52 protein-coding genes and 1 riboswitch (1 of these 53 running past the window's edge) are annotated in these 57671 nt (G+C 48.7%); of the genes, 38 read left to right on the forward strand and 14 right to left on the reverse strand.

The genetic code is table 11. From position 1 onward, the window contains the following. The first annotated feature begins 121 nt into the window (after positions 1-121). From AAY72_RS06825 to AAY72_RS06895, 15 genes are all read left to right on the forward strand, one after another. A complete protein-coding gene (locus AAY72_RS06825; RefSeq protein WP_057786299.1) occupies positions 122-316 on the forward strand; it encodes a hypothetical protein in 195 nt (64 codons plus the stop codon). Between the two features lie 16 nt (positions 317-332). After that, the gene (locus AAY72_RS06830) at positions 333-584 is read left to right on the forward strand and encodes a hypothetical protein (protein WP_057786301.1); all 252 of its coding nucleotides are present in this window, start codon (positions 333-335) and stop codon (positions 582-584) included. Between the two features lie 88 nt (positions 585-672). Next, the gene (locus tag AAY72_RS06835) at positions 673-1695 is read left to right on the forward strand and encodes a hypothetical protein (protein ID WP_057786303.1); all 1023 of its coding nucleotides are present in this window, start codon (positions 673-675) and stop codon (positions 1693-1695) included. 16 nt (positions 1696-1711) lie between these two features. After that, a complete protein-coding gene (locus tag AAY72_RS06840) occupies positions 1712-1942 on the forward strand; it encodes a hypothetical protein (protein WP_057786304.1) in 231 nt (76 codons plus the stop codon). 86 nt (positions 1943-2028) lie between these two features. Then, complete coding sequence (locus AAY72_RS06845) at positions 2029-4452, forward strand: DEAD/DEAH box helicase (RefSeq protein ID WP_057786306.1); 2424 nt, start codon at positions 2029-2031, stop codon at positions 4450-4452. A 93-nt stretch (positions 4453-4545) separates the two neighbouring features. Then, a complete protein-coding gene (locus AAY72_RS06850) occupies positions 4546-5295 on the forward strand; it encodes a hypothetical protein (protein WP_057786308.1) in 750 nt (249 codons plus the stop codon). A gap of 27 nt (positions 5296-5322) precedes the next feature. Then, positions 5323-5865, forward strand: coding sequence for a BREX protein BrxB domain-containing protein (locus tag AAY72_RS06855; RefSeq protein WP_057786310.1), 543 nt, complete (start codon positions 5323-5325; stop codon positions 5863-5865). A 15-nt stretch (positions 5866-5880) separates the two neighbouring features. Beyond that, complete coding sequence (gene brxC / locus AAY72_RS06860) at positions 5881-9354, forward strand: BREX system P-loop protein BrxC (RefSeq protein ID WP_057786312.1); 3474 nt, start codon at positions 5881-5883, stop codon at positions 9352-9354. Between the two features lie 91 nt (positions 9355-9445). Beyond that, complete coding sequence (locus AAY72_RS06865) at positions 9446-12847, forward strand: DNA methyltransferase (protein ID WP_057786314.1); 3402 nt, start codon at positions 9446-9448, stop codon at positions 12845-12847. Beyond that, a complete protein-coding gene (locus AAY72_RS06870; RefSeq protein WP_057786316.1) occupies positions 12847-14148 on the forward strand; it encodes an AAA family ATPase in 1302 nt (433 codons plus the stop codon). The genes AAY72_RS06865 and AAY72_RS06870 overlap by 1 nt, the downstream gene beginning before the upstream one ends. Beyond that, entirely contained in the window at positions 14132-14806 is a 675-nt protein-coding gene (locus AAY72_RS06875; RefSeq protein WP_057786318.1) for a retron system putative HNH endonuclease, read from the forward strand. Before AAY72_RS06870 ends, AAY72_RS06875 begins: the two co-directional genes overlap by 17 nt. Positions 14807-14815: 9 nt before the next feature. Then, positions 14816-16489 (forward strand): DUF262 domain-containing protein, encoded by a 1674-nt coding sequence (locus AAY72_RS06880; protein WP_057786319.1) that lies wholly within the window; start codon positions 14816-14818, stop codon positions 16487-16489. Between the two features lie 5 nt (positions 16490-16494). Then, complete coding sequence (pglZ, locus tag AAY72_RS06885; protein ID WP_057786321.1) at positions 16495-18531, forward strand: BREX-1 system phosphatase PglZ type B; 2037 nt, start codon at positions 16495-16497, stop codon at positions 18529-18531. A gap of 18 nt (positions 18532-18549) precedes the next feature. Beyond that, positions 18550-19791: an ankyrin repeat domain-containing protein gene (locus tag AAY72_RS06890; protein ID WP_057786324.1), complete on the forward strand. Its 1242-nt coding sequence runs from the start codon at positions 18550-18552 to the stop codon at positions 19789-19791. After that, positions 19775-20416 carry a hypothetical protein gene (locus AAY72_RS06895; RefSeq protein WP_057786326.1) on the forward strand — a complete coding sequence of 214 codons (642 nt, stop codon included), beginning with the start codon at positions 19775-19777 and terminating at the stop codon, positions 20414-20416. The genes AAY72_RS06890 and AAY72_RS06895 overlap by 17 nt, the downstream gene beginning before the upstream one ends. A 58-nt stretch (positions 20417-20474) precedes the next feature. Here the strand turns inward: AAY72_RS06895 and AAY72_RS06900 are convergent, their stop codons facing one another. From AAY72_RS06900 to AAY72_RS06915, 4 genes are all read right to left on the reverse strand, one after another. After that, positions 20475-22289, reverse strand: a complete 1815-nt coding sequence (locus tag AAY72_RS06900) for a DEAD/DEAH box helicase family protein (RefSeq protein ID WP_057786328.1) — start codon at positions 22287-22289, stop codon at positions 20475-20477. Then, a complete protein-coding gene (locus AAY72_RS06905; RefSeq protein ID WP_057786330.1) occupies positions 22286-24280 on the reverse strand; it encodes a DEAD/DEAH box helicase family protein in 1995 nt (664 codons plus the stop codon). Before AAY72_RS06905 ends, AAY72_RS06900 begins: the two co-directional genes overlap by 4 nt. Positions 24281-24356: 76 nt before the next feature. Beyond that, a complete protein-coding gene (locus AAY72_RS06910) occupies positions 24357-25577 on the reverse strand; it encodes a site-specific integrase (RefSeq protein WP_057786332.1) in 1221 nt (406 codons plus the stop codon). Between the two features lie 197 nt (positions 25578-25774). Further along, entirely contained in the window at positions 25775-26635 is an 861-nt protein-coding gene (locus AAY72_RS06915) for a YicC/YloC family endoribonuclease (RefSeq protein ID WP_057786334.1), read from the reverse strand. 211 nt (positions 26636-26846) lie between these two features. Between AAY72_RS06915 and rph the strand changes: the two genes are divergently transcribed. The 3 genes from rph (at position 26847) to AAY72_RS06930 (ending at position 28691) form a co-directional block, all read left to right on the forward strand. After that, entirely contained in the window at positions 26847-27566 is a 720-nt protein-coding gene (gene rph / locus AAY72_RS06920) for a ribonuclease PH (RefSeq protein ID WP_008984659.1), read from the forward strand. Between the two features lie 2 nt (positions 27567-27568). After that, the gene (gene pyrE / locus AAY72_RS06925; RefSeq protein WP_008950182.1) at positions 27569-28213 is read left to right on the forward strand and encodes an orotate phosphoribosyltransferase; all 645 of its coding nucleotides are present in this window, start codon (positions 27569-27571) and stop codon (positions 28211-28213) included. A gap of 106 nt (positions 28214-28319) precedes the next feature. Continuing rightward, on the forward strand, positions 28320-28691 hold the full coding sequence (locus AAY72_RS06930) for a diacylglycerol kinase (protein WP_008984657.1): 372 nt from the start codon (positions 28320-28322) through the stop codon (positions 28689-28691). Between the two features lie 69 nt (positions 28692-28760). Here the strand turns inward: AAY72_RS06930 and slmA are convergent, their stop codons facing one another. Genes slmA through coaBC form a run of 3 tightly spaced genes read right to left on the reverse strand, consistent with a single transcriptional unit; the run spans position 28761 to position 31109 of the window. Further along, complete coding sequence (slmA, locus tag AAY72_RS06935) at positions 28761-29354, reverse strand: nucleoid occlusion factor SlmA (protein WP_008606820.1); 594 nt, start codon at positions 29352-29354, stop codon at positions 28761-28763. Positions 29355-29405: 51 nt separating this feature from the next. Continuing rightward, positions 29406-29864 carry a dUTP diphosphatase gene (dut, locus tag AAY72_RS06940; protein ID WP_057786336.1) on the reverse strand — a complete coding sequence of 153 codons (459 nt, stop codon included), beginning with the start codon at positions 29862-29864 and terminating at the stop codon, positions 29406-29408. A 36-nt stretch (positions 29865-29900) separates the two neighbouring features. Continuing rightward, positions 29901-31109 carry a bifunctional phosphopantothenoylcysteine decarboxylase/phosphopantothenate--cysteine ligase CoaBC gene (gene coaBC / locus AAY72_RS06945; protein WP_197408380.1) on the reverse strand — a complete coding sequence of 403 codons (1209 nt, stop codon included), beginning with the start codon at positions 31107-31109 and terminating at the stop codon, positions 29901-29903. 108 nt (positions 31110-31217) lie between these two features. Here coaBC and radC point away from each other — a divergent pair, with 108 nt between their 5' ends. From radC to mutM, 5 genes are all read left to right on the forward strand, one after another. Continuing rightward, positions 31218-31892: a DNA repair protein RadC gene (radC, locus tag AAY72_RS06950; RefSeq protein WP_008984654.1), complete on the forward strand. Its 675-nt coding sequence runs from the start codon at positions 31218-31220 to the stop codon at positions 31890-31892. 206 nt (positions 31893-32098) lie between these two features. Then, positions 32099-32335, forward strand: a complete 237-nt coding sequence (gene rpmB / locus AAY72_RS06955) for a 50S ribosomal protein L28 (RefSeq protein WP_008950179.1) — start codon at positions 32099-32101, stop codon at positions 32333-32335. A gap of 11 nt (positions 32336-32346) precedes the next feature. Next, the gene (gene rpmG / locus AAY72_RS06960; RefSeq protein WP_008219722.1) at positions 32347-32502 is read left to right on the forward strand and encodes a 50S ribosomal protein L33; all 156 of its coding nucleotides are present in this window, start codon (positions 32347-32349) and stop codon (positions 32500-32502) included. Positions 32503-32616: 114 nt separating this feature from the next. Next, positions 32617-33072 carry a hypothetical protein gene (locus AAY72_RS06965; protein ID WP_057786338.1) on the forward strand — a complete coding sequence of 152 codons (456 nt, stop codon included), beginning with the start codon at positions 32617-32619 and terminating at the stop codon, positions 33070-33072. A 28-nt stretch (positions 33073-33100) separates the two neighbouring features. Then, positions 33101-33925, forward strand: a complete 825-nt coding sequence (gene mutM, locus AAY72_RS06970) for a bifunctional DNA-formamidopyrimidine glycosylase/DNA-(apurinic or apyrimidinic site) lyase (RefSeq protein WP_057786340.1) — start codon at positions 33101-33103, stop codon at positions 33923-33925. A gap of 43 nt (positions 33926-33968) precedes the next feature. Here the strand turns inward: mutM and AAY72_RS06975 are convergent, their stop codons facing one another. The 3 genes from AAY72_RS06975 to AAY72_RS06985 form a co-directional block, all read right to left on the reverse strand. Beyond that, positions 33969-35606, reverse strand: a complete 1638-nt coding sequence (locus AAY72_RS06975; RefSeq protein WP_057786342.1) for a BamA/TamA family outer membrane protein — start codon at positions 35604-35606, stop codon at positions 33969-33971. Positions 35607-35683: 77 nt separating this feature from the next. Beyond that, entirely contained in the window at positions 35684-36550 is an 867-nt protein-coding gene (locus tag AAY72_RS06980; protein WP_057786344.1) for a mechanosensitive ion channel family protein, read from the reverse strand. Between the two features lie 9 nt (positions 36551-36559). Beyond that, positions 36560-37360, reverse strand: coding sequence for a DUF432 domain-containing protein (locus AAY72_RS06985; RefSeq protein ID WP_057786346.1), 801 nt, complete (start codon positions 37358-37360; stop codon positions 36560-36562). 288 nt (positions 37361-37648) lie between these two features. Here AAY72_RS06985 and mgtE point away from each other — a divergent pair, with 288 nt between their 5' ends. From mgtE to AAY72_RS07025, 8 genes are all read left to right on the forward strand, one after another. Continuing rightward, entirely contained in the window at positions 37649-38992 is a 1344-nt protein-coding gene (gene mgtE, locus AAY72_RS06990; protein ID WP_057786348.1) for a magnesium transporter, read from the forward strand. Between the two features lie 141 nt (positions 38993-39133). Next, a complete protein-coding gene (locus AAY72_RS06995; RefSeq protein WP_057786350.1) occupies positions 39134-39550 on the forward strand; it encodes a hypothetical protein in 417 nt (138 codons plus the stop codon). Further along, positions 39540-40712 (forward strand): hypothetical protein, encoded by a 1173-nt coding sequence (locus AAY72_RS07000; RefSeq protein ID WP_057786352.1) that lies wholly within the window; start codon positions 39540-39542, stop codon positions 40710-40712. Before AAY72_RS06995 ends, AAY72_RS07000 begins: the two co-directional genes overlap by 11 nt. Then, positions 40712-43078 (forward strand): bifunctional diguanylate cyclase/phosphodiesterase, encoded by a 2367-nt coding sequence (locus tag AAY72_RS07005; RefSeq protein WP_057786355.1) that lies wholly within the window; start codon positions 40712-40714, stop codon positions 43076-43078. Before AAY72_RS07000 ends, AAY72_RS07005 begins: the two co-directional genes overlap by 1 nt. 55 nt (positions 43079-43133) lie before the next feature. Further along, positions 43134-43250, forward strand: a riboswitch (TPP riboswitch). 84 nt (positions 43251-43334) lie between these two features. Next, the gene (locus AAY72_RS07010; protein ID WP_057786357.1) at positions 43335-45431 is read left to right on the forward strand and encodes a TonB-dependent receptor; all 2097 of its coding nucleotides are present in this window, start codon (positions 43335-43337) and stop codon (positions 45429-45431) included. A gap of 11 nt (positions 45432-45442) precedes the next feature. Continuing rightward, positions 45443-45691 carry a YkoF family thiamine/hydroxymethylpyrimidine-binding protein gene (locus AAY72_RS07015; protein WP_057786359.1) on the forward strand — a complete coding sequence of 83 codons (249 nt, stop codon included), beginning with the start codon at positions 45443-45445 and terminating at the stop codon, positions 45689-45691. Next, a complete protein-coding gene (gene pnuC, locus AAY72_RS07020) occupies positions 45688-46317 on the forward strand; it encodes a nicotinamide riboside transporter PnuC (protein WP_057786361.1) in 630 nt (209 codons plus the stop codon). Before AAY72_RS07015 ends, pnuC begins: the two co-directional genes overlap by 4 nt. Further along, on the forward strand, positions 46266-47168 hold the full coding sequence (locus tag AAY72_RS07025; protein WP_057786363.1) for a phosphotransferase: 903 nt from the start codon (positions 46266-46268) through the stop codon (positions 47166-47168). The genes pnuC and AAY72_RS07025 overlap by 52 nt, the downstream gene beginning before the upstream one ends. Here the strand turns inward: AAY72_RS07025 and AAY72_RS07030 are convergent. Continuing rightward, the gene (locus AAY72_RS07030) at positions 47154-47336 is read right to left on the reverse strand and encodes a DNA-binding protein (RefSeq protein ID WP_057786364.1); all 183 of its coding nucleotides are present in this window, start codon (positions 47334-47336) and stop codon (positions 47154-47156) included. The genes AAY72_RS07025 and AAY72_RS07030 overlap by 15 nt on opposite strands. A gap of 443 nt (positions 47337-47779) precedes the next feature. On the opposite strand from AAY72_RS07030, the gene AAY72_RS07035 reads away from it, so the two are divergent. The 7 genes from AAY72_RS07035 to AAY72_RS07065 all read left to right on the forward strand — a co-directional run bounded on the left by AAY72_RS07035 (position 47780) and on the right by AAY72_RS07065 (position 56126). Next, a complete protein-coding gene (locus tag AAY72_RS07035; RefSeq protein WP_057786366.1) occupies positions 47780-49912 on the forward strand; it encodes a S9 family peptidase in 2133 nt (710 codons plus the stop codon). 350 nt (positions 49913-50262) lie between these two features. Continuing rightward, complete coding sequence (locus tag AAY72_RS07040; protein ID WP_057786368.1) at positions 50263-53061, forward strand: monovalent cation/H+ antiporter subunit A; 2799 nt, start codon at positions 50263-50265, stop codon at positions 53059-53061. Next, positions 53061-53417 carry a Na+/H+ antiporter subunit C gene (locus tag AAY72_RS07045; protein WP_008984637.1) on the forward strand — a complete coding sequence of 119 codons (357 nt, stop codon included), beginning with the start codon at positions 53061-53063 and terminating at the stop codon, positions 53415-53417. Before AAY72_RS07040 ends, AAY72_RS07045 begins: the two co-directional genes overlap by 1 nt. Continuing rightward, a complete protein-coding gene (locus tag AAY72_RS07050; protein ID WP_057786369.1) occupies positions 53414-54937 on the forward strand; it encodes a monovalent cation/H+ antiporter subunit D in 1524 nt (507 codons plus the stop codon). The genes AAY72_RS07045 and AAY72_RS07050 overlap by 4 nt, the downstream gene beginning before the upstream one ends. Continuing rightward, positions 54934-55470, forward strand: coding sequence for a Na+/H+ antiporter subunit E (locus tag AAY72_RS07055; RefSeq protein WP_057786371.1), 537 nt, complete (start codon positions 54934-54936; stop codon positions 55468-55470). The genes AAY72_RS07050 and AAY72_RS07055 overlap by 4 nt, the downstream gene beginning before the upstream one ends. Continuing rightward, positions 55464-55733, forward strand: coding sequence for a K+/H+ antiporter subunit F (locus tag AAY72_RS07060; RefSeq protein WP_008984634.1), 270 nt, complete (start codon positions 55464-55466; stop codon positions 55731-55733). Before AAY72_RS07055 ends, AAY72_RS07060 begins: the two co-directional genes overlap by 7 nt. A gap of 9 nt (positions 55734-55742) precedes the next feature. Beyond that, positions 55743-56126 carry a Na+/H+ antiporter subunit G gene (locus tag AAY72_RS07065; RefSeq protein WP_008984633.1) on the forward strand — a complete coding sequence of 128 codons (384 nt, stop codon included), beginning with the start codon at positions 55743-55745 and terminating at the stop codon, positions 56124-56126. A 26-nt stretch (positions 56127-56152) separates the two neighbouring features. Here AAY72_RS07065 and AAY72_RS07070 read toward each other — a convergent pair whose 3' ends face one another. The 3 genes in view from AAY72_RS07070 to ptsN are tightly spaced (each overlapping or abutting the next) and all read right to left on the reverse strand, a layout consistent with a single transcriptional unit that may run on beyond the window. Beyond that, complete coding sequence (locus AAY72_RS07070) at positions 56153-56428, reverse strand: HPr family phosphocarrier protein (protein WP_057786373.1); 276 nt, start codon at positions 56426-56428, stop codon at positions 56153-56155. Next, positions 56418-57275 (reverse strand): RNase adapter RapZ, encoded by an 858-nt coding sequence (gene rapZ, locus AAY72_RS07075; RefSeq protein WP_008984631.1) that lies wholly within the window; start codon positions 57273-57275, stop codon positions 56418-56420. The genes AAY72_RS07070 and rapZ overlap by 11 nt, the downstream gene beginning before the upstream one ends. Then, on the reverse strand, positions 57272-57671 hold the 3' portion of the coding sequence (gene ptsN / locus AAY72_RS07080) for a PTS IIA-like nitrogen regulatory protein PtsN (RefSeq protein WP_008984630.1). Its footprint extends 74 nt past the window's final position; only the last 400 of its 474 coding nucleotides appear in the window; its start codon lies beyond the right edge, outside the window — the gene reads right to left on this strand; its stop codon occupies positions 57272-57274. Before ptsN ends, rapZ begins: the two co-directional genes overlap by 4 nt.

Genomic DNA, 57671 nt, shown 5'->3' on the forward strand with positions numbered 1-57671 from the left:
AAGAGCCGGCGTTTAATCGGCAGTAGCGAGTGATTACTTTACAAGGAAGGTTGTCGAGGCAGAGTACGCTCAAGGAAGCGCTAAAAGCATCCTGGGTGATTAAGTCACAAGGCGACTACTAATGGGCGTTCTACTATTGGTTGTATTTATACTAGCAAAAGCCTTTGTTCTGATCCTGGCCCTGGTTTTAACCTTTTGCTGGTGGCTGATTTTGCTTAGCACCTTGGGATTCTTTGTGGTGGTATTGTTGTTTTTCCCATCCATTATCATGCTGCCAATGTACCTGCTGGCCATCTTAAATCCGGCAGCTAAATAAACTACAAGGATCTTTGATGAATGCGAAAGCCGCTTATCCGTCGATTGACGACTTAGTCGGATTAACACTATTTCAACGCTTTGAAGGCGGGGCAGTGTACACCCAAGAGAACAATGGTAAATACTGCGTAATCATTGATGAAAGTAGCATTGCCAGCCTGCTACCACCTGAAGAGCTGGATGACATAGAGCTTATCAAGGTGCTTGAGTTCAATACGGAGCAAGAACGGTCAGCTTACTTATTGACCAGATTTGATAAGGGCCCATAGCCTAGGTGTTTGTTTGGACCTAATATGAGCACGGGTTTTTTGGGACAAAGTGGATAATAAAGACAGCATATCAGTTAAGGAGTGTGAAATGTGGTTTGAGCAACTAACTGGTTTTACCGAGCAGGGCGCGGCACAAGTACGGCAAATGTTATCGCTTGAAAACGGCGTATTGACCAGCCGTGCCAATGGGAAAACATTTCAGGTAGGGCATTTAGTCACGCCTACTTTGGCGGATTTAAAAGCTGAAGCCGCTGCGATTTTAAAAAGTGCAACTTTCATTGCCAAGCCAGCTAGCGTGCAAGAAGTAATTGCCGATGTGCAAAGCTTGCATATGGAGCCACAAAACGCTGGCGCGTTCTTTCAGGTCGCTTCGCAGTTTAATTTATTAGAAATGGTTAGCCCTACGGTCACACCTGACTCGGGCATTACTGGTTATCAGTTCGACCGTACCCAAGGTCCTGCTTGCGCCATGGCATGTGGTGCCGGGCTAATCTACCGAAATTACTTTGTGCCTGTTGATGGCGAGCCAGGGCAAACTGCCGAGCGGCAACTAAATATGCTGGATCAATTTGAGCAGCTGCTATTAACGCATGTAAACCAGCACACAACAGAGCAGTTTGATAGCCTGTGGCAAATGAAAAACGGCTACGCGCTACCCAGTAGCAAACAGCTAAACGCCATAAATCAAACGCTGGCGCAATTAAATGAAACTGAAATCACTGAGCTGATTAACGCAGTAAAAATTGGTGTGCAATACGATACTGAAGTCACACTCAACAACATTGGCCACGCTGTTACTCAAGCATACTGCTCGGCCATGCCAGTTGCCTACACTGAACATCCGGCAGCGCTTTGGCAGCCCCTAGCCAGTTTAATTTTGCAGGCGGCTTACGAAGCTACGCTGGCCGCTGCCGTTATTAATGCTACTAAAACAGGCAGCAAAAAGGTTTACTTAACGTTGTTGGGCGGAGGGGCTTTTGGAAATTCGATTAGCTGGATTATCGATGCATTAAAGAAAGCGTTAAACGCTTATCGCCAGAGCGGCCTTAGTATCATGATAGTTAGCTATGGCAGAAGTAAGCCAGAGTTAAGTTCGTTGTTAACCGGCTAATTTTCAAGGAGATAACATGCAGGAAAAGCGAAAACTAGATGGGCCTTTAACCTATGCTCATGCTTATCATTGGTTACCCAATGCGCATCAGCTTGAACCAGAGGACGAGCTTTATGTTAAAAATCTGATATGCCTAGAGCATGCTGAGCAGGTATATAAAGTGACTGAAGAGCGGGGTTGGGCAGAATCAATCAAGCAGCTTCGCAAGCAGATTGATAAGCGAAACAAATACTATCTAAGAAAATAACTGTGCAAATGACGAACTTTTTGTGCTAAAAAATGAAACATCGCTAACTGGTTAATTAAAATAAAAAAATAGCTAAGAGCAGGGATATGGAAAAGCTCAAATTAAAAAGGAAAAATAGTGAGTCAACAGTCACAAGCCAGGCTGAGCATTTATCTGGCCAAATAAAATCTGATGACTTTTGCGACATGAAGCTTGACGCTTTACCTGAGCTTTTCGATATCTTGCATCGACATGTTATTCCATTTAAAGCGGCGCGTTACTCGCCGCCGCCTATGGGTTTAGACAGTCGTCTAAGAAGCTACTTAACTAAAGGCTCAGCGCAGCTTTATGACCATCAGGCATCAGCTCTGTACCACCTACTTAAACGCAACAATGTTTTGCTTTCTACAAAAACGGCAAGTGGCAAATCTCTGGTATTTATGTCATTTGCCATTGATAAGCTGCTTAAATCGCCTGATAGCCGGATTATGGTGCTTTATCCAACCAGAGCCTTAATCGAAGATCAGCTGCTTCGTTGGCAACAGCTTAGTGAGACTTTTGGCTTCAAAACTGGCTTTTTACATGGGCAGGTCGAGAGAGAAGATAAGCTGAGGGTTTTAGAAACTTGTCAAATTGTGCTTTGTACACCAGATATTCTTCATTACTGGTTAATGCCAAGCTTGCACCTTAGTGCTGTCGCTAACTGGCTTTCAGCACTGCGTTTTATCATTATCGATGAGGCACATACTTTCTCAGGTGTTTTTGGCACAAATGTGAGTTTCCTATTGCAACGTATAGAGCGTTTCGCTAACAAAGTGCAATATTTTGCTTCAACGGCCACGGTTGCAGGTGCGAATGATTTTCTTAGGCAGCTTACCGGAAAAGACTTTTTAGAGGTGGGGCTGCCTGAGGATGGTTCGCCAACGCATCGCAAAGAAATTGTCTTTGTATCACCTAAGCACGGTAATGCAATAAATGATTTATTAGCTCAGGTCATAGCCAGTAACATTAAGTTTATGTATTTTAAGAATTCTCGTCAGGGAATTGAGTTGTCGCTCGCTGATCTCTTACAGGGTGATTATGGAGCGTCGCTTATGCCACAAATAAGAGATGGCTTTGTTTGTACCTATCGCGGTGGGTACGAATCGAAAGATCGAAAAGCTATCATGAATTCTTTACGTTTGGGGCGCTTAAAAGGCGTACTCTGTACCAGTGCACTTGAGGTCGGGCTAGATATAGGCGATGTTGACCTGGTGATCATTGATGATATCTCTCCAAATATCAACTCTTTCTGGCAGCGTGTAGGGCGAGCGGGGCGAAAAGGTCCGGCGTTAGTGATTCAAATATTAAATAACAACACTTACGTTGAACCAGAGAGCTATTTAAAAAGTCCGCTACTAAAGCCAAGTCTATATAAACAGTTACCATTTTTTAAAGAATGGCATGATCACTGCGCTGTACAGGAGCAAGTTATATTTAAAAAGCGGGCCGCTATGGTTCAAAAACTTCAGTTTAGGCATAGCTTTCGGAATATGGGGGCAACTTTTAAGCTTGGTTTAGAATACAATCAAGGCCTTGATTTAGGTGACGTCGATTATGAACAGTATTTAAACGAAGCGTTTCCTGGAGCCATTTACCGATATTTAGGTCGCCCGCATCGGGTAGGCTGGCGTAACAAAGAATTTATTAAATGCCAGAAAACGCAAGATATATCAGTTTTTTCAGAAGAAATTAAATTCTCTCTACTTAGCCCTGATAATATTGAAGACGGATTTAGCTGTTATTTAACTCAAGCGCAAACAGTAAAGGCGATAATTGGTTTTTCGCAATTTGATAGAGGGTATTACTACAACGCTAAATCTAGTTGGTGTAAAAAGCCTATTTTTAAATTGTACGATTCAGCCGCGCTTGTAGTAAAAGTTGCTGAGATGAATCAGCCCGTATCGTCACAAATTGAAGAGTTAATAAAGGTTTTCGCTACCTTGGCGGGTTTTGATAAAAACGATATTGTTTATCATCTTGATAAAGATAAATCGCTATTAATTATTCAAGCAATCATTCCAGGTACTGGCTTAATCGAGCAGGTCTTATGGCCGGTAAAAGATATCCTTCTTGGATTGTTAGATAAAACCCTTGCTGGCGAGGAAATAGCGGATTTTAAAGATACACGCTTCTATTTAGAATCGCATAAAACGGATCCGGTACTGGATGTTGTAATTAAAAACGCTAAGTTCGGCTTTTTTGTTGATGAAAAAGCCGGAAAGTATTTATTTTTACCTTATAGTGGCGTTAACTCACAGGGCTATTACGAAATTATCACTGGAACTACCACACAACGCTTGGTAAACGCCAAATACTTTCGTCCGGTTTACCAGCAACCCTCGTCAGTTATCGTCGATATCATGTTAAACGGATATGGACATTACGCAGAGCCTGAGTTTGAAGATATCAGCACAGATGAAAAACCTGATGCCAGTATACTTGGCAAGCATGATGGCACCGAGCATTGTCTGGCCGAAGTATGTGCATAAAAACCAGGTTAAGTAGTAATAGTTGGCTGCTTCTGTAAAATAGCAACGTTAGTTACAACGGTACTTATCAAGCAGTTACAACACAAAGGCAGTATGCAATTGGAACAACAACTTACACAACTTGGTTTTAAATTTGGCATCAATGGTGCCCATGCTGCGCGCAGCATGATGCTGCAAGAATTAACTCAATTGCTGCATGGTCGCCCGGCTAATGCCAGTAAAGACGATTACAAACAAGATGTGGTTGGTTTTAACGTACTGCACAAAACCAGTGAAAACGCGCGCAAGCTAACCTTTAGCCATATGGTCGATTTGTACGGCCTATCGCCGGATATCCCGCTATTTCGGGTATTTCGGCAGTGGTGGGAGTTATCGGAAGAAGCCCAGCCTTTATTGGCGCTGCAATTAGCGCTGGCGCGTGATCCGCTGTTGCGTGGCAGTATGGCAGTTATATTACCACTGCAGCCTGGCGAGTTGTTAACGCGCGAGCAGATGGAAGCGCACTTGGCTAAACCGGATCCGCATCGCTTTAGTGCCGCTTCATTAAAGTCGTTTGCGCAAAATATTAATGGCAGCTGGACTCAAGCCGGCTTTTTAACTGGCAGGGCGAAAAAACATCGGGCAGAGCCCGTGGTTACTTACGTTAATGTTGCTTTCGCGCTGTATTTAGCCAGTTGCGAGGGTAGCTCTGGCCAGCGTTTATTTAGCAACCATTGGTGTAAGTTATTAGGTAAAGATACCGTTACCCTATACGACCTGGCACAGCGCGCATCATTGCGTGGGGTCATTAATTTTAAACACGCCAGTGAAGTGGTAGAAGTTACCTTTCCAAACCTGAAATAAAATAAGAAGTAATAAAGGATAGCGCCAATGTCAGATCGTCTGAGTAAATTACTGCAAAGTTACAGCAGCCATATCAGCATCCCTTGGAGCCAGGTGATCTCTGCTGAAGAGCGTGCCATCTTTGTGGTATATAACAAAGAAGACGAGCTTAAACTGCGTGCTCGCTTGCCTGAATTTGAAGAAGTTACCCGCCAAGCAGGGCACCCTTGGATAAATCTGGATGTTACCAATGCCTTTCCCAAGTGGATGGCCAAGCATGACTACCGCGAAGCCTATTTCGAAGATCCAGAATTTCTTGAAGGCAGCTACGGCTACTTTGCCGAAGAACTCGTGCAACAGTTAACTGAACAATACCAACAACAGCAAAATGCCGATACCGTCGTTGCACTAATTGGCTGTGGAGCCTTATTTGGTTTTGCCTCCGTGTCTGGCTTAGTAAAGGCGCTATCTACTCATATTCAGGGCCGCTTAGTGGTGTTTTTCCCCGGCGAATATTACGACAACACCTACCGATTACTTGATGCAAAAGATGGCTGGGGTTACCAGGCCACGGCAATTACTGCGCTTTAATAAAGGACTATAACCATGCTTAACCGTGATATTTATTTAAATGATCCGCTGCAAAGTAAGCTCGCCAACAACGGTGTAGCTGAAGTAAAAGACGATATTACCCAGGCCTCACTCGATACCCTGCATTACGAGTTAAAAACCTTCGTCTGCGACGGTGCTTATCACAGAGGTTTAAAGCAAATTCTCAGTAACTTTGTGTCGAATGTACAAAGCAAGCAAGAACAGCCGGGTGTTTGGATCAGCGGTTTCTTTGGCTCGGGTAAATCGCACTTAGCCAAAATGCTGCGCGCACTGTGGACGAATCAAAAATTTCCTGATGGCAGTAATGCTCGTGGCATTGCTGACTTACCGGAAGATATTGCCGGTTTATTAGCCAAATTAACCGAGTTAGGGCAAAACCACAGTGGCTTGCACGCCGCCTCTGGTACGCTGGGCGCCGCAGCAAAAGATCAGGTACGTTTGGCACTGCTGGGAATTATTTTTAAATCGGTCGGCTTACCAGAAAAGTACCACTTAGCGCGGTTTGTAATGTGGTTAAAAGCTCAGGGTGTTCTGGAGCAGGTGCAGCAGTATATTCGTGAAAATGTTAAAGCATCAACCAATCCGGATGTATGGGCAAAAGAGTTACATGACTTGCATGTTTCACCGTTTTTAGCCAAAGCGCTGTTACAAGCCATTCCAGGTTTTGCAGGGGATGAAAAAGAAGTACGCGAAATGCTGCGCGCCCAGTACAAAATTGTTACCGACGTTTCAAACGATGAAATGGTTGATGCTATTGTCGATGCACTTGCAGTTGATGGTGCTATGCCACTTACTCTGATTGTGCTGGACGAAGTACAGCAATACATCGGTAACGACGTACAACGCGCGCACGATGTGCAAGAAGCGATTGAAACCTGCTGTAAAGCCAGCCAGTTTAAATCGCGGGTATTGTTTGTCGGTACTGGACAAAGTGCCTTGTCAGGTATGCCGAACCTAATGCGTTTAATGGGCCGTTTTCAGGTGCCGGTGCAGCTAGAAGACACCGACGTCGATTCGGTGATCCGTAAAGTTATTCTGCAAAAGAAAGAAAGCGCCCGGCCGCAAATACAGAAGGTGGTACAAGACAACCTGGGTGAAATTTCCCGTCATTTACGTGGCAGCACTATCGAACACAACAAAGACGACGAAAACTGGATGGTCGCCGATTATCCATTACTACCAGTGCGGCGGCGTTTTTGGGAGCGGGTATTACCGGCGCTAGATAAAACCGGCACCGGCTCGCAGTTACGTAGCCAGTTACGCTTAGTACACGAAGCTACTCGTGAAACAGCTGAGAAGCCATTAGGCGCTATTGTGCCGGCCGACTTTATTTACGAGCAAATCGCCACAACCCTGCTGCAAACCGGTGTGATCAGTAAAGAAATTTACGAAGACATTAGCCGCTTAAAAGGCGGTAATAGTGAGCAAGTGCTGCAAGGCCGTATTTTGTCGCTAATTTTACTGATCAGCAAATTGCCATCTGATATCGACTACGGCATTGCCACCACCGCCGATACCCTTACCGATTTGCTGCTTACCGACTTACAAAACGGTAAACATGAACTGCGTGCTTTGGTGCCTAAAATGCTAAGCCAATTAGAGGCTGATGGCCTGGTCATGAGCATGCAAACCAGCAGTGGCGAAGAGTACCGCCTACAAACTGTTGAGAGCCAGCAATGGTACGATATGTTCCGTCAGCAAGAGGCAGAACTGCGCAGCAACCCGATTAAGTTAGAAAACTTTCGTGGTAGTGAAATTCAAGGCTTTATTAAAAAGCAGGCTGCTATGGTGCGCTTAACACAGGGTACTGTAGCTGAAGCACGCCAACTGTATTTAGAGTTTGGTAGTGAGTTACCCGCCGACGCTGATAAAAAAATCTATGCTTGGGTGCCCGATGTTACCGAAAAAGCCTTTGCCGATCTGGCCCGTGGTGCCAGCCCAGAGCAGGCAACCATTTATGTGTTTGTGCCCACCTCGCACCGCTCCACACTTACCGACGCCATTGTTACCGCTAAAGCGGCTGAAACTACGCTAGATGTGCGGGGCGTAGCCAATACCGACGCGGGTAAAGAAGCTCGTGCCGCCATGGAGTACCGCTTACGTGAAGCCGAGCGTACCAAAAAAACCATCTTAAGCGAGCTATTTAGCCAAATTCAGGTCAAGCTTGCCGGTGGTGCCGATGTCGCAGGCGACAGCCTTACTGAACAGCTGCAAAAAGCAGCCGAAACAGCCTGCTTGCGTTTGTACCGCGAATTTAACCAGGCCGACCATAAAGGCTGGGCCACCGTGTATAACCGGGCCAGCAAAGAAGGCGGCGAAAACGCCTTAGAAGCGGTAGGCCATCATGATGAAGCCGATAAACAACCCGTATGTGCCCTGATTAAACGCTACATTGGTTTAGTAAGAACCGGTGCCGAAATACGTGACCACTTTAGCCAAGCGCCTTTCGGTTGGCCGCGTGATGCTATCGATGGTGCGCTATACGCCATGCTCGCAGCCGGCGTATTAAAAGCCAGTGATGCACAAGAGCGCGCGGTGGATGCGAAAAACTTAGATCGTAATAAGCTAACCCAGCATAAATTTCGCCCAGAAAATATCACTGTAACCAATGTTGAGCTAATTAAAGTACGTAGCTTAATTAACAGCATTTCCGATCTTAACTGCACAGCAAAAGAAGAAGTGAGCAAGTTGCCGCTGGCGTTACAGCAGCTAAAGCAGCTTTCACGTACAGCTGGCGGTGATGCACCTTTACCACCGCCACCACAACTGGCGGTATTACATGAACTGGAAATACTCTCTGGCAATGCCCAGCTAAAAGCCGCTTATGAAAAGCGTGATGCGATAGAAGCCGCTGCTGAAGCTTGGCGCAACCAGTCACTGTTAGTAAAAGAGCGCCGTGCCCGTTGGGACGACTTGCAACAAGCCATGCACTATTGCAAAGATCTGGCAGTGTACGACAGCCTGCACACCGAGCAGCAAGCCATACTGCATAACCGCAGCTTGCTGGCGCAGCCCGATCCGGTCGAGCCATTGCTGAAAAAAGCCATAATGGCGCTACGTGATTTAATTACCGCCCACATAGACCGTTACGAGGCCGAATACCACAACTGTATGCGAGAGCTAGAACAAGATCCTGACTGGCAGCGTTTAAGCGTTGAGCGTCAGCAAGCGCTATTGCTGCAAGCCAATCTCGCCGGTATGCCTAAAGTAGATTTATCCGGCCAACCCGCGGTATTAGACGCTATTAGCGAAACGCCCATTCAAACCTGGAACGACCGCATCGCCGCACTGCCTGGCCGTTTTGAAAATGTGCGTAAAAAAGCGGTAAGCGAAATGCAGCCTAAGGTACAGCATTTATCGATTAAAAAGCCGGTGCTTAAAAACGAAGCCGAGCTAATGGCCTGGCTGCAAGAAATAGAGCAACAAATTAAAGCCGAACTAGCCAAAGGGCCGGTTGCCCCTAACTAACAACACGGCACGCAGCCCTGCGCTAAAGCAGGGCTGCGTTACACCCTATTCGTATCGTGCCGCCATAAACCGTAGCACCAGGAGAATAAAGATGCGCGCCGCCTTAGATAAAAGCCTACGCAGCCAATTAGAAAAAACTGTACAAAAAGCCCGTGAAATCGTTGAAACCGCAGTAAGCGAAGTGCTTGAGCGTTTAGGTATTGCCGATAGCACTGCCCCAAGCTATTTAACTGATGACGAGCGTAAATTACGCAACCGCCTGCGTGCCCATGGCCGCCAGCTAGGTGATGTACTGCAAGACGGCAGCCAAACAACAGAGCTGCTGTTAAACGAAATGGCCTACGAGCACTGGCACCGTATGCTATTTGCCCGCTTTTTAGAGCAAAACCACCTGTTAATGTACGATCCACAAACTCCGGTAACCATTGACGAGTGTAACGAACTGGCCGCAGATGAAGGCTTTAGCGATGGCTGGCAGCTTGCAGCAAAACTTGCAGAAAAAATGCTGCCGCAAATCTTTAAAACCGGCTCACCGGTATTTGATGTCAAACTACCCATTAACCATATTCGCGCCTTAGAGCAGCTAATTAGCAGCTTACACCCCGATACTTTTCAGGCATCCGACTCCTTAGGCTGGTGTTATCAGTTTTGGCAGACTAAAAAGAAAAAAGAGATTAATGATTCTGGCGTGAAAATTGGCGTCCAAGAGCTCAGCCCGGTAACGCAACTCTTTACCGAACCTTATATGGTTAGCTTTCTGCTCGATAACGCCCTAGGTGCCTGGTGGGCTAAGCGGCGGTTAAGCCAAGACGATTTAAAAGCAGCAAACTCTGAACAAGAGCTGCGGAGGCTGGCTGCAATACCAGGTTTACCCCTTGATTACCTTCGTTTTGTTAAAGATGAGGTGTCAGGCGGTTGGAGAGCTGCCGCTGGTGATTTTGATACATGGCCAGAAGACTTAAAAGAATTTAAATCATTAGATCCCTGCTGTGGATCTGGTCATTTTTTAGTAGCTGTATTTTTAATGTTAGTGCCTATGCGCATGTATCTCGAAGGACTAAGTGCTAAAGAGGCTATTGATAAAGTCTTTGCTGACAATATTCATGGATTGGAGCTAGACCAACGATGTGTTGAGCTCGCTGCCTTTTCATTAGCTCTTGAAGCTTGGCGTTACCCTTGTGCTGGAGGATATCGTCAGTTACCAGAGCTACAACTTGCTTGTTCTGGACTTTCGCTGGAAGAGTTCCAAAAAGAGTGGAAGGATTTAGCTAGAGATAATATAGAATTGGATTTTTCGATTAATTGGATGCAAGAGACATTCAAATATGCACCTGTTCTAGGTAGTTTGATAGATGCTTCTGCTAATCTTATTGAAGATAAAAAGCCATGGACCATATTACAACAATCAGTGAACTATAAGCATTTTTCTGAGGACTCAAAAGCTTTTGCGCAAGGGCTGTCAATGACAGCAAAAGTCTTGAATAAATTCTTTCATTTTATTGCAACAAATCCTCCGTACTTAGGGCGTGGCAAACAATCAAACAACTTACAGTCTTTTTGTGAAAAAAAATATCCTAATAGTAAAGCTGACTTAGCTTTTGTTTTTGTCGAAAGGATGAAAAAGCTTTTGACTAAACAAGGAGTCTTGTCTGTAGTCATACCTCAATCTTGGTTACATCAACCATCTTATAAGTTTTTAAGGAAAAAAATTATCCTTGAAATGGATTTGGGACTATTTTGTCAATTGGGAGCAAACGCATTTGAATCAATATCAGGTGAAGTTGTAAATGTCGGCTTGTTTAATTTTCGAAACAGTATTTCAGTTAACAATACATTTAATTGCCTCGATTTGAGTTCGAAAAAGTCAGCACAGGAAAAAAATCATTTTCTAAAATCCTTTCTGATCAGTACTTTTCCTCAATCAAAATTCGAAAATACACCAGACAACCTAATAGTACTTAGCGATCAAGAGCATGAAAATTATTTAAGTGATTTTGCGGACTCACTAGCCGGGATAAACTGTGGAGATTCATTAAGGTTTCAGAGATTTTATTGGGAAGTTGATCACAAGCTTGAAAAATGGAGTTTTCAACAAGCGGCTTCAAATGAGACAACTGATTACAGCGGCTCATATACTGTATTCCCATGGGGGGATAGTGATTATGAATACTTCATAGAGTCTTTAAATGGAAGGTTAGGCGGAAGCTGGAAACGTGGAGAGGCTGTTTGGGGGAAAAAAGGAATTGCTGTAAACAGAATGGGGGAACTATACTCTTGTATCTACAAAGGACATATATTTGATCAGAATATCGCAGTTATATATCCAAAAAATGAAGAAAATTTCCAAATCCTTTTTACATATATTCAATCCCCAAAATTTCGAGAAGACGTACGTAAGATAAATACTAATTTAGCCGTTTCGAACGCAGTTCTGTCGCAGGTTAACTTTGATATAGAGTTTTGGAAAACGAAATCACAAGAAGTATATCCAAATGGTCTCTCACGACCATACACAAATGACCCAATTCAATGGTTCTATCACGGCCACCCATGTGGCTCAGTAATCTGGGACGAAACCACCAAATGGACTGCTATTGCCCCTCGTCGTATCGATGACACCGTGCTACAAGTCGCGATTGCACGCTTACTAGGCTACCAATGGCCTGCCGAGCTTGACCCAGAAATGGAGCTGGCTGATGAAATGAGTTATTGGCTTAAGCAAAATAGCGTATTTGACAGCCTGAACGATGACGATGGCATCGTTTGTATCCCTTCTGTTCGCGGTGAAAAGGCGGCGGCTGACAGGGTAGAAGCCATCCTAGAAAAAGCCTATGCCGAAGACTGGTCAGCTAATACCTTACAAAAACTGTTAGCGGCTGTGGGCAGTACTAGCTTAGTGCAGTACCTGCGCGATAAGTTTTTTGAACAACACTGCAAAATCTTCCAAAATCGGCCTTTTATTTGGCAAATTTGGGATGGTTTAAAAGACGGCTTCTCGGTGCTGGTAAATTACCATAAGCTCGATTACAAAGGCTTAGAGCGGCTAATTTACACCTATCTGGGTGATTGGATCCGCACTCAAGAGCATGGGGTAAAAGAAGGCCTGGACGGTGCTGATATTCGCCTGACAGCAGCGAAAAACCTAGAGCAGCGTTTAAAAGCCATCTTAGAAGGTGAGAAAGGCTTGGATATCTTTGTGCGCTGGAAACCGCTGCACGAGCAACCCATTGGCTGGAACCCAGATTTAAACGACGGCGTACGCCTTAATATTCGCCCCTTTATAAAAGTCGCCGATGTCGGCAAAAAAGGCGCCGGCGTGCTGCGCATCGCACCGAAAATAGACTGGAAGAAAGACCGCGGCACCGACGTACCCAGCGCACCTTGGTATCACCTGGGCCTAGAGTACGGCGGTAAAGAGGGCGATCGTATTAATGATCATTATTTAAGCCTGGCCGAAAAGCAGGCAGCGCGTGCTGAGCAAGGAAAAGCTTAATGTACGTTAAACACCTAAGCCTGAAAAATATGCGGGGGTTAGAGGAAGTTGATTTAACCTTTAAACCTGGCGTAAACCTGCTGGTAGGGCCTAATAGCGTGGGTAAATCGACGGTGCTAGAAGCGCTTAGGGTTATGCTATCGGCGCTTACCGCTCGGTTAGAGGGAGACTATCGCACTGCCGACAAATTTAAAGACCGTGATATTAGAATAGATGCTGGCCACCTAAGCTCAGAGTTGCTTTTGAACTTTCAAGGGCAGGATGTTCGCTGGGATGTGCAACGCTATCTAGCTTCAAATAAAGCTGAAGATACGCAAACATCTGATTACGGTGCGTTAAATCAGGCTATCAAGCCACTTGAAATTGCGCTTTTCAAACAAGATGTTACCAAAAATTACTCTATATCGTTACCCATTACACTTTACTACAACGTACATCGAGCAGTTAAACATGCCGACTTGGCGCCGGATTTTTCTACACGCAAAGTACGGTTATCGCCTATAAGTGCTCTCGAAAATGCGTTAGCTCCAACGGGTACCGATTTTGAGCAAATTCAAAAATGGTTTGCCTATCGCAGTACCTGGTTGAAAAAGAGTAAAAACAATACAAGCGATGTCTCAGCTGATAAGCATTTGTCTGCAGTTATTGCAGCAATTGAGAGCTTTCTACCTGTTTTGAATGGGGTGTGGTACGACGAAAAGACCAGAAAGCTTCATACCCGCAAAAGCGGACACGATTTTGAGTTAAGTGAGTTGTCCGACGGTGAGCAAAGTTTGCTGGCGCTGGTTGCCGACATTTCGCGGCGGCTTGCTATCGCTAACCCAGCTTTAGATAACCCATTAGCAGGTTATGCAGTAGTGCTGGTGGATGAAATTGACCTGCACTTACACCCAGCTTGGCAACGTCAGATTGTTGGCCTATTTGAGAAAACCTTCCCCAATACCCAGTTTATTTTTACTACTCATAGCCCGCAGATCTTAAGCCACGTTAAACCGGATGCGATTTGGCTATTTCAGCGTAATGATAAAGGTGAGGTTGAGCCGTATCAGCCAGATACCTCATTCGGTATGGATTCAAGCAGTATTCTAAAACTGTTATTTGAGGTGCCTGAGCGCGAGGCAAGCACTGACGCGCAACTGCAGAAGCTGGTGAAATTGGTTGACAGTGATGAACTGGAACAAGCCAAAAAATTAATAACAGTGCTAAAGCAAACCTGTGGTGAAATTGACCTAATTCAACGGATGAGCGCTGTAATTTGGCGCAAGGAAGTATTGGCAGGGAAAGATGCTACAGATTCATAAACAAGCTGAGCCACAAGAGGTTATTAATTTTAAAGCTTTACCTCAAGACAATTGGCAGCCGTCATACAAGGGTTTAACTGCAGAGGCAAAAACGACTTTGCGTAAAGCCTTGGTCACCGAGCAAGGAGGAGTCTGTTGTTATTGCAATAGGCACATTGGTGGCCCTGCAAATGCAATTGAAGACGGTGAATTTCATATCGAGCACTTTCGACCACAACATGCTTTTACACACCTTGAGCTTGATTACCAAAACCTGCATGCCAGTTGTTTTAAAAATGATTCAGTTAAAGGGCGCCGGCATTGCGGACCCGCAAAAGATAAATGGTTTGATACAGCCCTTACTTTATCTCCATTGAACAACAACTCAGGCATTATTCGATATGGTCAGAACGGTACTATTTTTAGTAATAGCTCGCCAGCTGCAGCAGAAACCATAAAGCAGTTGGCATTAGACCACCCCATGTTAATTGCCGAGCGAGAGGCGGAAATTGCCGGTAAGCTTGATGCTGACTTTATTCGAAATGCAACAAATGATGATTTAGTTAAACTTTACCGCGCACATCAGCAGATGCAAAATGGGCGCTTTCAACCTTTTACCTTGGCAGTCATGCAATGTATTGCTGCGCTTTTGCCAGATCCGCTAAAAGCAACTTTATAAGGACGCTAAATGAGTAAGAAAATTACCGGCGCAGAGTACCCATTGGGCAAAATTTTTAGCTCAGATTTTGATTATGAGATACCGCCTTATCAGCGCCCATATGCTTGGACAACGGAGCAAGCCGGTGAGTTGTTTGACGATCTGTATGATTTTTATCGTCATGAAAAAGAAGACAGTTATTTTCTTGGCAGCATAGTGTTAATTAAGTCAGAAAACGCACCGCACTCACAGGTAATTGATGGCCAGCAACGGCTTACAACGCTTACCATTATGATTGCTGCTCTGACATCCTTATTAAGCGGTGAGGATAGGGAAGAGTGTTTTGCTTATATTCAGGAGCCTGGCAAAAGGCTGCAGGGGATATCTGCCAAACCACGTTTAGCTCTGCGTCTGCGCGACCGCGATTTTTTTGCAAATACTGTACAAAAGCTGGACTTTGCAGGCTTAGCACAACTTGATAAAGCTCAGCTCGAAAACGAGTCACAACAAAATATTAAAGCTAATGCCAGTTTCTTGTTAAGTAAGCTGCAGGTTAAGTTTGCAACAGAAGACATGTTGATTGATTTTGGCAAGTTCTTAATGACTAGATGTTTTTTGGTTGTGGTGTCTACACCCAGCCAGCAATCAGCATTTCGGGTGTTTTCAGTGCTGAATAACCGCGGCTTAGACCTCCTCCCAAGCGACATTATTAAAGCAGAGGCAATAGGCAAAATTGCAGAAGCAAAGCGGGCAAGTTTTAACGATCGTTGGGAGGAAATTGAAGTAGACGTTGGCCGTGATGGCTTAAACGATTTGCTTGGTTTTATCCGTATGATTTACGCCAAGTCAAAAGCGAAGCGAGCGTTACTGGAAGAGTTCAGAGAGTACGTGTTAGCCAAAGTGAGTTCTGCCGAAGAGCTAATTGATAAAGTAATTGAACCCTATGCAAATGCCTACATCGACGCCAAGTTTGCTAATTACGAGTCGTCTGAAAATGCGGGTGATATTAATCAGCTTTTTAGCTGGCTAAACCGTATTGATAACTCTGACTGGATCCCAGTTGCCATAAGTTATCTGGCGAAGCATGGTAAAAACTCAGCAGCTGTATTGCAGTTTGTGACTAAACTAGAACGGTTAGCCGCGCAGATGCATATTTGCGCAGCCAATATAAACCAGCGTATTGATCGTTACGCCAAAATACTGGCAGAAATTGAAGCAACGCAAAGTACAAGCCTCACATCGCTAGAGCTAACAACTTCTGAAAAAGATGCATTTGTTACTGCCCTGAATGGGGATGTTTATACGCTGACGGCAAGGCGCAGAAATTACCTAATTCTGCGACTTGATTCTTTTGTTACCGATGGGGTGGCCTCATACAACCACAACATTTTAACCATTGAGCATGTGCTACCGCAGACGGTTACCCCTGGCACAGAATGGGAATCTTGGTTTCCAGATGTATTTAAACAAATTGAATGGGTGCATAAGTTAGCTAATTTAGTGCCACTGACCCAAAGTCGAAATTCATATGCGTCAAACTATGATTTTGAGCGAAAAAAATCGGCGTATTTTACTGGACGCTCAGGGGTAACCTCTTTTGCTTTAACCTCACAGGTACTGCAAGAGAAAGAGTGGACTCAAGAGGTGCTAGCATCACGTCAACAGCGCCTTGTTGGCGTTTGTAAACAGAATTGGGATTTATAAGACCTATGCAGGTTATTGAGTACCTGGTTAAGCAACTGCGCGACAGCGCGGCTTTCAACCAAGCAAGCCAAGTGGCGCCAGCAGCCATTTTATGGACTGACGAAGCCAAACAGTGGCAGTCGGCCATGCCGGTGATTAAACAGTTTTTACCTGAGTTGGTAGAGCTTGGCAGCTATGATCTGGCAACGCGCACAGGGCCTGCGATTTGGCTTAAGTGTGCCATTGCTGGCGTGTTAGATGAGCTGACGATGCCGCAAGGCTTAACTCCGATTGTATATTTGCCGGGTGTTTGCCGCAAAGACCTGCGGGCAATAGAGCATTGCCCGGATTTTTTAAAGCCTTTAGCAGAGCTGCAGTACCGCGGCACCTGGTGGGCGTATAACACTGCCGGCCGGGATTGGACAGTAGCATCGTTTTTAACCAATCAGCGCGTGGGGTTAAACCTGGACCTGGCGAAAGACAATGCAACCCAAGACGCGATGCTAAGTGTATTACCTGAATTATTAGAAGCCCAGGTAGCGGCACTGAGTAACAGACGGTTAGAGGCTGCTGATTTTCAAAGCCTGGTAATGGCCGATCCGGTAAAAGATATTTTGGCCTGGTTAAATGAACCTGCGGAAAAGCAGCGGCTATTTAGCGCTAACCAGTGGCAGATTTTTAGTGATCTCTGCCAACAGCAATATGGTTTCTTACCAGAGCAAGGCAATATTAACACAGTACTGCAAAAGCTTTGTAATGCAGATGGGTCTTGGCAGGCAGTATGGCAACGCTTTTGTGATACTGCCCATAACCTGCCGAAATTAGTTGAGCAGTTAGAAACTATTGCACCACAGGATTTAGCAGCACCGGTGGAGCGCTATTTGGCGGTTAACTTGGCAGAAGAACAAGAGTTGGCTAAACAGCTTGCCGTCTTCTCTAACCTGGATGCAAACGCTGCCAGAACTAAAATTTTTCAGCTACAGCAAGCGCATGCTAGCCGTTTAGACTGGGTGTGGGCCAAATTAGGCTTTGCCCGTTGGGCGCAAACGTTAAGCGAGTTAGCCAAAGTGGCTGAGCTGACAGATATTGCTTTTAGTGGCTTTAGTCCTCAGGCGATGGCAGAGCATTACCAAACCACCTATTGGCAGGCCGATGCTGCTGCGTTAGCTGCGATGGCGTTGGCAGATACGCCTACTGCGCAAGATACGGTGGCTCAGGTATTAGATGTTATTTACACGCCCTGGTTAGAACAAGTAACTAATAATTTCCAACAGTTAGTGGCTAGCCAAGGCTATCCCGGCGATGACGGCATCCAAGAAGCAAAAGCAACTTACCAGGTGAAAAGCCAAGTGGTATTTTTTGTCGACGGCCTGCGGTTTGATACTGGTCAGCGTTTATTGTCATTGTTGGCCGCCAAAGGCCTGAATGGCCGTTTAAAACCCAGTTGGGCAGCGCTGCCGTCCCTTACTGCTACTGCCAAAGCGGCAGTAACGCCAATATCTGAGCTATTAACCGGCAGACAAGATAATGCCGATTTTATTCCAGCATTGGCCGAGCAGGATGTCGACTTTAGCTCGTACCAGTTTAAAAAAGTGCTTAAAGAGCATGGCTGGCAGTATCTGGAGGGTTTAGATACTGGCGAAACAACCGGCTTAGCCTGGCTACAAGTGGGTGACCTGGATAATTTGGGGCATGAAATGCAGCGTAAACTGCCGCTGTATATTGAGCCGGTGCTGCAAGAGATCGTTGCCAGGGTACAAGGCTTACTGGATGCTGGCTGGCAGCATGTTCGTATTGTTACCGACCATGGCTGGTTATGGGCACCAAGCAAATTACCGACAGAAAATATTCCTGAGCATATGGTGAAAAAGCGCCTGGCGCGCTGCGCCATTTTAAAAGATAACGTAGATGTGGGTTACCTAAAATGCCAGTGGTACTGGAATAAAAACGTGACCTTAGCCATGGCGCGAGGCATTCAGCTATTTCGCGGTGGTGATCACTACAACCACGGCGGCTTAAGCTTGCAAGAGTGTTTGACGCCAGTGCTAGAGATATCAAAATAATAAAAGGATATACCAGGGATGGCTTCAGAATCGGAATTAAAAAATAGTGTTTTCTGGGATGCTGTTCGTTTGGGTGATGTCGCTACTTTCAAACAGCAGCTAGCCGAATTACCAGACTTGGTAAATGCGGTTCACCCTGAAGAAAAACTATCAGCTTTTGAAATGGCACTTGCTTCAGGTTTTGTGGCTTTCGCTGAAACGTTATTGGAATACGGTGAATTTAATTTAAATCATGAGATGCACAACCCGCTTCGAGTTGCAGTTGAACTAGGTTTTATTGAATTGGCTGAGCGCTTGCTGCATAAGGGAGCTTTGCCAAATTATCGCCCAAGAGGCATGAACAGTGCATTGTTACTTTGCCTAGAAAAGGAATATTACGACCTTGCTGAATTGATGATCGCCAAAGGGGCCGAAGTAAATATTCGAAATGACAAGGGGTGGACGCCATTAATTTGGGCTGCTGTAAACGGCAGAAATAACGCTGTCGAATTTCTATTACGCCATAATGCTCTTATCCACATTTGTAATAATGATGGCTGGAACGCAGTCACAGGTGCTTTTTTTAAACGACAGACAAAAACTGTTGAGTTATTAAAGGAGCATGGCGCGGTTTTCTCAGAACGATTTAAACAGCTGGTTTTGCTAAGTAGCCTGGAAGCCGGTGATATTGATCTTTTTATCAACATGGTTGAGGAAGGTTGCCAAGTCGATATTGAAGATAGTAAAGGCGAGTCTTTATTGGCCAAGGCTGTAATTAAAGGTGATGAGCGCTTAATTAAGTTACTCATAACCAAGTGTTCAAATCTAAATGTACAAGATAGAGAAGGGAATTCAGTTTTAAGCCTTTTGGCTAAAAATGGCCAGTTAGAACTTGTCTCTAATATAATTGAAAAGGGTGCCGGGGTTAATTTTAAATCGAAAAACGGCACTACGTCTTTACTTTCAGCTATCCGATGTAACCAGTTAGCAGTTGCAGAATTATTACTTCAGAAAGGGGCTAATGTTAATGCTTGTGATGATGATGGTAATACTGCACTGATGTATGCAGCTTATTTGGGCAGTAAGGAGGCGGTTGAACTGCTATTGGAGCATCATGCCAATCCCCACTTGACCAACGAAAAGGGACTAACAGCTAAAAAGATTACCTTACAAAGAGCACCAGTGTTTGTAAAAGAAAACTTATTAAGAGATTCTGCTTTCAGAGATATTGCAGAGCTATTAACGCTACCAGGTCATTTTGTTGATGATAGAGCAAAGTAGTGTTTTTGATGCTGTAAGGCGAGGGTATTCTGAACTTAGTTTTGCGTCAGAAGAGCAGATTCTTAATCATTTTGCGGCAGTTGAAACTGAATCAATGGTTGGGCATGCTTCAAACATCAAGGGTATTTTATTTGAGCAGCAGGTAAGTGACTATTTAAATGATGCGGGTCTTAAATCAGCACTTTTCGAAGCCACTAATCATCCTGATGCTGATATTTTGATTGAAGTCGATGGTTACTTGCCCTTGGAGCTTCAGTTAAAAGCAACCGATAGCGTTTCATATATTAATCAGACATTGGCAGATAATCCGGATATAGCAATTATTACTACCAGTGAATTAGCTGACAGAGTTGATAGTGAGATGGTGTTAGATTCTGGAATTGCAAATGCCGAATTGGATGAGATCGTATATGAATCACTTTTCACACAAGAGCTTGCTAACTTGGCAAACCCTGGCAGCATTGAAGATCCGATTTCTGGTATTGCAAACTTTGGCGCAGACTTTCATAACCTATCAGACAATAGTTTTCTGGAAGAGGGGCTTGCTGAGGCGGTCACTGAAATGGCGTTACCCATTTCCCCTCTTGGTGTTGTGTTAGGTTTCTTTGGTATACCTTTTACTTGAAATTTAGAACTCGCTGCAACTTATTCGAGTCTGAAAGACAATAGTATCTGAGATTGTTTTATCTGAATACTGAACTTGACACTATTCTGGAATATACCGACTGCTTCTTGTTTGTTCCAGCTTCAATGCTTGGCCCAGTGGTGAACAAAACGGCAAGTGAGGCGGAATTTTTCATGCCAACTTTTCCTGCAAATTCAGTGATATCATCTTGGTCTAACTTTCGCTTGTAGGCTTCTCGATTTGCCGAGAGATTTTGATCACTTACGACATAAGCTACAACTTGAAAGCCTTTTACTACGTTTAAAGACGTTGCGGATAGTTCATTGTCGGCCGTGATTTGATTTATAAACTGATAAATATCCTGATTTAAGCCTGTTGTTTGATCACCATAATTATCGCCGTCTACAAAGGTAACTCTAAGCCAGTCAGGCTTATCAGCTATCTCTATTTCATTACGGACAGCCAGGCCGGGCTTTTGATGATAGTAGTTTTGAATAGCTTGCACTGCATTAATAACGCGTGGATCGCTATGTTCTAATTCATTTGCAGCTATACGTAAATCTAGTAACCAATACTGCGTAAAATTTAGGTTTTCGGTTTTTGTTGCTAGTGGCTGAGATTGAAGTTGCTTGTTACTACTAAGACTGAGGCCTCGATCGAAGCCTTTGATTTGGTATTTTTCGCAAACGTGCTCAAAAAGTTTGGCTATGCCCGTGAAATTGTTGGTGCAGTCTTCTTGTTCTAGATAATTTAATAACTCGGTATAGGCTGAAATTGCATCGAGGTTGGTAAAATGCTTTGCTATTGTGTTGTGATGATAGCCACTGGCTCGGCCGATATTTGCTTGCACCACAGCAGCGATATTTGAGATGGTGCTATCCCAGCTGGCAATAAGCCCATTTTTCATCTCAATACCAAAGTTAATGCCTGCACGGAAACTGGCGACCGTGATAGCGATAATTTTTTCATCGAACAAGGCGGCATTTTGATATTGGCGTTTGAACTCTGCCAGGGTAACTAACTCACTATCGTCAACATTGTTCAGTTTGCTGCCAACAATAAAAATGTGTTCCTCGCCAAAGCCTTGTGCCAGCAGGGCTTGTTTAGCTACCTGCGCAGCATTGCTGGCAACGCGGATCAGCGCCCAACCTGGCCCGGGGTGTTGCTGAACATGACTAATAAACAGCCGACGTGGAATAGATTCTTGGGTAAAATCGCGCTGCTCTTCTAGAAGCTGCACAATTTGCTGTTGGCGATGCATTTGCCTTACGCCATGGTAATCCGCTGGCGTTTTATGAAATACCAGGCTGGTATGAAAGCCATGCCTGAGAATCGAATCGCCACCCGCAGCAAACATAGCGCTAAAGGGAGTGGCCGAAATTAGCACTATGCGAGTTTGACTATCTGCTGAGTCCAGGTAGTCAAATAGCTGAGCATAACGGACCGCATCACTGGCTGAGCCATAATGGCATTCATCAATAATGATGAGCTTGGGCGATTGCTGTTTGAAATGTATAGCGAGCGCTGTTTTAAAGTGCACCAGGTTACTGACTACGACATTTGGGCAAGGAGCTAAGTCTTCTGCTGCTTGTTCTTGCAATGCGACATCGGCCAATGTCACCAGAAACAAAGTATCTTTCAGCTTGCCGCGTTCGCATATCTCGCTATCTGTAAGGGTATTTCTTTGCATGCAAGCTAAAGCCAGCGCGATACCCGATTTACCTGACTGCATTTCTGCCGCAACAATAACTGCCTTGCTCCCGCTAGCAAATTGAATATGTACTTTGCTTGCGGCCTGGCGCTGGTGTTCGAAGGTATAAGTATCTAAAACCTGCTGTAAACGGAGGCGATGACGATTGGCCTGGTTGTTCATTTATTTCGTTCTTTCTCAGAAAACTGCGATTCATCATGAATCAACGTTATTAAATCTGGACCTTCGTTGCTTTCAATTTTAATACGCGTTTTATCGGCGTCATACTCGCCTCGTTTAAAGAGTAAAAACATGGTGTCGTCATGCGGAATACCAAAGTGATCACACATCTGGTGCACATCACTCTCAGACATGATTTTTTTTGCTACTTCCCGGCGCGATATGTTGAAGATGCTAAAGACTATTGCCGTAACATACTTATTTTCCGTATATTCGCCGGCACCAGGTAGCACGATTTGATTAAATTCTATGGGAAGCTTGTCATCTAAGTGCTGCGCGAACTTAATAGCGCGCTCTTTCATTGTGCCCTCTTTACGGGCTTTTTCAGGGTTATCAAAGCTATCACCGTTAACCCATTGGGCTTTGATCCAGTTTTTTGCTGCACCACGCATGGCTCGGTTGCCTTTCACATTTGGCCCGCCACCTTTTACCATTTCCTCGCGCAAAAGCTCTATCGCTTTTAGTAACAAAGGATCGGTAGTGTGCTTAGTAAAGTCATACTCTGGGTTTAGTAAACGAGCCGGAACAGCAACGTAACCCTCGGTCATATAAGTTTCGACGTCGCCAATTGGACGGCGGCGTTTACTTTTGATGGCCAGACCCACATCTAAGCCATTAACGTTGTATTCCTGGCAGACTTCCTCAAAGAACTCTCTAAGGCCTTCGAAGTCAGATGCGGCATGCTCTGCTGTATTTTTATCAAGGTAATCTAGAATGGCACCATAAGCTTGCGTGGCATTTAAATTGGTAAAATGCTGTGCATCGCGATTTTGGTGATATCCACATGCACGGCCAATATTGGCCTGAACGACCGAAGCCACGCTAGTGATGGTATTGTCCCAGGTTGCAATTAACCGGGTTTTCATCATTTGACCAAAGTTAATCCCTGCACGGCATCCGGCAACCGTTATTGCTATCAGCTTTTCTTCAAAGTCGATACATTCATCAAATTCGCGTTTAAAACGATCTATAGTGGTGAGCTCTTCATCTGGTACATCTTGTAAATTACTGCCCAAAATAAAAATATTGCTTGGGTTGATACCACTGGCTATAAGCTCGTCTTTTGCCTGCATTGCCATACCCGCATTGACACGAACCAGTGCCCAGCCTGCACCTTCATAATGCTGAAATAGTTGCATGAATTTATCGCGCGCAACGGACTGATCAAGGAAGTTACGGGTTGTTGAATCCAGGTGAGTAACTTTATTGCTGGATAGCATTTGCCGCACGCCATAGTACTCTGGGCTGGTGCGATGGAAAACGAGTTTGGTTTGAAAATCTCGCCTTAAAATCGAGTTGCGTGCGGCAGCTTCGGCGAGTTGTTGTGCTTCACGTAGTGCTACTTTGTCGTTTTCTTTGGTTGCAACACTTTCTAAGTGTTTAGCGACTTCATAGTCTTGTTCCGCTGCGTATAAAGCACCAAAAGGCGTGGCCGAAATAAACACCACTTTACATTGGTCGTTTTGCTTTTCCAGGTAATCGAAGATGCTGCAATAACGAATGGATGCCGCATTCGAACCATAGTGGCATTCGTCAATAAGGATTAGTTTCGGTGGATAGCCTTTAAAATTGCGCTCGAGATCTTGTTCAAAGCGAACAAAGTTACTCACTACAATATTTTTCGCCAAACTCAAATCTTTCTGCGCCTGCTCTATCAACGCGATATCAGGCATGGTGACTAGGTAGAGTGTGTCTTTTAGTTTGGCTTTTTCGCAGATATCTTCATCCGACATCGACAACCGCTGTAAGCAGGCCAATGCAAGTGCGACACCAGATTTACCCGCCTGCATTTCTGCCGCGGTGACAACGGCACGCACTTCGCCATCAAACGCTGAGAAGGTTTTTTGTGCTGCTATTTTCTGATGAGAATGAAGGGTGTCACCATCCAGGATCTGCTGTACCAGCTCGCGCATTCTTTTGGCTTTAGTTTGCATTGGTCGTCCTTGTATTCAAAGATCTGTTCGATAAAACTGTTATCCACCAAATAGAAACACGAAAAGCAAAATAATTCTAGACGTTAATTATCGATTCCAGCTTATCCGCCAAAAGCGCCAGCGCCTCTTTCCGCTCATCAAAATAATCATGTTGGTTATAAATCCCTTCAACACCCTGCAGTTTATGGTTTAAGCAGCGCTCGGCGACATAGCCTGGTACCCCAAGTTGCGCCAGCAGGGTGCGGCAGGTACGGCGTAAGTCGTGTACGGAAAAGTGCTGTATATCGCCCATTTTGTTTGGTGGTTGTTTCTTTTTGCCGGCTTCATGGCCAAATAGCTTGGTAATGGCGCGGTTAAGCGTGTCTGCACCCATATGTGGGTTTTTGCTGCTGCGCCGGTTGGGGAACACATAGGGTGACCCTGCTGCACGAATTTCCAATTCTTTAAACCAGTTTACGCATAGCTCGGGCAGAGGGATAGTTATTCCTACACCGGATTTGCTGCGCGCCTTTGGTAACTCCCAAATTCCCGCCTCTAGATCGATCTCTTGCCAACTGGCTTCTGTTAGCTCGCTTTTACGCACGCCTAGCGTGACTAATAGCGCACAGGCCAGGTAATTCTCTCTGGCAAAACTATCCGTATTTTCCCGAAACACTTTAAATACTTGGGTAAGCTCTTCCAAGGTAAGTGCCCGATCTTTGCTTTGCTCTACGCCGCCGGCATCGCTCACGTTAAAGGCACTGGCAGGGTTGGCACCCACCACATCAAGTTTTATGCCGTGGTTAAATAGCTGCTTTAAATACAGCAGCGCGTCATTGGCGGTGGTGGGGCGGCCGGATTCGGTAATAGCTTCGATAATAAACTGGATATCACGCGCTACTACTTTGTTTGGCGCAGCAGCACCAATATGCGGTGCAATATCTTTGCGGTAAACCCGCTCGGGGATATTCGGGTGCTTAAGGCGTTTGATATTGCCTTTATGCCAGTCGGCAAATAAGTCGTCTACGGTTTGCAGTTGTTGCTGCTTGGCACGTTGTTTTAAAAACAGCGGATCAACCTTTTCTACCAGCAACTGTTTTTTCTGCATTACAGCTTCAGCCCGCGCTTCGGCCAACGTCATATTGGCGTATTGGCCTAACGTCATCTCGCGGCGTTTGCCGTTGGAGGTATAGCGTAAAAACCAAAAAGGATTACCTGATTTAGGTACTGTTAGGTATAGGCCCTCACCATCGCCAAATCTTCCTGGTTTACCCTTTTTAATTAAGGATTCTACAGTCTTTGTAGTTAGGCTACCCATATTCCCTCTCAAATCAGTTAGTTACTTTTTGGTAGTTTACCCACCACTTGCGATCTGAGTTAGTCTAACATACCCACCGTTTTACCCACCACTTGTTTGTGGCTTGTGGTGGATAAAGGTGGATTTCGGTAGACTTGGGTTTTGATTAAGTTATTGAAATTAGATGATTAATGCATCTTGGTGGATGCCGGTAGACATTATTCGATGTTTTGGATCTGCTCCCGCATCTGCTCTATCAACACCTTAAGCTCCACCGCCGCATTAGTAATCTCAGTACTGATGGCTTTGGACGACAGCGTATTCGCTTCGCGGTTAAATTCCTGCATCATAAAGTCTAATCTTCTGCCGCAGGCGCCGCCTTTTTTAAGAGTGTGGCGGGTTTCTTTGATATGGGCATCGAGGCGGTCCAGCTCTTCGGCGACGTCGGATTTCGAGGCTAAAAACGCCATTTCCTGCTCTAAGCGGCCTTGGTCTAGGTCGGCTTTAATTTCATTTAAACGGCTGGTAATACGGTCGCGTTGCCATTGCATCGCTTGTGGCAGGTGGCTGCGCACAAAGGCGACTTGCTCGCTAATGGCAGTTAAGCGCTGCTGGATCATCTCTTCAATGGCGGCGCCTTCGCGGCCGCGGCCGGCTAAAAAGTCTAGTAAGGCGGCATCGAAACCAGCCAGCAGTTCGGCTTGCAGGGTGTCTAAGTCTTCGCTTGGTGTTTCCATTACACCGGGCCAGCGCAGAATGTCGGCAATATTGAGCGTCGCTTGCGGTGCTTTTTGCAGTAATTGCTGCGCTTTTTGCAGCAGTTGCTCGGCAAACACGTCATTTAATTGCAGTTCGCCGGCGGCCTGATTGGCCTGATAGCGTAAATTCACCTCAATTTTACCGCGTTGCAGGCTGTTACGCAGCTTGTCGCGCAGCAGGCTTTCTAAACCACGGAACTGTTCGGGTAAGCGAAAGTAGGACTCTAAATAACGCTGGTTAACCGAGCGGATCTCCCACTGGGCGGTGCCCCAGCTGGCTTTGGTTTCGTGGCGGGCGAAGGCGGTCATACTGTGGATCATAAGGCGGTTCCAAAACGGCAAATAAATGGGAGTATACCTGAGTTTGGCGAATTTGGGGGCATGCTGCCAAATTCGTAAATTATGGTTCTTAAGCGCGGCCTTAGGCATGGCCTTGCGCCGGGTTTGAAGTGGGCGATAGCTGTTACAAAGATAGCCGTCAGCGGCTATAGCCCCTATAATGGTGGCTAATTTATCAGTCAGGAGTAGCCCAATGCGTCCAAGTGGCCGTACCGCCAGTCAAATCCGCCCGCTCGCTTTTACCCGCCAGTTCACTGCTCATGCCGAAGGCTCAGTGTTAGTTGAGTTTGGCAATACCAAGGTGATCTGTACCGCCAGTGTTACCGAAGGCGTACCACGTTTTTTAAAAGGCAAGGGCCAGGGTTGGATTACCGCGGAATACGGAATGCTGCCGCGCGCGACGCATAGCCGCAATGACCGGGAAGCTGCCCGTGGTAAGCAGGGCGGCCGCACTATGGAAATCCAACGACTGATTGGCCGCGCTCTGCGCACCGCCGTCGATTTAAGCCTGCTCGGCGAAAATACCATTACCATCGACTGTGATGTGATTCAGGCTGATGGCGGTACCCGTACAGCCTCGATTACCGGTGCCTGTGTCGCGCTGGTCGATGCACTAAACTTTATGCTGGCTAAAGGCCTGATTAAAAAGAACCCGCTGCGTTATATGGTGGCGGCGGTGTCGGTGGGGATCTATCAGGGGGCAGCCGTTGCCGATCTGGATTATGCTGAAGACTCGGCTGCCGAAACAGATATGAATTTGGTGATGACCGAGCAGGGCGAAGTGATTGAAATTCAGGGCACCGCCGAAGAGGCACCCTTTAGTTTTGCGCAGATGCAGCAAATGCTGGAGCTGGGCGCGGCGGCCATTACTGAGATCGTGGCCGAGCAAAAACGGGTATTGGCGAAGGAGTAACGATGAAAGCCTTTCAACGGGAATTTATTGAGTTTGCGTTATCACGCAATGTACTGAAATTTGGTAGCTTTACGCTGAAATCTGGCCGGATTAGCCCGTATTTTTTTAATGCTGGCTTATTTAATACCGGTGGTGATCTGGCAAAGCTGGGCCGCTTTTATGCGGCAGCGCTGCAGGACTCGGGCATCGAGTTTGATGTGCTGTTTGGCCCGGCTTATAAAGGCATTCCTATTGCTACTACCACCGCTGTGGCGTTGGCTGAGCACTATCAGCGCGATCTGCCATATTGCTTTAACCGCAAAGAAGCCAAAACCCATGGTGAAGGCGGTAATTTAGTGGGCGCAGCACTAAAAGGCCGTATTATGCTGGTGGATGATGTGATCACTGCCGGTACGGCGATCCGCGAATCAATGCAGCTGATCCAGGCGCAGGGCGCAGAGCTGACCGGCGTGTTGATTGCACTGGACCGGCAGGAGCGCGGTCAGGGTGAGTTGTCGGCGATCCAGGAAGTTGAGCGCGACTTTAATACTAAGGTGATTTCAATTATCAGCCTGCCGGACTTAATTAGCTATTTGGCGGATAAGCCTGAGCTGGCCGAGCATCTGGCGGCGGTAAAGGCTTACCGTGCCCAGTACGGCATTGCCTGATTAAATCTCACGCCTGCGGCCAGCTCTTTGCTGGCCGTATTGTTTGCGCCCAGCATAGGCGCATTATTGCAGGTATTAGCATTAGCAACAGGGAATAGGATTAAGCATGCAAAAACCAAACGGGACTGGCATTGGGCGCATTATTAAAGCGGCCCGTTGTTCAATGCAGGGTTTTAGTGCCAGCTGGCGCTATGAGTCGGCCTTTCGTCAGGAAGCGACGCTCACGCTGCTTTCCATTCCTGCTGCAATCTGGCTGGCAGACTCAGTAGCGCAGTTTGCCCTGCTGCTGGCGGTTTGGTGCCTGGTTCTGGTAGTGGAGTTACTGAATTCGGCCATTGAGTCATTAACCGATCGGGTAGGTTTAGAGCGGCATGAGCTATCTGGCCGTGCCAAGGATATGGGCTCTGCTGCAGTTTTTGTCAGTTTAGTGATAGTGGCGCTGGTTTGGGGCGCTGCCCTGTGGCAGAAACTGGCCTGATGCCGCTACAGCGACGTCAGCACTGTGGCGAGCGCCTTAGTTAGTGCAGCTGCACTAACCAAGGTAGCATTACGCAAACAGGCTTTGTTCGAGTAACGCCCACTGCGCCGCCCAATACTGGGTTGGCAGGCGTTTAAAGCCGGAACGGACAAACTGGCTGATCTTGCCTTCTATGGTGGCCAGCAGCAGGTTTGCCAGTTCCGCCTCATCGATAGTAAAGCTTTTACCTTCCCGTAATTTGCGCTCGCGTAAACACTGTTTAAACTGGGTTTCCAGCCTTTCAAACAGTGCCGCGACGCGCTCCAGCAGGCGCTCTTGCTCGCCTTGTAGCGCATCGCCGGTCAAAATACGGCAAAAGCCCGGGTTACGCTCGGCAAATACCAGTACCAGCTGCAGCATCAGGCTGATACGGGTTTGGGTATCCTTGTGCTCTTCGGTAATGGCGTTAATGCGCGATAGCAGCGTATCTTCAATAAATTCTATCAGCCCTTCGTACATCCGCGCCTTGCTGGGAAAATGCCGGTACAGCGCCGCTTCCGACACGCCAACCTGCTCTGCCAGGGCGGCGGTAGTAATGCGCTGGCCATTGCTGTGGCTTTGCAGCATTGCCGCTAACGCCTGCAGGATATCTTCTTTACGGTTTGATTTTTTTATTGTTGCCATGCGACTGCTCAGATCCTTAGCTAATTCAGAAGTAGGGGCGGTTTCGCGCCCTTACTGCTTGCCAGAGTGACCAAAGCCACCTTCACCACGCTCTGAGCTGTCAAAGCCCTCGACCAGATTAAATTCGGCCTGTACCACCGGCATAAATACCAGCTGGGCGATGCGGTCGCCTGGTTCAATGCTAAAGCTGTCGCTGCCGCGGTTCCACATCGACACCATCAAGGGCCCCTGATAATCCGAGTCAATCAGCCCCACCAGATTGCCCAGTACGATGCCATGTTTGTGCCCCAGGCCCGAGCGCGGCAAGATGGTTGCGCACAGGTTGGCATCGCCAATATGAATGGCAATACCGGTTGGGATCAGCACGGTTTGGCCCGGTGCCAGTATCAGGGTTTGCTCCAGACAAGCACGTAAATCCAGGCCCGCTGAGCCGGGGGTGGCATAGGCCGGTAAAGGAAAGTCGCGGCCGATCCGCGGGTCGAGAATTTTCAGATCTATAGCTTTTTTCATCGGTTTTACTGCTTCGCTGCGTTATAAGTTAAGAATTTAGTTTTTATAATGTTCGCTGATCAGGGTGATCAGCTGTGTGGCTAACTGTTGCTTCGGTGCCTTCGGTAAATCCAGCTCGCCGCCGCGCCAGATCACGCTAAGGGCATTGTCATCGCTGTTAAAGCCACGATCGCTGGCCGACACATCATTGGCACAAATCATATCCAGCCGCTTATTCAGCAGCTTTTGCCGCGCATATTCCAGTACGTTACGGGTTTCGGCAGCAAAGCCGACGGTAAAGGGCCGCTGCTGCGGCAGGGCGGCGACGGCGGCAATAATGTCCGGGTTTTTTACCAGCGTCAGCTGCATCTCCGCTTCGGCGCCTTTTTTTAGTTTATCGGCCGCGATTTCCGCTACCCTATAGTCGGCGACAGCGGCACAGCCAATAAAAATCTCCGATTGCACCGCGGCAGATAGCGCCGCCTGATGCATCTGCTCGGCACTTTGCACATCAATCCGTGTTACGCCGGCGGGGGTTGCCAGTTGCACCGGGCCGCTGATCAGCGTGACCTCGGCGCCCATAGCCGCAGCGGCCTGAGCCAGCGCAAAGCCCATCTTGCCAGAGCTGTGATTACTGATATAGCGCACCGGATCAATCGCTTCGCGGGTCGGGCCGGCGGTAATGGTAATGCGTAAACCTTGCAGATTTTTGACCGGGCTAAATAATTGCTCGGTCAGCGCGACCAGCTCCAGCGGTTCCAGCATGCGGCCGGCACCGGTATCGCCACAGGCCTGCGCGCCCACACCCGGGCCGAAAATGTGAAAATTATGTTCTTTTAATGTTGCGAGATTCTTTTGGGTAGCTATATTTTTATACATCTGCTGATTCATCGCCGGCGCTACCGCAATAGGGGCACTACTGGCAAGTACACAGGTAGTAAGCAGATCATTGGCTAAGCCATGCGCCAGCCGGGCAATCACATCGGCACTGGCCGGGGCAATCAGTATTAGGTCGGCCCATTTAGCCAGTTCAATATGGCCCATCGCCGCTTCTGCGGCCGGATCGAGCAGGCTGTGGCTAACCGGATTACCGGAGACGGCTTGCAGCGTCAGTGGGGTAATAAATTCCTGCGCCGCGCTGGTCAGGATAACCCGGACGTCGGCGCCGCGTTCGGTTAAGCGCCGCACCAGATCGGCACTTTTATAGGCAGCAATACCGCCGCTAATGCCAAGTAAAATGCGTTTATCAGCAAGGGTTTGCAACATGATTTCTGGTCCTGCTCCAGCCTCGGTCGGCATAAGATAGCACGGAAACTCCAATTCAGCACCCGTTCAGCTGCTAAGCGCTGACAACATCAACAACAGGAGGTCAGGATGGCAATTACAGACTGGCCGCTCAGTGAGCGACCACGGGAGAAACTGTTAACATTGGGGCCGGCCACCTTATCGGATGCCGAGCTGCTGGCGATTTTCTTACGCACCGGTATTGCCGGTACCGACGCGGTGAGTCTGGCCAGGCAGTTGTTGCAGCAGTTCGGTGATTTACGCGCCTTGCTCGGCGCCAGTCGCAGCGAGTTTTGTAATGCCCGCGGTTTAGGCGAAGCCAAGTATGTGCAGTTGCAGGCCGTACTGGAGTTAAGCCGGCGTTTTCTGCAGCAGCAGCTAAAACGCGATACCGTCTGCTCAGAGCCTTCGGTAGTGCGAAAATATTTAGCCCATCAGCTCAGCGGTGAACTACGCGAAGTCTTTCTGGTACTTTATCTTGATAATCAACATCGTATGATTGGTTCCGAGCCATTATTTTACGGCACTATTGATGCCTCCCCGGTGTACCCGCGTATTGTAGTTCAGCACGCTTTGAAGCATAATGCCGCCGCCGTTATTCTGGCGCATAATCACCCCTCTGGGGTGGCTGAGCCAAGCCGCGCCGACCGGGCAATAACGGAGCGCCTGACCCAGGCTTTAGCACTGGTTGATATCCGGGTGCTGGACCATTTTGTGGTAGGTGATGCGGAAGTGGTGTCTTTTGCAGAGCGTGGCTGGTTGTAGCAGGTAATGCACCTGAGTACAGCCCGGCGTGAGTCTCGATGCAAGGCGTTTTCGCAGCGCTGCCCGCTGGCCGGGAAAATGAATTTGTCTTGAGTTTAACCGTACTTTCGTGTATAAAGTGCGCCCTCATCCATTTTCGGGGCAACCTTCAAGGCCAGAAGGGTGAAAGATAGCTCGAGCTGACGTAATTTTGGAGAAATATTGACATGTCTAGAGTATGCCAAGTAACTGGCAAAGGTCCGATGGTAGGTAACCGTCGTTCGCACGCCAACAACGCGACTAAGCGCCGTTTCCTGCCTAACCTGCAAACGCACCGTTTCTGGGTTGAAAGCGAAAACCGTTTCGTCACTTTACGTACCTCTACCAAGGGTATGCGTATCATTGACAAGAAAGGTATCGACGCTGTGTTAGCAGAAGTTCGTGCCAACGGTCACAAGGTATAAGGAATTAACAAATGCGCGATAAAATCCGTTTAGTTTCTTCTGCTGGCACTGGCTTCTTCTACACGACAACGAAGAACAAGCGCACCATGCCAGAAAAGATGGAAATCAAAAAGTTCGATCCTAAAGTGCGTAAGCACGTGATTTTCAAAGAAGCGAAAATCAAGTAATCGAACCCCAGAAACCCGGCACTGCCGGGTTTTTGCTTTTTAGCCCTGCTGCCGTTACTATCTGCGTTATTCATACTCACTTGTGAACCACTGTGTTCTGCCGCTGCTAACCTTATGCTGAAACTGTCACGCCGTAACTGGAATAATGTGTTGATCTTTGTGGTGCTGTTACTGATGTTTAGTCTGTATGACTGGCGGGGTACCGGCCAGGCACCGATCACGGCCAGCTTATTACCGGAACAATCGCAGCTGCTGAGTATTGCGGTAGGTGAAGTCCGTTTAGTGCAGGCAGCCGGGCAATGGCAACTGCAGCCACGTTATGATGGCAGCGTCAGTGCCCAGCAAATGCTGAATGCCTGGCTCTATACACCCCTGCAGCCAGCCGTTGGTGCGGCCAAGCCCACTCTGGCGCCGGTTGCCCAGGCCAGTGTGCAGCTGGCCGGTGAATTTGCACCACAGATCTGGTTGCTCTATCCTGCTGCGCCGGACTACCTGTTACAACAGGTAGGCCAGCCCCAGCTCTATTTGCTGCCTGCCGCGCAGGCTCGGCTGCTGTTTTTAATTGATTAACCCCACGCCCTAAATACCGGAGTATAAGATGCCAGAGTTACCTGAAGTTGAGGTCTCGCGTTTGGGGATCAGCCCGCATTTGCAAGGGCAACAGCTAACCAAGGTTGTCGCCCGGCAGCGTCAACTGCGCTGGTGGGTACCCGATGAGGTGGTGCAGCAACAGCAGCAACCGATTTTAGCGGTTAGGCGGCGCGCCAAGTACTTACTGCTCGATTTACCCGGCGGCAGTATTATTTTGCATTTGGGCATGTCGGGTCACTTAAAGGTGGTACCGGCGGATCTGGCGCCAGGTAAACATGATCATCTGGATTTGCTATTCGCAAACGGTACCGCACTGCGCTTAAACGATACCCGGCGCTTTGGTGCCGTGCTGTGGCAGGCACAAGGCGAGCAACATCCGTTGCTGGCCCAGTTAGGGCCTGAGCCATTAACAGCCGACTTTACCGCTGAAACCCTGATCCAGGCTTGTCAGCGTCGCGGCACCGCGATCAAACTGGTATTAATGGATAACCATGTGGTGGTGGGTGTCGGGAATATTTATGCCAATGAGGCCTTGTTTAAAGCCGGCATTAATCCGCAGCAACCGGCGCGCGACGTCAGTGCGGATAAGCTGGCACTGCTGTGTACCATCGTCAAAGAAACCCTGGCGGCGGCAATAGTGCAGGGCGGCACCACGCTGCGTGATTTTAGTCAGGTAGACGGTAAACCGGGCTATTTTAAACAGGAGTTACTGGTATATGGCCGCGGTGGCCAGCCCTGCGTTAACTGCGGCACTGCGCTGTCAGAAGTGCGGTTGGGCCAGCGCAGTACGGTATTTTGCCCGCTCTGTCAGCCGTTGCTGCAAAAGAACTAGAACGTGTTGACGTTTGCTGCTTAGATTTTAGTCTGGCGCAGTATTAAAAACGGCGCTTGGCAGTCACACGCCACTGCCAGCTGCCTAGATCCGGGTTATCACTGATTGGCCGCGTCAGATCCAGATGAATCATGGTGCCGCGGCTGGAGTGGCTGGACAGTAAACGGATGCCGACGCCCAGGCCAAACAGAATTTCATCATCGATACCGGCTTTACCGTTTAATGCGGCCAAATCCTCTGCAGAGCGGCCGCCCCAGCTGCGGCCGGCATCGCCAAAGGCGGCAAAGCCGACATCAAAAATCTGCCATAAATTCCAGTCGGTATAATGGCGATACTCTGCGGTGGCCACCATGCGGTTATCGCCACGCTGATAATACAGCGGGAAGGCACGCAAGCCGCTATCACCACCCAGATACAGCGCTTCGTCGGCAAACAAATTGCGGCCGCGTTCGGCGGAGATACTGCCGACCAGACTATTACGGGCGTTGAGCTGATGATTCAGCTGTAAGCCCAGATGCCACAACTCCTGCTTGCGCTGCTGCCAGTCCAGCTGCTGATAAGCCAGTTCTGAAAAAAGCCAGGTGCGGTTGTTCAGCTGCCAGGCTTTGCTTACTTCCGCTTCCAGCCTTAAGCCATCTTCATCGGCGCCCAACCAGGGTTGCAAAAAGCCCAACCGCAGCCGCAGTTGCCAGCCGGCATTAATATCCTCTACCCGGTTAAACTGATTGATATTAAACAGCTTGTAGAAGTCGTCCTGCAGTAACTGGTATTCCAGGTAAAGGTAAGACAGGTTGCGCTGTTCAGGCAAGCTTAAAACCGTACTGTCCAGTTCATTAAAATCAACATCCTCCAGCTGCATACCAATATTTAGCCGTTGGATGGTGTGACCGCGCAGTGCCAGTTTAAAACCGGCAGAAGCATCAAACTGATGCCGGGTGCGGTTATATTCGTTAACGGTTTCCGATAATAAGTAGTCGGTGACCTGCTCTTTGTTTTTCAGCAGGTCAGCATTAAAGGCCCAGTTCGAATCCAGCCGGTAGAACGGCCGCTGTACTGCGAAGCGATAGTTTTCACCATCTGAGTTATCGGCATAGCTAAGCAGGGTATTCCAGTGGCTACCGAAGATATTCGGGCTGGCAAAGCTGAGCAAATAGCCGCTGCGCTCACTGTCTTTGCTGTAATCGAGCTGGATCTGATTACCTGAACCCAGCAGGTTGTCCTCGGCGACGCCCAGCGAGTACTTGGTGTCTCCCCCCTCGCTGGAAAAATCGATTTTCGGCAGTAATGACCAGTTATCCCAGGTCGTGACGCGCACCGTGACACTATTACTGGCGGCACAATATTGGACGACTTCAACGCGGGCATCGCGCAGATAGCGGCGACTACGTAGTAAACGCTCCGTTTCCGCCAGCTCGGCCAGATTCAGCGGCGCGTCTTGCAGAAACAATAAATCATCGCGGATAGTTTGTTCGGTGGTAATAATATGGGTACGGTTGGCAAAGCGGTGTAACCAGAATACGCCCGGTTCATTCAGATCAAAGACGTTTTCCTGCTGGAATTCAATGTAACTGACAAGAGGGCGTTTAGCCTTTAGCTCAGCAGGATCGACATCGTTCCGGCAGTCGGCCCACAAGGGTAAACTGGTGCAATAGCAACACAACAGGCTAATGGCTCGCCACATCTACTCCTCCCGCCCGCAGCTTAGCCTTTGATAACTATGGCTAACACACCGCTGATTTACCAGTTTTGACCGCATTGTCAGCCCTTAGTTGCAGCGTCAGTATTGCCAGTTACCGTATCGCTGACAATCCGCACCGGGAAAGGTGGTGTCTCACTGCCGGCATACAGGGTGCGGTGCGGAAACGGAATCTCAATATTAGCAGCATCAAAAGCGAGCTTTATCTCTTCCTGCAGACTGTTGCGTAGTTCGCGGAAGTTTTCGGTGGTACTCCACACCGAAAATTGGATATTGAGTGATGATTCACCAAAGCCGGTAAATAAAAATGATGGCGCCGGTTCGTCCAGGCACAACGGGTTTTGATCGGCGACATCAAACAGTACTTTGCGCACTCGGGCAATGTCTTCTTTATAGGCGACACCCAGTAATAAATCAAAACGGCGGATCGGAAACCGGGTTAAATTGGTCATTTCGGTTTTGATCAGGCTTTCATTCGGGATCCGCACAAACAGATTATCGAAGGTGCGCAGTTTCACCGACAGAAGATCAATCGACAGCACCTCACCAGTGGTATTACCGACTTTAATCACATCGCCAATTTGGAAAGGTTGTTCGCCAATCAGAAATAAACCACTGATTAGGTTTGAAGCCGAGGTTTGTGAGGCAAAGCCGATGGCTACTGATAACACCCCGGCTGCGCCAAGCAACACGCCAAGAGAGAAGCCCAGTTGATGTAAGGCCGAAGCCGCAAATAGCGCCAGCACCAGCCAATACACCACACGCCGGAATAACAACGCATGATGGCGGGAAAAGCTTTTACTAATCAGTTTTTCGGCGGTTCTCGAGGCCGTACGCGCCAGGATAAAGCCTAAGCTCAGTAGTAACAGCGCCTGTAAGCTATTGATAACCAGCTCCGACTGAAGAAATTGCCATAATGTCTCAAGCATAAAAATCCCTTACTGATTGAAAATGCCGGTAAAAGCCCGGACCAGCCCGTGTTTATCCGGTGTATGCACTGGCGCCGCCAACTGATGCCGACTGGTAAGTTCCCGTGGTAACTGTTTATTCAATTGAAAGCGGGTCAGGCTATTCAGATTTTCGTGTTGCAGCGTAATAGGATCGGTCCACAGGCTACCGTCGTCAGCGCCGTATAGCGCCAGATAGGGCAACGGAATACTCAGCTTATCAATTGTCAGCATCTGGGTAGAATGGTTTTCGATGGTGATAGGCGTTATCGCGCGGTGCGGCCGGGCCGGGATTTCGGCCAAACTATGCCGGGCATGGGTTTTATCGGCATAACAGAGCTCGCCATGTTGGGTATTGGCACCAAACCAGGTATCGGATAGTCGTTGGATTGGCAGGCTGAACAAGGTAAGTTCCGGATCCTGCAGCACCAATTCTACCCGCAGCGGGGAGCTGATATAAAACACGCTTTGCTCGCCGGGAGGAATACTCACGCTTTGCCGGGTTTTAATCACCACTGGTCTGTCTAACAGCTTGGGTTTTAAACAAAAACTGGCCGGGCTATGCCGGAAAATAAAGCGCTGACTAGCCAGTAACTCTGGTAAGCAGGACGCTTGGGTCAACTGCAGGCGATAGGCGCTGTCTGGATCGCTACTATACTCTGAACTGACCAGCCATTCCTGTTGGCGGCGTTTCAGATAGAGCGTTAAGGGGCCTATTGTTGCCTGATAGCATTCATCTAATGCCAGTTTCTGCGGCTGCCACCACTGGCTCAGGCTGTTCGCATCTGTCATGCCATTTCCTCTTGTGTTTATTAGGCTATGCTAGCAGAAAGCCCTTGCTGTACCACAAAACTTTTACCGCTCAGGTTGAGTTCAGCTTGGTTAAACTATAAAATAACCAGTAATTTAGCCAGTCTTGAGCTGGCAACCTAACCCTTATCCTTGTGGAGTTTGTATCCTTTATGGACTTACCCAGTAGCAGGCCTGGCCTGCATATTCCCAAGATCCGAATTAATCTGCGCTTAATAAGCTGACGCTGTAATGTCTCTTATCAAGCGCCTAAGCTGATAAGAGGCCGTTATGGAATTACCCGTTCTTATCGATACCCTGCGCACCGCTCTGGAGCGTGATACGGTACATCTGGTCCGTGACCAACTGGAAGATGTGCATCCGGCTGACTATGCCGCTGCCTTAACTGAGTTTTCAATTCAGGATCTATGGATCTTACTGACGGCACTGCCACGGGCTGAGCAGGCTGAGGTGTTTGGCTATTTACCCGCAGAAGAGCAAGTGCGGCTGGCGATTCGGGTCAGCCGACGCAAACTATCGCCGATTATCCGGCAAATGTCCTCTGATGAGCGTGCTGACCTGTTTAATCGTTTAACCGAAGAACAACGGGATACCTTGTTACCCGCGCTGGCGCAGGCTGAGCGGGAAGATCTGCTGCGTTTAGCGTCCTACGAGGAGGGCACCGCCGGTGCTATTATGACCTCGGACTACGCTATTTTGCCCCCTGAGCTGACCGTGCGGGAGGCGATTGAAGTACTGCGCCGTGAAGCGCCGGATAAAGAAACTATCTATTCTGCCTATGTTGTAGATAAAGCGCGAAAACTGATTGGCGTGGTCAGCTTACGTGACCTGATTCTGGCACCGGTCAGTATGCGGGTGGATGATTTAATGAATCATGACCCAATCTGGGCCAGTGTTGACATGCCGCAGGAAGAGGTGGCAGCACTGATCGCCAAATATGACTTACTGGCGCTGCCGATTGTCAATGAGCTGGAGCAGATGGTTGGCATCGTAACCTACGATGACGCGATGGACGTCGCCGAAGAAGAGGCCACCGAAGACTTCCATAAAACGGCCACTATCGGCAAGCTGGAAAGTAGCGTGAAAGAGGCGGGTATCGGCCTGCTGTACCGCAAGCGGGTGTTCTGGTTGGTGGTGCTGGTGTTTGGCAATATTTTTTCCGGTGCCGGTATCGCCTTTTATGAAGAAACCATTTCCAGTTATCTGGCCTTATTATTCTTTTTGCCGTTACTGATTGCCAGTAGCGGTAACGCTGGCGCACAATCCGGCACCCTTATGGTTCGGGCGCTGGCCACTGGAGATATCAAACTCCGTGACTGGGGCTATTTGCTGGGTAAAGAATGTTTAGTTGCAGGCTTGCTGGGGTTGACTATGTCTGCTGCTGTGGTTGGCCTGGGATTCTGGCGTGGTGGTGCTGATATCGCTGTCGTCGTGGCCTCTACCATGATGCTGGTGGTACTGGTGGGGAGTTTAATTGGCATGTCGCTACCCTTTTTATTGAGCCGTTTTAATCTAGACCCCGCTACAGCCAGTGGCCCCTTGATTACCTCCATTGCTGACGTGGCAGGGGTAGTGCTGTATTTTTCGATTGCCACCTGGTACTTAGGGTTATAAAAATATTTTTAATTCTCTGGTACCAACCCAAAGGTACTATTGCGCAACTGGTTTCTATTCAATATCTTAAGCAAAGTATTGCCGGTCTTTGACCGGCTTTTTTGACCAGGTGTTCCCCGGTATTGCGTAATTGGAAATGCAATGAGATTGTGGTATTCGCTTTGCTGCCTGTTATTTCTGAGCCTGCCTGGTTTGGCGGTGGAGGTAGTAGTGCACTCGTCAGTCAGTGAAACACAGTTAACCACAGCACAGCTTCGAGCCATTTTTAGTATGCGGCAAACCCGCTGGGCGGATGGTCAGGCGATTCAGGTGTTAGTTTTACCCTCCGAGACGACGCAACATAACCTTTTTACCCGCAACTATTTGAAAATGTTCCCCTATCAGCTGGATGCGATATGGCATCGCCAGCGGTTTTCTGGCATTGGTGGTACGCCGGTACAATATGCCACCGTACAGGAACTGCAGGCAGCATTGGAGCGCACCCCAGGCGCTATTGGCTACTTACCGCAGGGGTTGCGCTCTGCCGAGTTAAAAGTGGTGACACTTTATGAAAAGTAACAACTTTGGCGCAGCCTTGACCTTAGCCGCTACGTTCAGCTTACCGGTAATGGCGGCCGAGCAACCGGAATGGCATGGCTTTATTGCGCAGGGGCTGGCGCAAGCGAGTGACAGCAATGCGATTAATAACAGCGGTAAGTTATCTGCGGCACTGACGGAGATTGGTATCAATAGCCGCTGGCAGCTGACGGAGCGAGTCCGTCTGGCTGGGCAGGTAGTGTATCTGAACGGTGGTAACCGTTACCCGGAAGGCGCCCGCTTAGACTATCTGTTCGTTGACCTGAGTGTGATTGATAGTTTTGATCACCAACTGAATCTGTATGCCGGGCGTTATAAAAATCAGCATTGGCTATTTTCCAGTACCCGTGATGTGCCTTTTACCCGGCCCAGTATTATTCTGCCGCAGTCAGTGTACTATGATACTTTTCGCGATATTGCCGTTGGCAGTGACGGTATTGCCATTAAAGGCTTCTTGCAACATGACTCCGGCGAACTGGAATATAACTGGAGTTATGGCGCAACCAGTATCAATACCGAACAAAGCCAACTGTTACTTAGTCCACAGGTTAGCGGCAAGGCCCGGCAGAAGTATGTGCATCAAGCCAGTGTGTTCTGGCAGCCAGCCGGCAGCCAGGCGACTTATGGCATCTCACTGTTAGATTCTGAGTTTAACTATCGCCCGGGTACTGTTGAACCCTTTAGTTATGGTGAAGTGAGTATCCAACGCGTGATGCTAAATTGGCGTTACCAGCTGGAGAACTGGGAATTGGCCGCCGAGCTGATGCAAGAGCGTTTAGCCATTGACGGTTTTTATTTACCAGGATTTAGCCGGTCGCAGTCTGGCTTGGGTGGCTATTTGCTGGCGAAATACCGGTTTAATCAGGGGCTGTCATTTATTAGTAGCCTGGATTATTTAACCCGCGACAAAGATGACAAGCGGGGTAGTCAGCTTGCTGACCAGGGTATCCCGGCCCATTTTGGTTATCAGCAAAGCCTGATGCTGGGGTTAAGTTATGATGTTGCCGCTAACTGGCGGCTACAGGCGGAGCATCATTGGGTGGATGGTACCGGCCGGCTTTCACCCAGCCTGGTACCGGATTTGGTGGTTAACCAACAGCGTTACTGGCAAGTCTGGGCGCTGCAATTGATGTACTGGTTCTGATGCGTTTTTTTAGCTTCCCATCAAAGATACTGCTGCTGACACTGGTGCTGATGGCTATCTTGCTGCTGCTGGTGACCTCAATGTCGCTACAGCGCTTGAACGACAGCTTTGCCACGCAACAACAACTCAAGCAGCAGCAGGTAGAGCAGCATTTCCAACAATATCAACAGTTATTATCAGCTCAGCAGCAAGCCTGGTTTGAAAGTTTTGCGGAGCTAACACAATTACAGCAGCAACAGGGCTTTACTGTCTTTGTACAACAGTTACAGCAGCAATACGACAGCTTTAGTCTGTATCTGAAAATCGAAGATTTATGGTTTTTCAGTTCGACGTCTCAGGTTGCTTTTGCCAGTTCAGCTTTTCCGGCAGAGTTACAAGAACTCGTGCTGCAAACTCAGCAACAGCAACGGGCACTGGCGCGGATTTTTTGCGTTGAGCATTGTAGTAACGTGGTGAGTATTCCGCTCGCTGACGCTGACGGCAATATTGCGGTATTACTTGCCAGCCAGACTCTGGCCGATGTGGTACTGGCGCTTGGCCAGGCCATGCAAAGCGAAATCGCTATTATCCGGCAGCAACCCGCTGGGATTAGCTTGTTATCCGCTACAGCTCAATTACCTGCTATTAAATTAGAGCAGCTGATGTCTGACCGTATCGTTCAGGCTGCACCGCAGGGTGATTATTTTATTTATCAGTTCCCGCTGGCAGAGCAAGGTGAGCAATCGTACCGGCTGATCCTGCTGGAAAATATCCGCCAATACCAACAAGCAAACCGCCAGTTTCAATGGCAATTAGTGGCCCTGGCGTCGCTGTGTTTTCTATTATTCGCCTTACTCACCTTCTGGCTGACCCGCCGGCTGAGTCGTCGTTTATTGCAGGTATCCAAAGCGCTACCGTTACTGGCTGAAAATAAGTTCCGGTTGTTCCGCGATGCGTTGCCGGTCAGTAGTCCGCTGCTGACTGACGAAGTCGATAAACTCAGTGCCGTGAGTCAAACCCTGAGCCGGACACTGGAAAAATTGCAGGATGAGATCCAGACCCAAACCCGCGAATTGGAAAATATGGCGATGTTCGATCTACTGACCGGGCTGGCTAATCGCAATATGCTGCAGTACCATCTGAAGAAGCAGATCGCTGCGCTTTCAGACGAGGGCAGTTGGTTGGGTTTATTGTTCCTGGATTTAGACCAGTTTAAGCGGGTAAATGATATCCGTGGCCATGAACAGGGCGATCAGTTGCTAATTGAGGCTGCACGTCGCTTACGCGCTGCGTTACAGAAAACCGATTTAATCTGCCGTTTTGGTGGTGACGAGTTTGTGGTAGTGACAGAGGTGTCTGCACCGGCAGAGCTGGAAGCGCTGGCCCTGCGGCTGATCGAGGTATTCCGGCAACCAATGCGGTTGGAACAAGAGGAATATCAGTTAAATGTCAGTATCGGTATCAGTTGTACCCGTAACCCGGCGTTAAAAACCGATGATTTAGTCAGGCAAGCGGATCTGGCGATGTATCAGGCCAAGGCGCGTGGCGGCAGTGCCTTGCATTTCTACAGTCAGCAAATGTTTGATGCGTTCCAGAACAGGTTAGCGCTGGAAGCCGATCTAAAGCAGGCCTTGTTACAAGGGCAGTTCGATTTACATTTACAGCCGCAAATTCGCTTCAGCGACCGTCGTTTAACCGGACTGGAAGCCTTATTACGCTGGCAAAGCCCGAGCCGGGGCATGGTGCCGCCCGACGAATTTATTTCGGTATTGGAATATGCCCAATTAATGATCCCGGTCGGTTATTGGGTGATAGAGCAGAGTTGTCAGATCCTGGCTAACCTGCAGCAACAGGGCTTTGCTGATTTGCGCCTGGCGATTAACTTGTCAACCGCCCAGTTAAATGATCCTGAATTGCCCGCTTTTCTGGATAAGATGTTAAAACTGTACCCTCAGGCTGCAGGTAGCCTGGAGTTCGAACTGACCGAAAGTCTGCTGGCCAGTAATATTCCCGATACCATTGCCAGTATGCAGCAGCTGAAAGCCCGTGGTTTCCGGCTGGCGATTGACGACTTTGGCACCGGCTATTCGTCACTCAGTTATTTACGGCAAATGCCGGTCGATATTATCAAGATCGATAAGAGCTTTGTGTTTGGCATGCTGGATAATCAAGCTGATTTCGACATTATCACCTCGACCATCGCCATGGTCCGCAAACTTGGCCTGGAAGTGGTGGCAGAAGGGGTAGAAACCCAGGCCCAGGCAAAAACCTTGCAGCAACATGCCTGCGATATTGGGCAGGGGTATTTGTTTTCCCGGCCTATTCCGTCTAACGAGCTGGTGTCACGTATACAAGCCGGTTTGGATGAAAGTGGTCGCTGGCGTTAAGCCGGTGTTAAAAACTTAGCTATTGTATTTTTTTGGCAGAACGTCTAGACTGCCGCTCGCAACCAAGGGGTGCCCTGTTACGATTCGTAGCGGAGTGCTGAGATACCGTTTTGGTAAACCCTTAGAACCTGATCCGGATCATACCGGCGGAGGGATGGTGCTAACTCCCCAGCAAGACCTGTGTCACGCTTAATTAAAGCCGAACCACAAGTAACTTGCCCGTGTGATCCTCAAAGCTGTTATGGGAGTCGATCACATGTCTTTACGTTTTTCTGCGTTAACTGTCGCGCTATTTGCTTGCTACCCTGTTGCTGCTAATGCTAATGCTAATGCTACTGAGCAGGATATCGAACGAATCACTGTGCAAGGTGATTTTCGTAAAAATAACTTACAACAAGTTGCCGGCAGTGTCGCGGTGCTCTCAGAGCAAGATTTAAACCGGCAGTCTGCCCAGCATCTGGACGATGCCTTACTACAATTTGCCAATGTTAATTTTGCAGCGGGTGCTTCTCGTGGCCGTTTTCTGCAGGTGCGTGGCATTGGCGAGCGCAGTGAATTTATTGATGTGATTAACCCGTCCGTAGGCATCCTGATCGATGGTATTGATTATGCCGGCCTGGGTATCAGCAGTATTGCGCACGCCGAACAACTGGAAGTATTCCGCGGTCCGGAAGCGACCCGCTTTGGTACTAATGCCCTGGCTGGCATGGTGAACCTGACCAGCAAAACCCCGCGCTTTAATCCTGAAGGTAAACTCAGTGCTACCATTGCCAACTACGACAGCTGGCAATTATCGGGTTTTTACAGCGCGCCTATCAGCGAACAGCTGGCCTACAGCCTGACACTGGACCAAAACCGCTCTGATGGTTTTATCGATAATGCCCACCTTAATCGCGATGATACTAACAATATTGACGAATTTACCGGCCGGTTTAAGCTGGATTATCAGGCCGCAACCGATCTGAAACTGGGTTTTGTGGCCCATCTGATTGATCAACAGAATGGCTATGATGCCTTCTCGCTGGATCGCAACCGTATTACCTTATCTGATGAACCGGGGCAGGATCAGTTACGCAGTAAAGCGACAGCAATTAATATCGATTATCAGGGACTGTCGCGGGCTAGTCTGCAAGGGCAGATTAGCTATTTAAATGCAGATTCTGACTATGGTTTTGATGAAGACTGGAGCTATCGCGGCATTCATCCGTGGGAATATTCCTATCAGGACCGCTATTTACGCGAGCGCGAACAGTGGACACTGGACTACCGCCTGGTATCTAAACCGGCCGGACAGCTGTTCAGTAATACTGATTGGGTATTAGGGGTTTACGCCAGCCGTCGCGATCTAAGTTTAAGCCGGCAGCGCCGCGCTGAAACAGAGTGGCGCTATTTTGATAGCACGATCAATCGCGAAAATCTGGCGCTGTACGGTGAGACCCAAACTGCCCTTAGCGACAAGTTAAGCTTAGTTGTTGGTGGCCGGGTTGAGCATTACAGCGATGACTATCAGGATAGCGGCAATATTAGTTTGAGTCCGGATCAAACGCTGTGGGGCGCTAAAGTCAGCCTGAATTACCAACTGAATTCACAGGCGATGCTGTATGGTCTGTTGTCGCGTGGCTATAAGATTGGTGGTATTAACGGCGAAGCACTGTCAAAAGCCGGCGAGGCGCAGTTTGCTGCTCTGGCTGATAAAGCAGCCTTTAAAGCTGAAACGCTGTTAAATGCTGAATTTGGCGTCAAAGCCAGTTCTGCCGATGGCAGCCTGACCAGTCGGGTGGCGGCGTTTTATATGTGGCGTGATGATATGCAGGTAAAAGGCTGGATTAACCCGGATCTGGGGCCAGAGTTTGCCGGCTTTATTGATAATGCCGCCAGTGGCCGTAACTACGGTGTTGAGGCGGAAACACGCTGGCAGCCGGCAGAGCGTTGGCAGTTATTTGCCAATGTTGGTTATCTGCAATCAAAACTGGGGCAATACCAAACCGATAGCGGTTTGGATATGACCGGACGGGATCAGGCGCATGCACCGCGGATTAACTATAGTGTTGGAGCAGACTGGTATCTGACTGACCAACTCGCACTGCAGGCTGGTTTACAGGGTAAAAGCCGCTTCTATTATTCGGATGGCCATAACGCCCGCTCTGACAGCAGTGAATTATTGAACCTGCGGCTAAGTTATCAATTAGCGCAGTGGGAGCTGGCGGTCTGGATGCGTAATGCGCTGGATCAGGATGTTGGTGTGCGTGGCTTTTACTTTGGTAATGATCCGCGTGATGAGTACGCGCCGCACGTCTATGAGCAATTTGCAGAGCCACGTCGCTTTGGTGCAACGGTTAGTTACAGCTTTTAAAGGGGAACGCTATGCAACTATCAGTAGAAATTAGTAAGTATCCATTAGCTGAGGATTATAAAGGTCCAATTCAGGCCTTTATTGACCAACTGGCGGCGGAGCAGGGCTTGTTGGTGATCACTAACACCATGAGCACTCAGATCTTTGGCGACTACGATACCGTGATGCAGGCGCTGCAACGCTGTATGCGCTGGTCGATGGAGCATTATGGCAAGTTGGTGTTCGTCTGCAAGTTTATCCCGGGTGATTTGCGGCCATGAACGAACTGCTGAGCAAGCTGATCGCTGACTGGCAACTGCTGCACAGTATAGAGTTAGTGGCGACCTTACTGGCGGTGGCCTATGTCGTACTGGCGCTGAAGCACAGTATCTGGTGCTGGCCCGCGGCGCTGCTCAGCACCTTACTGTTCACACATGTGATGTGGGACTCTGCCCTGCTGTCAGATGCCTTACTGCATATTTATTATGCAGGCATGGCGGTGTATGGCTGGTGGCGCTGGCGACAATTGCAGCAGCAATCTGGTCAGGCGCAGCCGGTGTATGAATGGGTCTGGCAGCGGCATTTGCTGTTGATTAGCCTCACGGCTATGGCGGGGCTGGTATTGGGATATCTGATGGCAAATTATACCCATGCCGATTTTGCCTACCTGGATGCCCAGACCACAGCGTTTAGTTTGGTTGCCACCTGGTTGGTCGCCAAGAAACTGCTGTCGAACTGGTTATATTGGGTAGTGATTGATGCGGTATCCATTTTTGTTTATGCACAAAAACATCTGTATTTTCTGACCGCCTTGTTTATGCTGTATACCGTTATTGCGGTGGTGGGATATTTTGTATGGCGCAGTCAATATCAGATGCAAACGACCTTGCCGGGCAAGGCGCTGTAGCGCGTCTTTGTCAGCAACTCGAGTTTTTTAGCGCGCATCCGCCGCTCGAAATCCGCCCACTCGCAGCCGGGCAGAGTAATCTGAATTATTACTTAAAAACGGCGCGCGGTGATTATGTTCTGCGTCGTTATGGCAGCGAAGCGCCGGGAGTTTGTCGGCAACAGGAGTTTCGTTGTCAGCAGGCGGCAGCAGCAGCCGGCATCGCACCAGTGCCACTGTTACTGAATAATCATCAACAATTATTAATCAGTGAATATATTAGCGGTGGGCAGCCATTAGCGCTGACGGCTGCTACCCTGCCACAACTGGCGAAAATACTGGCCAGATTGCATAGTCTGCGGGTGCAAACGCCGGTATTACAAAGCCAGAGTTATTTGCGGCAGTTATTAGCCCAAACCGAACAACAGACCTTGCAGCCGGCAGCGACACTGTTTGCTGGTTTGCTGCAGGCCGCCGCGCAGTTTGAGCAATATCAACAGGATTTGGTGCTCTGCCATCTGGATTTACATCAGGATAATTTACTGCTGGCCGGCGGGCGAGTTTGGTTGCTGGATTTTGAATATGCTCAGCTGGCGGATTGTAGTTTTGATTTAGCGGCGTTAAGTCTGCATTATCAGTTTAGTAAGCGACAACAGGCTGAGTTTTTAGTGCACTACCAACAGTATCGCTGTTATGCCGATCCGCAAACCGCCCGGGCGCATGCCACCAGTATTACGGCACGGTTGGCGCTGGCAAAGATTATCTATAGTGGTTTTTGCTGGTTATGGTATCTGGCCATGCCGGGTTATAAGCAGGCCAGTGTTGAGTGGCAATTGCGCTTAGAGCAACAGCTGGCGCTACAGGCCGCCTAAACGTTCGGCCAGTACCTTGTAACGCTTCACGTCTTCTTCTGCAAACAGCGGTTTTCCGGCGACGTCATTTTGCACCGGAACCAACAAGTGTTCGCGGGTGAGTCGTTCTACCCGAATCACCGGGATGTCCAGCAAAGCTGCAACTTGTTCTATGGTAAGTAAGCTCATAACGTGTCCTGTTGTTTGTTTTAGTTATTTGTATTAGGGCGTGTTGACGTTTGCTGCTTGTTTTTGCTGCTGTTTGGCTGGTGTTTATACAAGGCAGAGCTTGTGATGTGTAGTTATTCTACATGAACAAGCGATAACGCAGTAGAAACGCCAGCCAAACGCTGCCCGAAGGGTTCACACTGGCGGCGCTTTGCTCTTTGTCACTCGTCACTTATTTAGAATAACTAAACTGCGCTCCTCGTTTCGCGATCAAAGCGCCGCCAGTGTGAACAAAATCTAAGCAGCAAACGTCAACACGCCCTTAGCATAAAGCGCTTTTTCTGAAAATGCCCGTTTTTTATGCGTAACACGCCCTAACTGTTACAAGCTTTTACATTTTTTTCGTGGCGTCAGGGCAAAAAAAGCCTAAGCTGAAAACTATTGTTAACCGAAGAGAGTTCAAAATGTCATATCCGCGTCATTTTTTCTTTGCTGCCGCTCTGTTGGTTTTGCCATCAACGTTGCTGGCGAACACCGCGCTAACAGAAGCGCCGCGTGCGGCTAAAGTCGATTATCAGGTCGTGTCGCCGCATGGTACCCGTAATGATCCTTACTATTGGTTACGCGATGATCAGCGCAAAGATCCAAAGGTGCTGGCCTATCTGGAGCAGGAAAATGCCTGGTATCAGCAACATAGCAGCAGCTATCAGCAACTGACAGAGCAGCTGACCACTGAGATTATCGGCCGGATTAAGCAAGATGACAGTTCTGTGCCCTACACCAAGGGCGACTACCAATACTACAGTCGCTATGAGACCGGTAAAGAATATCCGATCTATGCACGCAAGCCGGTGGCTGGTGGCGACGAGCAAATCTTACTGGATGTCAATCAGCTGGCGGCGGGTAAAGATTTCTACCAAGTCGGTAATTTATCCGTTAGCCCGGATCAGCAGTTGCTGGCTTACATGGAAGATTTAAATGGTCGCCGCCAGTACACGCTAAAAGTACGGGATTTGAAAACAGGTAAAGACTTACCTGATCAATTAACAGGTTTATCTGCCGCTATTGCCTGGTCGGCAGATAGCAAGCAGCTGTTTCTGGTACGCAATGATCCGGTTACCTTATTAAGTAATACGGTACTGCGGCACCAGTTAGGGGCCGATCCGGCTCAGGCGCAAAGTGTCTATCAGGAAACCGACAACAGTTTTTATATGTGGGTTTCCAATAGCCAGGATCAACGCTATGTCATGATCAATCTAAGTAGCACGGTATCGGATGAAATTCGGATCCTGGATGCCAGCCAACCGGCTGGCGATTTTAAGGTGCTGGCGCCACGGATGCGTGATTTTAAATATGACGCCGAACATTTAAATGGCCGCTGGATTATTCGCACCGACTGGCAGGCACCAAACTATCGCCTGATGACGGTCGCCACCGATAAGCTGGGCGATCGTGCGAACTGGCAGCCGCTGTTGGCACATGATGACAAGATCTTTATTCAGAGTTTTGCGCTGTTTAATGATTATCTGGCGATCAGTGAGCGCAGTGACGGCTTACGTCGTATCCGCGTGATGCCATGGCAAGCCCCGGAAAAAGCCTTCTATGTGAAGTCTGATGAAGCAGCTTATGTGACCGGTTTCGAGATGAATGCCGAGCAAAATACCCAGCTGTTGCGCTACACCTATACCTCTTTGACCACCCCGGCCAGTGTTTATCAGCTGAATATGGCCACCGGTGAGCGGACGCTGTTAAAACAGCAGGAAGTGCTGGGTGACTTCGATAAAGCGAATTATGTTACCGAACGGGTGTGGGCGCCGGCAGCCGATGGTGTCAAGATCCCGGTTTCGCTGCTGTATCGCAAAGGCTTTAAACGCGATGGTTCAGCACCGTTGTATCAGTATGCCTACGGCTCTTACGGTGCATCCATGGACCCGAGTTTCCGCTCCAGCGTGTTATCGCTGGTTGATCGCGGCTTTGTATATGCCATAGCGCATATTCGTGGTGGGCAGGAAATGGGCCGGCATTGGTACGAAGATGGTAAGTTATTGAAAAAAATCAATACCTTTACTGATTATATCGCGGTGACCGATTACCTGGTAGCGGAAAAGTATGCGGCTAAAGACAAAGTGATCGGCATGGGTGGCAGCGCCGGCGGTCTGTTAATGGGCGCGGTCGCGAATATGGCACCGGAAAAATATCGTGGCTTAGTGGCCCATGTCCCCTTTGTGGATGTGGTAACGACGATGCTGGATGAAAGCATTCCGTTAACCACCAACGAGTTTGACGAGTGGGGCAACCCGAAACAGAAGGAATACTACGACTATATGTTGTCGTATTCACCCTATGATCAGGTTAGTGCGCAAGCCTATCCAGCGCTACTGGTTACTACCGGCTTGCATGACTCTCAGGTGCAGTACTTTGAACCGGCGAAGTGGGTAGCGCGCTTACGTGAGCTTAAAACCGACACTAACCCACTGCTGTTCCGCACCAATATGGAAGCCGGGCATGGTGGTAAATCCGGCCGTTTTGCCCGTTTGGCAGAAACAGCTGAAGAGTATGCTTTTATCCTGAACTTACTGGCGCAACCAGCGCAATAACCAGCCCTGCTATAAAAGGCCGCAATCGCTATTGCGGCCTTTTATTCCGTAACCTTATGCCGCGTTCAAGCTGATCGATTTGTAATTTTCTGACATATTACTGGTCGGACGGCGACGACGGCTGAGCTGATTTTCTGGTCAGACTAGCCGACTTTAATAGACATTTCCGAGCGTTACAGGTATAAATATTTGTAGTTTCCCTGACAATCTGTGTTTTTTTTGCCTGCCTCTGTTGCGTGAGCACGCCTTCTTAATAGCTTCATAAATAATTGTTTTAGCGTAGGTAATGCAGTGAAGCTGTTATAACGTGTAGCGAGGCAGGGTAGAATTTAGAAGGAAGCGAGATCATTATGACACTGCTGTGGATCCTGTTGTTACCCATGCTGGGAACCCTTGTGCCCGTGCTGACGGCAAAATGGTCGCGCAGTGCCTGTGCACTGTTGACCGCCTTACCGGTAGTGGTGGCCTTTCTGCTACTCATCTCTCAAACTCAAGCGGTATTTGCTGCTGAAAACTTGCGCTATAGCCTGGCCTGGGTCCCGCTGTTGGGGTTGGATATCGCGCTCAGACTGGATGGCCTGGCGTATTTATTCGCGTTGTTGATTCTCGGCATTGGTTTGCTGATTATTCTGTACGCCCGCTATTATTTGTCGGCCCGGGATTCGATGGGGCGCTTCTATACCTTTTTAATGTTGTTTATGACCGCGATGCTGGGCATAGTGCTGTCAAATAACGTCTTACAACTCTGGCTGTTCTGGGAGCTAACCAGTATCAGCTCATTCCTGCTGATCAGTTTCTGGTGGCACAAATCTGAAGCCCGGCGCGGTGCACGGATGGCCTTAACGATTACCGGCGCCGGAGGCCTGTGCTTACTGGCGGCGTTGTTGATTATCGGCCGTATTGTTGGCAGCTATGACTTAGATGTCATTCTGGCCAGCGGTGATGTACTGTTAGCGCATAGCTGGTATCCGGTATTTTTGGTGCTGTTTTTACTGGGTTGTTTCACCAAGTCGGCGCAGTTTCCGTTTCATTTCTGGTTACCCAACGCCATGGCGGCGCCGACACCGGTAAGTGCTTACTTGCACTCGGCAACCATGGTAAAGGCGGGTATCTTTTTATTAGCACGGTTTTATCCGGCACTCGCCGGGTCAGATTTGTGGATTATTCTGGTGAGTCTGACCGGCCTGGCCACCTTACTGGTGGGTGCTTACCTGGCACTGTTTAAACATGATTTAAAAGCGCTGCTGGCGTACTCGACTATTAGTCACCTCGGGCTTATTACCCTGTTGTTTGGCATGGGCACTGAACTGGCGGCAGTGGTTGGGATCTTCCACATTATCAACCATGCCACTTTTAAAGCCTCGCTGTTTATGGCGGCAGGTATTATTGACCATGAAACCGGTTCACGTGATATGCGGCGGATAAATGGCTTATGGAAGTATATGCCGGTAACCGGGGTCTTGGTGATGATAGCCTCTGCCTCGATGGCCGGTATACCACTGCTTAACGGTTTCCTGTCAAAAGAGATGTTCCTGGCTGAAACGCTGAACCAACATTTACTGGGCGCGATTTCCTGGTTAATTCCGGTACTGGCGACTATTGCCGCGATTTTCTCGGTCGCCTATTCACTGCGGTTGATCCACGACGTGTTCTTTAATGGTGAACCGAAAGGCTTACCGAAAACCCCACATGAGCCGCCGCACCTGATGCGCTTACCGGTAGAAATTCTGGTTGCGCTCTGCGTGCTGATCGGGATCTTGCCAGTGTTAATGGTTGGTTCCTTGTTAGCAAGTGCCGCCGCTGCCGTGTTGGGGACTACCGAAGTACCTTACTACAGCCTGGCGCTATGGCATGGCTTTAATCTGCCACTGCTGATGAGCGTGATCGCCATTGCGATGGGCTTGCTGATTTACTCGAAGCGGAAAAAGCTGTTCGATTTTCAAAACAGTTTACCGGGTGTTGATCCGCTCAACAGCTTTGAACAACTGATGAAAAGGCTAGGCCGCTCTTGTGAACGCTTTTATAACTGGTTAGATAATGGCTCTTTACAGCGTTATATGGTGTTGTTGCTCTCAGCCGTGGTGGTGCTGGCCGGCTTGCCGTTGCTGCAGGTGCCGGTGTTATCGGGTGGCCGTGAGGAATTACCGATAGATGCTGTCAATGCTACCGGTGCGGCGCTGTTGCTGATCAGTGCCCTGGCAACGGTGATCTGGCATCGCAAGCGGGTGGTGGCGCTGTTAATGATTTCGGTGGTAGGTTTAATGGTGTCGATTGCTTTTACCCGTTTCTCCGCACCGGATCTGGCACTAACACAATTATCCGTTGAGGTTGTCACAGTGATCCTGCTGATGCTGGCACTGTTCTTCCTGCCGCATAAAACGCCAAGTCAGTCAGAGCCGTCACGCGTGATCCGCGATATCAGCCTTGCCAGCCTGGTTGGTATTGTGATTGGTAGCTGGGCCTATGCCGTAATGACCCGGCCCTTCAATTCCATTTCTGATTTCTTCCTGGCTAATGCCAAAACCGGTGGTGGTGGCACTAATGTGGTGAATGTGATTCTGGTCGACTTCCGGGGCTTTGATACCTTTGGCGAAATTGCGGTATTGGGTATCGCCTCGCTGGGTATCTTCAAATTACTGACCCGTATCCCATTATTTAAACCCAGCAGTGATGGTGATGGCCGGCCCTGGACACGCGAACGGCATCCGATGCTGTTAGCTACTGTTGCTCAAAGCTTACTGCCACTGGCCTTGATGGTTTCGGTATATATTTTCTTCCGCGGACATAATTTACCGGGTGGTGGCTTTATCGCCGGTCTGATCACTGCAGTGGCGTTGATTCTGCAATATATTGCCCACGGTGTGGACTGGATGAAGGCCAGAGTCAATATCGAGTACCAGCGGGTCGTTGCCATTGGTTTACTGGTCGCCCTGGTTACTGGCCTCGCCAGCTTCCTGTTTGGCCGGCCGTTCCTGACGTCCTGGTTTGATTACTTTGATGTGCCGCTGCTTGGCGAAGTTGAACTGGCCAGTGCGATGGCGTTTGACCTGGGCGTGTATTTAACCGTCGTTGGCTCGACACTGTTGATTCTGTCGAGTCTGGGTAAGATGACAACGGCACACCGGCCGGTGCATAAGGAGACAATCTGATGGAAACTCTATTAGCCTGTTGTATTGGTTTTCTGACAGCTTGCGGCGTCTTTTTAATGTTACGCGGCCGCACCTTTCCGGTGGTGGTCGGTCTGACGATGCTGTCTTATGCCGTCAATCTGTTTTTATTTGCATCCGGACGCTTGAACTTGCGTGGCGCGGCGGTGCTGGGGATGTCTGAGGAATACGCCGATCCCCTGCCGCAAGCGTTGGTGTTAACAGCGATAGTGATTGGTTTTGCGATGACGGCCTACCTGGTTATTTTAGCCATTCGCGCCCGTGCCGATTTGGGTAATGACCATGTTGATGGCAAATTGCCCGAGGCCGAGCAGCGTCGCAAGGAGGCCGGCCTATGAGTCATTTGATTATTGCACCGGTATTGCTGCCAATCTTAACGGCTATTCTGATTATGTTGCCACCGGTGCATTCAGTACCGAACCGGCGACGGCTGGTCAGTATCGTGTCGATGGCACTGCAATTTGTGCTGGCATTAGTGTTGCTCTGGCAAACCCAGCAACAGGGGCTGACCTTTTATGCGCTGGGCGACTGGCAGCCACCGTTTGGCATTATTCTGGTGGCTGATACGCTAAGCGTGGTACTGGTTTGTCTCACCTCTTTTCTGGCGTTAGCCGCTATCTGTTACGGCTCTGCCGGCGAAGATGTGCGCGGCTCGTTCTTTCACCCGTTGTTTCAGTTTCAGGTGATGGGGATTAACGGTGCGTTTTTAACCGGCGATCTGTTTAACCTCTTTGTATTCTTTGAAGTTCTACTGATCGCTTCGTACGGCTTATTAATTCACGCCGGCGGCAAAAACAAAACTAAAGCGGCGGTACATTATGTCATTTTAAACCTGACCGGTTCAGCGGTATTTTTGTTCTCGTTAGCCATTTTATACGGCAGCCTCGGCACCTTGAATATTGCGGATATGGCGTTACGGGTTGCCAGCTTACCCGCTGAGGATCTGCTACTGGTGCAGGCCGGTGGCTCCTTACTGCTGATAGTGTTTGCGTTAAAGGCGGCAATTTTGCCATTGCAATTCTGGTTGCCGGCGACTTACTCAGCGGCATCACCACCTGTCGCCGCACTGTTTGCAGTCATGACCAAGATTGGGGTTTATGCGCTACTGCGGGTTTACACCACAATTTTCGGTGAAACCGCAGGCCCGTTAAGTGGTTTGGGTATGAATTGGTTATGGGCGTTCGGTCTGGCGACGATTCTACTGGGTGCTATCGGTGTGCTGGGTAGTCAGGATTTCCGCAAACTGGTGGCGAATTTAGTTATCGTTTCGGTGGGTACTCTGGTTTGTCTGGTCGCGATGCAAAATACCGCCGCCACTGCTGCAGTGTTGTACTACACAGTGCACTCGACGCTGGTCACTGGTGCCTTATTTCTGTTAGCCGATCTGATTGCGACGCAACGTGGTAAGGCGGGCGATCGTCTGGTATCTGGTCGTCGGGTGGCGCAGCCAGTATTGCTGGGTACCTTATTCTTTGTTGCTGCTCTGTCCGTGGCCGGTTTGCCGCCATTATCCGGCTTTATTGGCAAACTGATGATCCTGCAGTCGGTTGTCAGCACTGAGCAGCAATTACTGTTGTGGTCGGTGGTATTGCTCAGTAGCCTGATGGTACTGATTGGTCTGGCGCGGGCGGGTAGCACGCTGTTCTGGCGGGTTAGCGGTTCTGAGGCGGGGGGCGATAAAGCGGCGCCGCTACAAATTATCGCGGTGAGCTTGTTGCTGGTAGCCAGCCCAGCGCTTGTTGTATTTGCCGGGCCGTTGACGGAATTAAGTGTCGCAGCCGCGGTCAGCCTACAGGATGTGCAGCAGGCGATTTCGATTATTCTGCCGCAGGCTGAATTGTCCGGAGGTGCGAAATGAGATTACAACCCCGTTACAGTTGGTTACCGACACCCTACCGTAGTGTGCTACTGTTCTGTGTCTGGCTACTGTTGAACCAGAGCTTAGCGCCGTTTCATCTGGTGGCGGCGTTGATCCTGGCGGTGGTGATCCCCTGGCTTAGTGCCAAATTCCGCGATCCTCAGCCGCTGATAGAGCGTCCGGGGCTGGCGTTACGTTATATTCTGCGGGTATTTCTGGATATTATTACCGCCAATGCGCAGGTCGCGGTATTGATTCTGGGGCCAACCAAAAAGCTAAAGCCAGCTTTTGTGCGGGTGCCCCTGGATCTGCAGCATGAGTTACCCATTACCATTCTGGCCAGTACAGTGTCGATGACACCGGGTACGGTTAGCGCTGATATTTATCCTACCAAAGAAATGTTAGCCGAAGGCGACGAAGTTAAACAACGCTGGCTGCTGATTCACGTATTGAATCTGGACGACGAAGCCGCCCTGATCGCCGAAATTAAGTCGCGCTACGAAGCGCCGCTGAAGGAGATCTTTCAATGTTAGAAAACGTTATTTTTCTGGTGTTCGGCATGATCAGCACCGCCTTATTGCTTAATCTATGGCGGTTGATCAAGGGCCCGAGTTTGCCGGACCGGATCCTGGCCCTGGATACCATGTATATCAATAGTATCGCCCTGATTATTCTGTATGGCTTATTAATGGGTTCGCCACTGTATTTTGAAGCGGCGCTGTTAATTGCGATGCTCGGTTTCGTTAGTACGGTTGCTGTCTGCAAGTTCTTACTGCGCGGCGACATCATCGAATAAGGAGAGGGTATGCAAAACTGGATGGAATGGGCCGTAGCCTTCTTTTTATTATTAGGCGGCGCCTTTGTATTGATTGGCTCTATCGGCTTAACCCGGATGCCAGACTTTTTTACCCGTTTGCACGGTCCGACCAAAGCGACCACGCTGGGTATGGGCGGTATCTTGCTGGGTTCGATGTTTTATTTTAGTACCTCGCCGGGCACTATTAGTGTGCATGAGCTGCTGATCACGATTTTTCTGCTGATTACCGCGCCGATTAGCGCTCATATGTTGATAAAAACGGCATTGCATCACAAAATCAAGGCAATCCCGAAAACGACAGGTGAGCAGGAATTAAAGCGTGGCCAGCAACAAAACAGCAGCCGCTCGCATTTGAAGTCGAATTTGCCCTAAGGTAGATGACGCAGTAGTGGCAGCGGCTACTCGCCAAAGCCGCTGTTAATCAGCTCTGTTACCGCCTTTAAGGCTGCTGCTGCGTCTTCCCCCTCGGTGGTGACCGTCAGGGTTTTGCCCTTACTGCTTGCCAGCATCAGCAACGCCAGCACACTGCCGGCGTCTGCCGTTTTACCGTCATCCTGCACCAATTCGACTTTCGCCTGATAGCGCTGACAGAGCTGCACCAGCTTAGTCGCAGCCCGCGCATGCAGGCCGAGTTGATTGATAATAGTAACCTGTGTGCTGAGTTTAGCGGCCATGGTGACGTGTTAACTCCCGATGGCGAATTTGCACGTCCTCGCGCTGGCTGCGGTAACTTTCTGCCAGAGATTCTGCGATATAAACCGAACGATGCTGGCCACCGGTGCAGCCAATGGCAATGGTCAGATAACTGCGATTGTTGCGCTCGAGATGTGGTAACCAGCTACTGATAAAGCTATTAATTTGCCAGATGTATTTACCAACTATTGGTTCTGAAGCCAGATAATCTTTTACCGGTTGATCCAGGCCGGTAAGCGGCTTTAGCGCCGGTTCCCAATGCGGATTGGGTAAGAAACGGGCATCAAAGACATAATCGGCCTCTTTCGGAATACCGTATTTAAAACCAAAGGATTCAAACAACATCACCAGCCGGCCGGTTTTCTGGCCGAGGATCCGTTCGCGTAATAATTCCGCTAACTGATGAATATTGAGTTCGGTGGTATCAATATACAGATCGGCGCGGCTGGAGATGGGATCCAGCAATTGCTGTTCCCGCGAAATCGCTTCGTCCAGCGACATGGCTTGATGGGAAAGTGGGTGTAGACGCCGGGTTTCACTAAAACGCTTAATCAGCGTGGTGTGGTCAGCATCCAGGTATAGAATAGTCAGTTCGAGTTTACGCGGTAAATAGGACAGAATTTCTGCCAGTTCTTCCGGCTCGGTCGGTAAATTGCGCACATCGATGCTAACTGCAACCCGCTCATACTGATCCATTACCGCATTAGCCAGGGTGGGCAGCAAATTCACCGGAATATTATCTACGCAGTAGTAGCCCAGATCTTCCATCACCCGTAATGCGACGGATTTACCTGAGCCTGAGCGGCCGCTGACTACCAGTAATTTCATTTGTCACCTGCCAGCTGACTGGATTCCACCAATAACTGGTACAGTTGCTGATCTGAGCCGGCGTGCCGGATTTTCTTGGTTAGCTCTTTCTGGCTAAGCAGTTTGGCAATGCCCGATAGCGTGGTTAAATGTGCCTGACACTGATCTTTCGGGATCAGGATAGCGCAGAAAATATCAACACCCTGGTTATCAATGGCATCGAAGGGGATAGGATCCTGACTGACAACAAACACCAGAATGGGCGAAGTCACACACTCCAGTTTACCATGCGGGATCGCAATACCGCCGCCAATACCGGTTGAGCCCAGCTTTTCGCGGGTCATCAGCGCTTCCAGAATGCTGTATTCAGACATTTCGGGTATTTGCTGGTGGGCCAGTTCGGCGATATATTCGAGG

It is taken from the genome of Alishewanella sp. WH16-1, assembly GCF_001441695.1.
Classification (GTDB): domain Bacteria; phylum Pseudomonadota; class Gammaproteobacteria; order Enterobacterales; family Alteromonadaceae; genus Alishewanella; species Alishewanella agri.

What these genes read in the sequence shown, in the direction of transcription:
- AAY72_RS06855 (WP_057786310.1), top strand. Translation starts at nt 5,323, where the DNA reads ATGTCAGATCGTCTGAGTAAATTACTGCAAAGTTACAGCAGCCATATC.
- AAY72_RS06875 (WP_057786318.1), top strand. Translation starts at nt 14,132, where the DNA reads ATGCTACAGATTCATAAACAAGCTGAGCCACAAGAGGTTATTAATTTT.
- AAY72_RS07010 (WP_057786357.1), top strand. Translation starts at nt 43,335, where the DNA reads ATGTCTTTACGTTTTTCTGCGTTAACTGTCGCGCTATTTGCTTGCTAC.
- pnuC (WP_057786361.1), top strand. Translation starts at nt 45,688, where the DNA reads ATGAACGAACTGCTGAGCAAGCTGATCGCTGACTGGCAACTGCTGCAC.
- rpmB (WP_008950179.1), top strand. Translation starts at nt 32,099, where the DNA reads ATGTCTAGAGTATGCCAAGTAACTGGCAAAGGTCCGATGGTAGGTAAC.
- AAY72_RS06845 (WP_057786306.1), top strand. Translation starts at nt 2,029, where the DNA reads ATGGAAAAGCTCAAATTAAAAAGGAAAAATAGTGAGTCAACAGTCACA.
- coaBC (WP_197408380.1), bottom strand. Translation starts at nt 31,109, where the DNA reads ATGTTGCAAACCCTTGCTGATAAACGCATTTTACTTGGCATTAGCGGC.
- AAY72_RS06825 (WP_057786299.1), top strand. Translation starts at nt 122, where the DNA reads ATGGGCGTTCTACTATTGGTTGTATTTATACTAGCAAAAGCCTTTGTT.
- AAY72_RS07065 (WP_008984633.1), top strand. Translation starts at nt 55,743, where the DNA reads ATGCAAAACTGGATGGAATGGGCCGTAGCCTTCTTTTTATTATTAGGC.
- AAY72_RS06910 (WP_057786332.1), bottom strand. Translation starts at nt 25,577, where the DNA reads ATGGGTAGCCTAACTACAAAGACTGTAGAATCCTTAATTAAAAAGGGT.
- AAY72_RS07070 (WP_057786373.1), bottom strand. Translation starts at nt 56,428, where the DNA reads ATGGCCGCTAAACTCAGCACACAGGTTACTATTATCAATCAACTCGGC.
- radC (WP_008984654.1), top strand. Translation starts at nt 31,218, where the DNA reads ATGGCAATTACAGACTGGCCGCTCAGTGAGCGACCACGGGAGAAACTG.
- AAY72_RS07035 (WP_057786366.1), top strand. Translation starts at nt 47,780, where the DNA reads ATGTCATATCCGCGTCATTTTTTCTTTGCTGCCGCTCTGTTGGTTTTG.
- AAY72_RS06880 (WP_057786319.1), top strand. Translation starts at nt 14,816, where the DNA reads ATGAGTAAGAAAATTACCGGCGCAGAGTACCCATTGGGCAAAATTTTT.
- AAY72_RS07040 (WP_057786368.1), top strand. Translation starts at nt 50,263, where the DNA reads ATGACACTGCTGTGGATCCTGTTGTTACCCATGCTGGGAACCCTTGTG.
- rapZ (WP_008984631.1), bottom strand. Translation starts at nt 57,275, where the DNA reads ATGAAATTACTGGTAGTCAGCGGCCGCTCAGGCTCAGGTAAATCCGTC.
- AAY72_RS06980 (WP_057786344.1), bottom strand. Translation starts at nt 36,550, where the DNA reads ATGCTTGAGACATTATGGCAATTTCTTCAGTCGGAGCTGGTTATCAAT.
- AAY72_RS06995 (WP_057786350.1), top strand. Translation starts at nt 39,134, where the DNA reads ATGAGATTGTGGTATTCGCTTTGCTGCCTGTTATTTCTGAGCCTGCCT.
- AAY72_RS07060 (WP_008984634.1), top strand. Translation starts at nt 55,464, where the DNA reads ATGTTAGAAAACGTTATTTTTCTGGTGTTCGGCATGATCAGCACCGCC.
- AAY72_RS06865 (WP_057786314.1), top strand. Translation starts at nt 9,446, where the DNA reads ATGCGCGCCGCCTTAGATAAAAGCCTACGCAGCCAATTAGAAAAAACT.
- AAY72_RS06985 (WP_057786346.1), bottom strand. Translation starts at nt 37,360, where the DNA reads ATGACAGATGCGAACAGCCTGAGCCAGTGGTGGCAGCCGCAGAAACTG.
- AAY72_RS07050 (WP_057786369.1), top strand. Translation starts at nt 53,414, where the DNA reads ATGAGTCATTTGATTATTGCACCGGTATTGCTGCCAATCTTAACGGCT.
- AAY72_RS07005 (WP_057786355.1), top strand. Translation starts at nt 40,712, where the DNA reads ATGCGTTTTTTTAGCTTCCCATCAAAGATACTGCTGCTGACACTGGTG.
- AAY72_RS07030 (WP_057786364.1), bottom strand. Translation starts at nt 47,336, where the DNA reads ATGAGCTTACTTACCATAGAACAAGTTGCAGCTTTGCTGGACATCCCG.
- AAY72_RS06830 (WP_057786301.1), top strand. Translation starts at nt 333, where the DNA reads ATGAATGCGAAAGCCGCTTATCCGTCGATTGACGACTTAGTCGGATTA.
- AAY72_RS06895 (WP_057786326.1), top strand. Translation starts at nt 19,775, where the DNA reads ATGATAGAGCAAAGTAGTGTTTTTGATGCTGTAAGGCGAGGGTATTCT.
- AAY72_RS06835 (WP_057786303.1), top strand. Translation starts at nt 673, where the DNA reads ATGTGGTTTGAGCAACTAACTGGTTTTACCGAGCAGGGCGCGGCACAA.
- brxC (WP_057786312.1), top strand. Translation starts at nt 5,881, where the DNA reads ATGCTTAACCGTGATATTTATTTAAATGATCCGCTGCAAAGTAAGCTC.
- AAY72_RS06840 (WP_057786304.1), top strand. Translation starts at nt 1,712, where the DNA reads ATGCAGGAAAAGCGAAAACTAGATGGGCCTTTAACCTATGCTCATGCT.
- AAY72_RS06870 (WP_057786316.1), top strand. Translation starts at nt 12,847, where the DNA reads ATGTACGTTAAACACCTAAGCCTGAAAAATATGCGGGGGTTAGAGGAA.
- rph (WP_008984659.1), top strand. Translation starts at nt 26,847, where the DNA reads ATGCGTCCAAGTGGCCGTACCGCCAGTCAAATCCGCCCGCTCGCTTTT.
- rpmG (WP_008219722.1), top strand. Translation starts at nt 32,347, where the DNA reads ATGCGCGATAAAATCCGTTTAGTTTCTTCTGCTGGCACTGGCTTCTTC.
- AAY72_RS06905 (WP_057786330.1), bottom strand. Translation starts at nt 24,280, where the DNA reads ATGCAAACTAAAGCCAAAAGAATGCGCGAGCTGGTACAGCAGATCCTG.
- AAY72_RS07045 (WP_008984637.1), top strand. Translation starts at nt 53,061, where the DNA reads ATGGAAACTCTATTAGCCTGTTGTATTGGTTTTCTGACAGCTTGCGGC.
- AAY72_RS07055 (WP_057786371.1), top strand. Translation starts at nt 54,934, where the DNA reads ATGAGATTACAACCCCGTTACAGTTGGTTACCGACACCCTACCGTAGT.
- mgtE (WP_057786348.1), top strand. Translation starts at nt 37,649, where the DNA reads ATGGAATTACCCGTTCTTATCGATACCCTGCGCACCGCTCTGGAGCGT.
- AAY72_RS07000 (WP_057786352.1), top strand. Translation starts at nt 39,540, where the DNA reads ATGAAAAGTAACAACTTTGGCGCAGCCTTGACCTTAGCCGCTACGTTC.
- slmA (WP_008606820.1), bottom strand. Translation starts at nt 29,354, where the DNA reads ATGGCAACAATAAAAAAATCAAACCGTAAAGAAGATATCCTGCAGGCG.
- mutM (WP_057786340.1), top strand. Translation starts at nt 33,101, where the DNA reads ATGCCAGAGTTACCTGAAGTTGAGGTCTCGCGTTTGGGGATCAGCCCG.
- AAY72_RS06965 (WP_057786338.1), top strand. Translation starts at nt 32,617, where the DNA reads ATGCTGAAACTGTCACGCCGTAACTGGAATAATGTGTTGATCTTTGTG.
- AAY72_RS06915 (WP_057786334.1), bottom strand. Translation starts at nt 26,635, where the DNA reads ATGATCCACAGTATGACCGCCTTCGCCCGCCACGAAACCAAAGCCAGC.
- AAY72_RS07025 (WP_057786363.1), top strand. Translation starts at nt 46,266, where the DNA reads ATGGCGCAGTCAATATCAGATGCAAACGACCTTGCCGGGCAAGGCGCT.
- AAY72_RS06900 (WP_057786328.1), bottom strand. Translation starts at nt 22,289, where the DNA reads ATGAACAACCAGGCCAATCGTCATCGCCTCCGTTTACAGCAGGTTTTA.
- AAY72_RS06930 (WP_008984657.1), top strand. Translation starts at nt 28,320, where the DNA reads ATGCAAAAACCAAACGGGACTGGCATTGGGCGCATTATTAAAGCGGCC.
- pyrE (WP_008950182.1), top strand. Translation starts at nt 27,569, where the DNA reads ATGAAAGCCTTTCAACGGGAATTTATTGAGTTTGCGTTATCACGCAAT.
- AAY72_RS06890 (WP_057786324.1), top strand. Translation starts at nt 18,550, where the DNA reads ATGGCTTCAGAATCGGAATTAAAAAATAGTGTTTTCTGGGATGCTGTT.
- dut (WP_057786336.1), bottom strand. Translation starts at nt 29,864, where the DNA reads ATGAAAAAAGCTATAGATCTGAAAATTCTCGACCCGCGGATCGGCCGC.
- AAY72_RS06975 (WP_057786342.1), bottom strand. Translation starts at nt 35,606, where the DNA reads ATGTGGCGAGCCATTAGCCTGTTGTGTTGCTATTGCACCAGTTTACCC.
- AAY72_RS07015 (WP_057786359.1), top strand. Translation starts at nt 45,443, where the DNA reads ATGCAACTATCAGTAGAAATTAGTAAGTATCCATTAGCTGAGGATTAT.
- AAY72_RS06850 (WP_057786308.1), top strand. Translation starts at nt 4,546, where the DNA reads ATGCAATTGGAACAACAACTTACACAACTTGGTTTTAAATTTGGCATC.
- pglZ (WP_057786321.1), top strand. Translation starts at nt 16,495, where the DNA reads ATGCAGGTTATTGAGTACCTGGTTAAGCAACTGCGCGACAGCGCGGCT.